Source organism: Streptosporangium sp. NPDC001681 (assembly GCF_040298085.1).
GTDB lineage: Bacteria > Actinomycetota > Actinomycetes > Streptosporangiales > Streptosporangiaceae > Streptosporangium.
The window spans coordinates 1-46,129 of the sequence record NZ_JBEOZN010000080.1 but is presented as its reverse complement, the minus strand read 5'-3'; the positions used below and the strand labels follow the sequence as shown (position 1 = coordinate 46,129).

At 68.1% G+C, this 46,129-nt stretch carries 35 protein-coding genes and 3 pseudogenes; 15 read left to right on the top strand and 23 right to left on the bottom strand.

Annotation, left to right across the window (positions count from 1 at the left end):
- Positions 1 to 25 precede the first annotated feature (25 nt).
- Positions 26 to 175, top strand: a complete 150-nt coding sequence (locus ABT130_RS30540; RefSeq protein ID WP_350961124.1) for a phosphotriesterase family protein — start codon at positions 26 to 28, stop codon at positions 173 to 175.
- Positions 176 to 210: 35 nt separating this feature from the next.
- Here ABT130_RS30540 and ABT130_RS30535 read toward each other — a convergent pair whose 3' ends face one another.
- Positions 211 to 1,221 carry an AraC family transcriptional regulator gene (locus tag ABT130_RS30535; RefSeq protein ID WP_350961123.1) on the bottom strand — a complete coding sequence of 337 codons (1,011 nt, stop codon included), beginning with the start codon at positions 1,219 to 1,221 and terminating at the stop codon, positions 211 to 213.
- 235 nt (positions 1,222 to 1,456) lie between these two features.
- Between ABT130_RS30535 and ABT130_RS30530 the strand changes: the two genes are divergently transcribed.
- From ABT130_RS30530 to ABT130_RS30520, 3 genes are all read left to right on the top strand, one after another.
- Positions 1,457 to 4,168 (top strand): AAA family ATPase, encoded by a 2,712-nt coding sequence (locus tag ABT130_RS30530; protein WP_350961120.1) that lies wholly within the window; start codon positions 1,457 to 1,459, stop codon positions 4,166 to 4,168.
- Between the two features lie 93 nt (positions 4,169 to 4,261).
- Positions 4,262 to 4,936, top strand: coding sequence for an alpha/beta fold hydrolase (locus ABT130_RS30525; RefSeq protein WP_350961118.1), 675 nt, complete (start codon positions 4,262 to 4,264; stop codon positions 4,934 to 4,936).
- Between the two features lie 40 nt (positions 4,937 to 4,976).
- Complete coding sequence (locus ABT130_RS30520; RefSeq protein ID WP_350961116.1) at positions 4,977 to 5,828, top strand: alpha/beta fold hydrolase; 852 nt, start codon at positions 4,977 to 4,979, stop codon at positions 5,826 to 5,828.
- Between the two features lie 114 nt (positions 5,829 to 5,942).
- On the opposite strand, the gene ABT130_RS30515 is transcribed toward ABT130_RS30520, so the two are convergent.
- Entirely contained in the window at positions 5,943 to 6,575 is a 633-nt protein-coding gene (locus ABT130_RS30515; RefSeq protein WP_350961113.1) for an ATP-binding protein, read from the bottom strand.
- Positions 6,532 to 6,948, bottom strand: coding sequence for a hypothetical protein (locus ABT130_RS30510; protein ID WP_350961110.1), 417 nt, complete (start codon positions 6,946 to 6,948; stop codon positions 6,532 to 6,534). Before ABT130_RS30510 ends, ABT130_RS30515 begins: the two co-directional genes overlap by 44 nt.
- A 733-nt stretch (positions 6,949 to 7,681) precedes the next feature.
- Here ABT130_RS30510 and ABT130_RS30505 point away from each other — a divergent pair.
- Positions 7,682 to 8,905: a helix-turn-helix domain-containing protein gene (locus ABT130_RS30505; protein ID WP_350961107.1), complete on the top strand. Its 1,224-nt coding sequence runs from the start codon at positions 7,682 to 7,684 to the stop codon at positions 8,903 to 8,905.
- 45 nt (positions 8,906 to 8,950) lie between these two features.
- Here the strand turns inward: ABT130_RS30505 and ABT130_RS30500 are convergent, their stop codons facing one another.
- On the bottom strand, positions 8,951 to 9,652 hold the full coding sequence (locus ABT130_RS30500) for a hypothetical protein (RefSeq protein WP_350961104.1): 702 nt from the start codon (positions 9,650 to 9,652) through the stop codon (positions 8,951 to 8,953).
- On the bottom strand, positions 9,649 to 9,912 hold the full coding sequence (locus ABT130_RS30495) for a hypothetical protein (protein WP_350961102.1): 264 nt from the start codon (positions 9,910 to 9,912) through the stop codon (positions 9,649 to 9,651). The genes ABT130_RS30500 and ABT130_RS30495 overlap by 4 nt, the downstream gene beginning before the upstream one ends.
- Before the next feature lie 76 nt (positions 9,913 to 9,988).
- Here ABT130_RS30495 and ABT130_RS30490 point away from each other — a divergent pair, with 76 nt between their 5' ends.
- Entirely contained in the window at positions 9,989 to 10,111 is a 123-nt protein-coding gene (locus tag ABT130_RS30490) for a hypothetical protein (protein WP_350961100.1), read from the top strand.
- A gap of 380 nt (positions 10,112 to 10,491) precedes the next feature.
- Here ABT130_RS30490 and ABT130_RS30485 read toward each other — a convergent pair whose 3' ends face one another.
- From ABT130_RS30485 to ABT130_RS30465, 5 genes are all read right to left on the bottom strand, one after another.
- Positions 10,492 to 10,890: a hypothetical protein gene (locus ABT130_RS30485; protein ID WP_350961098.1), complete on the bottom strand. Its 399-nt coding sequence runs from the start codon at positions 10,888 to 10,890 to the stop codon at positions 10,492 to 10,494.
- A 345-nt stretch (positions 10,891 to 11,235) separates the two neighbouring features.
- On the bottom strand, positions 11,236 to 11,805 hold the full coding sequence (locus tag ABT130_RS30480) for a MepB family protein (protein ID WP_350961096.1): 570 nt from the start codon (positions 11,803 to 11,805) through the stop codon (positions 11,236 to 11,238).
- Positions 11,806 to 12,149: 344 nt separating this feature from the next.
- Positions 12,150 to 12,770, bottom strand: a complete 621-nt coding sequence (locus ABT130_RS30475) for a hypothetical protein (RefSeq protein ID WP_350914461.1) — start codon at positions 12,768 to 12,770, stop codon at positions 12,150 to 12,152.
- A gap of 67 nt (positions 12,771 to 12,837) precedes the next feature.
- Complete coding sequence (locus tag ABT130_RS30470) at positions 12,838 to 13,086, bottom strand: ATP-binding protein (RefSeq protein ID WP_350914463.1); 249 nt, start codon at positions 13,084 to 13,086, stop codon at positions 12,838 to 12,840.
- 44 nt (positions 13,087 to 13,130) lie between these two features.
- Positions 13,131 to 13,865: an alpha/beta fold hydrolase gene (locus ABT130_RS30465; protein WP_350961093.1), complete on the bottom strand. Its 735-nt coding sequence runs from the start codon at positions 13,863 to 13,865 to the stop codon at positions 13,131 to 13,133.
- Positions 13,866 to 13,892: 27 nt separating this feature from the next.
- Here ABT130_RS30465 and ABT130_RS30460 point away from each other — a divergent pair, with 27 nt between their 5' ends.
- From ABT130_RS30460 to ABT130_RS30445, 4 genes and pseudogenes are all read left to right on the top strand, one after another.
- Positions 13,893 to 14,942, top strand: a complete 1,050-nt coding sequence (locus tag ABT130_RS30460) for a hypothetical protein (protein ID WP_350961090.1) — start codon at positions 13,893 to 13,895, stop codon at positions 14,940 to 14,942.
- A 22-nt stretch (positions 14,943 to 14,964) separates the two neighbouring features.
- The gene (locus tag ABT130_RS30455; protein ID WP_350961088.1) at positions 14,965 to 15,360 is read left to right on the top strand and encodes an NsdA family TPR-like regulatory protein; all 396 of its coding nucleotides are present in this window, start codon (positions 14,965 to 14,967) and stop codon (positions 15,358 to 15,360) included.
- 58 nt (positions 15,361 to 15,418) lie between these two features.
- Positions 15,419 to 15,784: pseudogene (locus ABT130_RS30450) on the top strand (NsdA family TPR-like regulatory protein); the annotation flags it as partial.
- A gap of 620 nt (positions 15,785 to 16,404) precedes the next feature.
- Positions 16,405 to 16,749: a hypothetical protein gene (locus ABT130_RS30445; protein WP_350961084.1), complete on the top strand. Its 345-nt coding sequence runs from the start codon at positions 16,405 to 16,407 to the stop codon at positions 16,747 to 16,749.
- Between the two features lie 363 nt (positions 16,750 to 17,112).
- On the opposite strand, the gene ABT130_RS30440 is transcribed toward ABT130_RS30445, so the two are convergent.
- Together ABT130_RS30440 and ABT130_RS30435 are read right to left on the bottom strand one after the other, a co-directional pair.
- The gene (locus ABT130_RS30440) at positions 17,113 to 17,586 is read right to left on the bottom strand and encodes a hypothetical protein (protein WP_350961081.1); all 474 of its coding nucleotides are present in this window, start codon (positions 17,584 to 17,586) and stop codon (positions 17,113 to 17,115) included.
- Positions 17,587 to 17,978: 392 nt separating this feature from the next.
- Entirely contained in the window at positions 17,979 to 25,061 is a 7,083-nt protein-coding gene (locus tag ABT130_RS30435) for an RHS repeat-associated core domain-containing protein (RefSeq protein WP_350961078.1), read from the bottom strand.
- Between ABT130_RS30435 and ABT130_RS30430 the strand changes: the two genes are divergently transcribed.
- Together ABT130_RS30430 and ABT130_RS30425 are read left to right on the top strand one after the other, a co-directional pair.
- A complete protein-coding gene (locus tag ABT130_RS30430; RefSeq protein WP_350961075.1) occupies positions 25,054 to 25,344 on the top strand; it encodes a hypothetical protein in 291 nt (96 codons plus the stop codon). The genes ABT130_RS30435 and ABT130_RS30430 overlap by 8 nt on opposite strands.
- Positions 25,345 to 26,081: 737 nt before the next feature.
- The gene (locus ABT130_RS30425) at positions 26,082 to 26,552 is read left to right on the top strand and encodes a flavin reductase family protein (RefSeq protein ID WP_350961072.1); all 471 of its coding nucleotides are present in this window, start codon (positions 26,082 to 26,084) and stop codon (positions 26,550 to 26,552) included.
- A gap of 163 nt (positions 26,553 to 26,715) precedes the next feature.
- Here ABT130_RS30425 and sppA read toward each other — a convergent pair whose 3' ends face one another.
- Positions 26,716 to 28,416, bottom strand: coding sequence for a signal peptide peptidase SppA (sppA, locus tag ABT130_RS30420; protein WP_350961070.1), 1,701 nt, complete (start codon positions 28,414 to 28,416; stop codon positions 26,716 to 26,718).
- Positions 28,417 to 28,696: 280 nt separating this feature from the next.
- On the opposite strand from sppA, the gene ABT130_RS30415 reads away from it, so the two are divergent.
- Both ABT130_RS30415 and ABT130_RS30410 read left to right on the top strand, forming a co-directional pair.
- A complete protein-coding gene (locus ABT130_RS30415) occupies positions 28,697 to 29,017 on the top strand; it encodes an ArsR/SmtB family transcription factor (RefSeq protein WP_350961067.1) in 321 nt (106 codons plus the stop codon).
- The gene (locus tag ABT130_RS30410) at positions 29,014 to 29,364 is read left to right on the top strand and encodes a VOC family protein (RefSeq protein WP_350961065.1); all 351 of its coding nucleotides are present in this window, start codon (positions 29,014 to 29,016) and stop codon (positions 29,362 to 29,364) included. The genes ABT130_RS30415 and ABT130_RS30410 overlap by 4 nt, the downstream gene beginning before the upstream one ends.
- 198 nt (positions 29,365 to 29,562) lie before the next feature.
- Here ABT130_RS30410 and ABT130_RS30405 read toward each other — a convergent pair whose 3' ends face one another.
- From ABT130_RS30405 to ABT130_RS30360, 10 genes and pseudogenes are all read right to left on the bottom strand, one after another.
- Positions 29,563 to 30,519 carry a hypothetical protein gene (locus tag ABT130_RS30405; protein ID WP_350961063.1) on the bottom strand — a complete coding sequence of 319 codons (957 nt, stop codon included), beginning with the start codon at positions 30,517 to 30,519 and terminating at the stop codon, positions 29,563 to 29,565.
- Between the two features lie 264 nt (positions 30,520 to 30,783).
- Positions 30,784 to 32,031: an outer membrane protein assembly factor BamB family protein gene (locus tag ABT130_RS30400; RefSeq protein WP_350961060.1), complete on the bottom strand. Its 1,248-nt coding sequence runs from the start codon at positions 32,029 to 32,031 to the stop codon at positions 30,784 to 30,786.
- Positions 32,032 to 32,425: 394 nt separating this feature from the next.
- Positions 32,426 to 34,531, bottom strand: coding sequence for a S8 family peptidase (locus tag ABT130_RS30395; protein ID WP_350961058.1), 2,106 nt, complete (start codon positions 34,529 to 34,531; stop codon positions 32,426 to 32,428).
- Between the two features lie 148 nt (positions 34,532 to 34,679).
- A complete protein-coding gene (locus ABT130_RS30390; RefSeq protein ID WP_350961055.1) occupies positions 34,680 to 36,275 on the bottom strand; it encodes a glycosyl hydrolase family 18 protein in 1,596 nt (531 codons plus the stop codon).
- 317 nt (positions 36,276 to 36,592) lie between these two features.
- The gene (gene glgB / locus ABT130_RS30385) at positions 36,593 to 38,887 is read right to left on the bottom strand and encodes a 1,4-alpha-glucan branching protein GlgB (protein WP_350961052.1); all 2,295 of its coding nucleotides are present in this window, start codon (positions 38,885 to 38,887) and stop codon (positions 36,593 to 36,595) included.
- A 217-nt stretch (positions 38,888 to 39,104) separates the two neighbouring features.
- Entirely contained in the window at positions 39,105 to 40,310 is a 1,206-nt protein-coding gene (locus ABT130_RS30380; protein WP_350961049.1) for a copper amine oxidase, read from the bottom strand.
- 3 nt (positions 40,311 to 40,313) lie between these two features.
- Positions 40,314 to 40,988 carry a hypothetical protein gene (locus ABT130_RS30375; protein WP_350961046.1) on the bottom strand — a complete coding sequence of 225 codons (675 nt, stop codon included), beginning with the start codon at positions 40,986 to 40,988 and terminating at the stop codon, positions 40,314 to 40,316.
- Between the two features lie 229 nt (positions 40,989 to 41,217).
- Positions 41,218 to 42,096: an alpha/beta hydrolase gene (locus ABT130_RS30370; protein ID WP_350961043.1), complete on the bottom strand. Its 879-nt coding sequence runs from the start codon at positions 42,094 to 42,096 to the stop codon at positions 41,218 to 41,220.
- Positions 42,097 to 42,099: 3 nt separating this feature from the next.
- A complete protein-coding gene (locus tag ABT130_RS30365; RefSeq protein WP_350961040.1) occupies positions 42,100 to 43,914 on the bottom strand; it encodes a LuxR C-terminal-related transcriptional regulator in 1,815 nt (604 codons plus the stop codon).
- Between the two features lie 143 nt (positions 43,915 to 44,057).
- Positions 44,058 to 44,258: pseudogene (locus tag ABT130_RS30360) on the bottom strand (hypothetical protein); the annotation flags it as partial.
- A gap of 598 nt (positions 44,259 to 44,856) precedes the next feature.
- Between ABT130_RS30360 and ABT130_RS30355 the strand changes: the two are divergent.
- A pseudogene (locus ABT130_RS30355) lies at positions 44,857 to 46,129 on the top strand (hypothetical protein); the annotation flags it as partial.

Sequence of the window (46,129 nt, the reverse complement as noted above, 5' to 3'; positions counted from 1 at the left end):
CCACATCGACTGGTTCCCTCCGGGCGTGCGCGAGCAGGTCGCGCCGAACTGGCACTACACCCACCTGCACGAGCAGGTGCTTCCGGCGCTGCTCAGCGCCGGGGTCACCCAGACGCAACTGACCACGATGCTGGTGGACAACCCGCGCCGGTACTTCAGTCCGGCCAGGCACTAGCGTCGCGGCACCGCGGTGTGTCTCGACCGGCGCGTTCAGCCGAGCACACCGCGTTCGCCGGATCCGGTCAGCGGCTCCGCCACCGCGGGCGTGGCCGCCGATCCCAGCGTGGGGTGCAGAGCGTCGTGGCGGACATCGCGGGGCGTTCTGCCGAACTGCTGCCGGAATGCGGTGGCGAACGCCGCGTGGCTTCCGAACCCGCAGGCGTGCGCGATCTGTGCGATGGACGAGGCCGCCCAGCTCACACTGGCGAGCCTGGACCGGGCGAGTTGCAACCGCTCGTGGCGGATGAGATCGCGCGATGTGGTGTTGGCCGCCTGCAGTACCTGCTGGATGTAGCGCGTCGACCAGCCGAGCGCCCGTGCGATGCCGGTGACATCGAGGTCCGCGTCACAGGCGTGCCGGCGAACGTAGCGCCGGATCGAGGCCTCCACCAGGGCGCGCTGCCCGCTGGGTGCCGAATCGACGCCGCCCTCGGCCGCCAGGCACACCAGGTCGAGCAGCCGATCGCACGCGATGTCGAAGGCCGTCTCGGAGAACTGCTCACGCTCTTCCTGCAGCGTCGTCACCAAATGTCTGACTACTTTGCCCAGTCCGCTGGAAGAGTCGATCATCATGGGCTCGCGGGTCGCGGACGGGCTGCGGGTGGCGACGTCCTGCTCGCGCATGATGAACGCGATCGACAGGAAGTCCGCGTCGTGGGCGAAGGCCAACGGCCGGTCGATATCGCACAGCACCATGCAGCCGCGCCGGATCTCGGTCGATGACGGCCCCTGCTCCACCCATGCCGTCCCTGCCAGCGGCACCAGCAGCTCGTAGGTTCCCCGCGGATCCGATCGGATGTGCCGCCACTCTCGGCGCACCACCTCCTGACTGCCGGAGCAGCGGGCGAGAGCGTAGTTGGCGGACCGCTGCCAGTCCAGGTGCCCGGTCCACGGGACGGTGGGGTCGGGCACGCTGATCCGACTGGCGCCATGCAGGCCGGTGAACGCCTCATCCCAGGCACCCACGGAGGGAATCGGGGCGGCCGCGTTCCAGGAGTACATATGTCTCATCGTAATCAGAGCGATCGGCGCGATATCAGTACGCCTCGTGGCCTGGCGGCGGCCGCAGCGCGGCCGTGCCGGTCCAGGCGGGCAAGGTGAGCGGCCCGCGCATGATTCCTGCCGGAACCCATCGAAGGTCCTGCGGTCCAATGCCCGACCAGCTCATCCATGCTCACGCACATCCGGCCGGGACGGCAGGGCACGAGCTGAAATTGGACGGCTCGGGGCGTGCGGTGTGAACATCGTCCTCGTGACACCGCACGCCCTCGTGGGGCGAGACGCCGAACTGCGCGACCTGTTGGCACTGCTGGACGGCTTGAAGGAGGGCGGCGGCGCGCTCGTGTTGAGCGGCGCGGCGGGCGTCGGCAAGTCGGCGCTGCTCGGGGCCGCCACGACCGAGGCCGCGGCTAGGGGCGCGCGCGTGCTGACCGTGACCGGCGTGCCCGCCGAAGGCCAGGTCCCGTACGAGGGTCTGCGCAGGCTGCTCGCGGGGACCGGGCTCGCGCCCGGCGACCTCGACGGCGGGCCGCTGCGCACCGCGATGTCCGTACTGCACCGGCTGTCCGCGCTGGCGGGCGACACGCCCGTGGTGCTCGCCGTCGAGGACGCGCATTGGCTGGACGAGCCGAGCTGGGAGGCGCTCGCGTTCGTCGGCCGCCGGCTGCGTTCGGACGCCGTCGTGCTGCTGGCGGCCCTGCGCGACGACGCCGACGCGCAGGCCAGGCTCGCCGCGTCGGGGCTGCCCGCGCTGACGGTGCCGCCGCTGAGCGACCAGGCGGCGGCGGAACTGCTGGCGAGGATCGCGCCCGACCTGGGCATCGCGCTGCGCACCCGCGTGCTGGCGGAGGCGGCGGGCAACCCGCTCGCGCTGATGGAGTTCGCCGCGCTGGCGTCCCGGCAGGACCAGGAGGTGCTCGCCTCGAGCAGACTGCCTTTGACGGAGCGGTTGGAGCGCGCGTTCGCCCAGGCGCTCGCCGCGCTGCCCGCCGACACCAGGACCCTGGCGCTCGTCGCCGCCGTCAACGAGGACGACGCGATCGAGGAGAACACGCGGGCCGCGTCCCTGCTGGCGGGCGCGCCGATCGACGCGGCCGCGCTGGCCCCCGCGACCCGGGCGGGGCTGGTCGTGGCCGACGCCGCGCACGTCAGGTTCCGGCACCCGCTGATCAGGTCGGCGATCGTCCAGGCGGCCGGGGCCGACCTGCTACGCGACGCGCACGCCGCGCTCGCCGCCGCCCTGCCCGAGGACGACGACCGCAGGATCTGGCACCGGGCGGCCGCCGCGACGTCCTACGACGACGACATCGCGGCCGGGCTCGCCGCCGCCGCGCTGCGCGCCGACGGCAGGGGCGCGTCGGGGCGCGCGCTGGAGGCGCTGGAGCGCGCCGCCTACCTCAGCGCGGACCCGGCCCGCCGGGGCGTGCGGCTGATCGACGCCGCCATGATGGCCTTCGAGCTCGGCGACCGCGCCGCCCTGGAACGCCTCGTCGGCCGCGCGGAGGACGCCGACCTCGCCCCGATCGACCGGTCCAGGCTCACCTACTTCCGCGACATCGCCCTGCATTTCGTGTGGACCGGCGTGGACCGGCTGTCCGACCTTGGCGGGTTTCTCGACGAGATGCGCGCACGTGACGGCTCGGCGTTCGCACTGCGCTGGCTGGCCGGGGTCAGCATGCGCTGGTTCTTCTCCAACCCCACGCCGGAGGGCCGCGCGCCCGTGCTCGCCGCGATCGAACGGCTGGCCGTGCCTGCGAACGACCCGCAGATCGTCGCGTCCCTGGCGATGATCACCCCGGTGGAGCGCGGCAGGCAGGTGCTGGCCAGGCTCGACGAGCTGAGCACGGCGAGCTGGGTCAGCCCGCGCAACCTGCAACTGCTGGGCATGGCGGCGAACGCGGTCGGGGCGTTCCCGCTGGGCGCGCGGCTGTACGCGGAGGCGATCGCGGGGATGCGGGCGCGGGGGCCGTTCGGGTCGCTCGCGCAGTCGCTCGTCGGGCAGGCGACGTCGGCGGCGCGGCTCGCCGACACCCGGCTCGGGGTCGTCGCCGCCGCCGAGGCCAGGGCGCTGGCCATGGAGACCAGGCAGCCGCAGTGGGTACTCACCGTGGACGCCGTGTCCGCCGAGATCCACGCGCTGCGCGGCGCGACGGACGTCGCGCGCGACCTGGCCGCGTCGGCCGAACGGGCGTTCCTGTCGGCGGGCGCGCACCCGATGCTGGCCCTGGTGCAGATCGCGCGGGGGGCCGCCGAGCTGGCCGATGGGACCTTCGGCGCGGCCTGGGACGCGCTGCACCCCGTCTTCACCCCGGGCGAGGTCAGCTACAGCCAGTACATGCGGCTGTGGGCGCTGCCGCACCTGGCGGAGGCGGCGTTGCTCAGCGGGCGGCAGGCGGAGCTGCGCGCGGTCGCCGACGAGCTGGCCCCGATGATCGAGGAGAGCGGGTCGCCGGTCGGGCTCGTCGCGCTCGCGTACATCAGGGCCGTCACCGCGCCCGACGAGGCCGCGGAGGAGTTGTTCGCGCAGGCGCTCCGCGACGACCTGGTCGGCTGGCCGTTCGAACGGGCGCGGCTGCGGCACGCGTGGGGCGCGTGGTTGCGCCGCCAGCGGCGCGCCGCCGAGGCCAGGGCGCCGCTGCGCGCGGCGGCCGAGGCGTTCGACGCGCTCGGCGCGGTGCCCTGGTCGGAGCGCGCGCTGCGGGAGCTGCGCGCGAGTGGTGAGCGGATCCGCCGCAAGCACGACGCCCGCGACCGGCTCACCGCCCAGGAACTGCAGATCGCGCAACTCGTCGCGGACGGCCTGACCAACCGCGACATCGGCCGGCGGTTGTTCGTCTCGCCCCGCACGGTCAGCACGCACCTGTCGCGCATCTTTCCCAAGCTCGGCATCGCCACGCGCGGCGAGCTGAGCCGTCTCATGGCCGGACGGGAGGGCGATTACATCATCTGACGTCATTTGACGTCATTTGACGTATGCGAGGGGAGTCGCCCGGTTCCTACCGTGGGATGCGTTCCACCCTTCTCTCCTCGCAAAGGAAATGTGATGATCCGCAATATCGTGCTCGTCCACGGCGGTTTCGTCGACGGCTCCGGCTGGCAGGCGGTCTACGACCTGCTCGTCGCCGACGGCTTCCGCGTGTCGGTCGTGCAGAACCCGACCCTGTCCCTGGCCGGAGACGTCGCCGCCACCCACCAGGTCATCGACGGGCTGGACGGCCCCTGCGTCCTGGTCGGCCACTCCTACGGCGGCGTCGTCATCAGCGAAGCCGGTACGCACCCCAACGTGGCGGCACTGGCGTACATCGCAGCCTTCGCCCCGGACAAGGGCGAGTCGGTCAACACGCTCATCGCCGACCCGCCGCCCGGCGCACCCGTCCCGCCGATCCTGCCCCCGGTGAACGGGTTCCTCCTCCTCGACCGGGACAAGTTCGCCGCGTCGTTCGCGGGGGACCTGTCCGCCGACCAGGCTGCGTTCATGGCCGACTCGCAGGTCCCGTGGGGCGTGGACGCCCTCGGCGGCACGGTCACCGAACCCGCGTGGCGCGCCAAGCCGTCCTGGTACCTGGTGGCGACCGACGACCGGATGATCCCGCCGCCCGCACAGCACGCCATGGCGCAGCGCGCCGGGGCGACCGTCGCGGAGACGCCGGGCAGCCACTCGGTCTACCTGTCGCAGCCCGCGGCGGTGGCCACCCTCATCCGCCAGGCCGCCGCCTGATCACGGCCGTCATCGGCATCGCACCAGAAAGACCATCATCATGTACGGATTCGGATTCACCCTGCGCCGGGCCAGGACCCTGCTCGCCACCGCCGCCATCGCTTTGTCTCTGGCGATGGTCGGCTCGGCCGGGGCAACCGCGGCGGTCGCACCGGCCGTAAGCAACAGGTCGGTCAACCCCAAGCCGACCGTGGTGCTCGTCCACGGCGGCTTCGCCGACGCGACCATCAGCTGGACCGGCGTCGTCGACCGGCTCCAAAAGCGCGGCTACCCTGTGATCGCCCCCGCCAACCCGCTGCGCAGCCTCCCCACGGACTCCGCGTACATCGCCGGCGTGCTCCGCAGCATCAACGGGCCGATCATCCTCGTCGGCCACTCCTACGGCGGCGCGGTCATCACCAACGCCGCCGCCGGCAACCCCAACGTCAAGGCGCTGGTCTACGTCGCCGCCTTCGTCCCCGACACGGGCGAAGCTCTGGGCGAACTCATCGACAAGTATCCCGGCAGTGAGATCCAGGCCGCCCTCAACCCGGTTCCGTACCCGAACCCCGACGGGACCACCGGCACGGACCTGTATCTGCAGGCCGACAAGCTCCGGCAGGTGTTCGCCGCCGACCTGCCCACGTCCACGACCAAGATCATGGCCGCCACGCAGCGTCCCTTCAGCGCCGCCTGCTTCACCGATCGCACTCAGGACGCAGCCTGGCGCACCATCCCCTCGTGGGGGCTCATCGCTACCCAGGACAAGGCGATTCCCCCCGCGCTGCAGCGCTACGAGTACCAGCGCGCCGGCTCCCGCACCGTACAAGTCGCGGCATCCCATGTCGCGATGATCAGCCATCCGGGCGTCGTCACCGACCTCATCACGAGCGCGGCCAACGCCACCGACTGAACAAACCGCCGGATCACCCGTGGCCCTCTGGGAAGCCGACTTCGCGGAAGTCCCCAGGGGGCCACGGTGCACGGTGCCCCGTCCCCGAGGTGCCGTAGGCGTAGATGAGCAGCATCAGCCTTCCTGGCCAGGGTGTGGACCTCGTCCAGGCAGCCGGTGCGCAGCACCGTCTCCTTGAGCATGTCGATCAGCGGGACGGTGCCCCTGACGTCCGGTTCCCGACGCCGATTCGAGCTCGAACCAGATCAGGGTTCCGCTGGAATCGCGGTGGAATCCCCAGCGGGTGGCGAGGTCGTTGACGAGCATGAGCCCTCGGCCACCGGTGGCGTCCAGGCCGGGCTTCCTCGTACAGGGAATCTCCGATGCGCCGGGGTCCTGGACTGTGATCAGTACGCCGTGGGGGAGGAAGGCCACCGTGACGACGAACTCCCGTGGGCGGTCGACCGGTCCCGCGTCGCACGGTCCGCTGGAATGCTCGACGGCGTTGGTGGCGAGTTCGCTGGTCAGGAGTACGGCGTCGTCACGGAGCGGGTGGTCGTCACCGAGAAGTTCGGCGACGAAGACGCGTGCGGGTCTGACCTGGTCGGGGGTGGCCGCGAACCGTTGGGAGATGACGGGCGTGTGGCCCAGGGGTGCCGACCAGCCGGGGATTCGGCCCAGGTGCGGTGACCATATGGCGCCGTCGGCTGGTGTACGGAAGCGGTCAGCGAGTACGCCGACGAGCGCGGACAACAGGCGTGCTGCCATCTCGGTCACCTCCCTTGCTCTTGATTCCGTTGTGCTCGGTATTTCCAGCGACTTTGACGTCCGTGCTGCTCTCTCCGCCATGGTCGAGGGGCGGGGTTGCAAGGTCTGCCCTGGGGAGGGAACGTCCGGACTGGTCGGGGGCGAGGTGGGGGCGGAAGTCCTCGATGTGCTGTATCTGGGCGGCCAGTTCGGTGGGGGTGTCGGCCTCGATCAGGCCGATGTGCTCTCGGCACCAGGTGGGGGAGAGTGCCCAGTAGCGGCCGGTGGCCTTGCCATACCAGAGGCACCAGCCGGTGAACCGCAGCGCCAGCGTATGCAGCGCTCCGGCCTCCTCGGAGGGCTCGTGCCGAGAGGTGGTGTCGACGGGGGTCATGCCGTCACCGCCTTGCGGCGTGGTTCGCGCCTGCCCGGTCCGGGCCGCACACCCGGCGGCGATTCTCGTTCGTACGGTGGGGCGGCCGTCGTCGAGGCCGAGTGCGAGTGGCGTCCGCGGCTGGGGAGAGAACCCGCGCGGGGACGGCTCGGCGGGCAGGCGGCCACGATGGTGGGCGCGGGTAGCCGACCGTAGAGCCCGAGGCGACGCCGGGCCGTCATGCGGGTACGGACTTGGGCGGGGGTGGGCTGTTCCCACAGGTGTCCGGGCCGGTGCGGCAGGCTGTCCGCGTCGTGGGCGTAGGGGGGATGACCGCACCAGCGGCAGCCCAGGGGCGAGGGTGGTCGCTCAGCATGCCAGCGAACCCTGATGATCTTGACGGCTCTACTAGGGTTGAGCACAGTTCGCACCTCCAGTGTGCGGGCGAGGCTCTGCCAGGCGACGTCACTCGCCGGGCAGAGCCGTTTTCATGAGGTTCTGGGACTTGGTTTTCTGGATGTTCGCGGTCCTCGGCCAAGACGGCTCCCCCTGCGCGGGTGAGGGGCCGCTTGCTTGAAGGCCGATTCGGTCGCGGTCAGAGTGCGCAGAGGGCAGGGGTATCTCCTGTTGCACCCGCGCCTGCCGTCACTCACGAAAGGTGACGCTATGAACGCGGAGAGATACCGACATCAGCGCCGCTGATACTTTGGCGCAGGGGGAGGTCAAGCAGGTCGCGCCGGGTTACCTTGAGGCCATGGCCTACTCAGACCTGGCGGCGGAGAGTGTGGGAACCCGTGTGCGGCGCGCTCGTAAGCGCGTGGGCATCACGCAGAACGAACTGGCCCGGCGCGTCGGTCGCGCCCAGTCCTGGGTGTCGGCGATCGAGAACGACAGCCTTGCCCTGGACTCCATCGCGCTGGTCAACACCCTCGCCAAGGCCCTGCGCATGCACCCCAACGAGCTCACCGCGCGTCCCTACCGAGGCGACAGCCCGAGCCAGGACCGTGGACACTCGGCGATCCCCGAGATCCGCCGCCAGTTGGAGCGCTACGACCTCGACCCCGAATGGACCGGAGCGGTACGGCCACTGCCCGAACTTCACGCGGCGACCGAACGTGCGCGCTGGTTACGGCGAGAGGCGCGCTATGCCGAGCTGGCGGAGGAACTACCGGCTCTGCTCTCCGAGCTACAGGCAGCCACCCATCTGTACGCGGAGCCTGATCGAAGTGCGGCGTTCAGACTGCTCGGACTGACCTACCTGGCGGCTGACTCGGTGGTCTACAACCTCGGCTACGCGGACCTCTCCCTGACCGCCACCAATCGGGTCCGCTGGGCCGGGGAACAGGCGGGCGACTCCTACCACGAGGCCGTGTTCACCTACCTGCGGATACGCGGCCTGTGGGCCAGCACGTCGTGGAACGACGCGCTCACCGTGCTTGACAAGGCATGCGCGAACATCGAGGACGACTACACGGCGGGCCAAGCCGAGGCACTGGCCGTCTGGGGCGGGCTCCAACTACGAGCCGCGATCACCGCAGCGCGGAAGAACGACGCCGACGAGGCATGGTCACGCCACCGGCTCGCGGCCGAGGCGGTCACCAGGCTTGGTTCACGCCAGCGCACCAACCACTACGACCTGTCCACCAACCAGGCCAACGTCGATATCCACGGCGTCGCTGTGGCTGTCGAGTTGGGGGACGGGCCGAAGGCCGTGCAGCGCGGAGAGGCGATACGGCTCCCCAAAGATGTGCAGGCCGGCCGCGCGGGTCACCACCATCTCGACCACGCCCGAGGACTGCTGTGGTGCGGCAGGCGCGACGATGCCCTGGCCGCACTCGAACGCGCTGAGAAGATCGCCCCGATGCTCATCCGCAACCACCCGATGGCCCAGCAGGCCGTACGGACCCTCCTGGACCTGGAGCGCTACAGCTACCGCGAACGCATCCGTCGCCTCGGCACACGCATGCACATCCTTTGAAACGTTCGATTTGGGTGGCAGGTCGTTAGGTCTTGGGCGTCACAGCTACTGGGAACGTATCCGCTTTGTGCGCGCTCCGCGCCGGCCGGTGCGGAGCGAGAACGTTCGAAGCATGCCGACGGCCAACACCGGGATTCCGGCGACCCAGCAGATTAGTCCCGCTTTGAAGCCCTCGTTGACGTGCTGGCCATTGCCCTGGACCTCGGGTGCGAGAGCTGAGGCGATCGCCGGAAGCAGGAGCAGCGCGACACCTGCGAGGGCAAGTGCCGCACCGGCCAGGAGCGACTGTGTCCGCCGGTACGGACGCGCCACGAGCAGGGGCAGGATCACGGCACACAGCAGGGCGGGCAGCACCACCTTGCCCGTCCAGTGCAGCAGCATCGTCGTTCCGTACCACCGCTCATCGGGAATCGGCTCCTCGAAGTACACCGCGGGGGCCGGCGGGCCAAGGAGATCCTTGATCGTACCCAGCAGGCCGCCACCGATCAGCGCGCCGATGAACACGGCCCATCGCCATCCGGTCCCCGAGCCACCGGCCAGTGCGATGGCGACGCCGGCAGCGGCGAGCATGCCGAGTAGCACGCCCTTGCTCGCTCCGTTGGCGAACGGCACCCACTGGTTCCACGGGTAGTTCTGTACGGTGACGGCCGTCCACGCGCCGACGGCGCCCCAGATCAGGACGCCGACGGCGATCCCGATGGACAGCACATCCCTGACACGCTCCCTGTCGATCACGTGATCGTTCATCCTGTCTGCGCCCTGTCTCGCCGTAGCAGGATGCGCGGAAGGAACGCGCTGAGCATCAGGGCCAGTTCCAGCACGAGCAGAAACAGCGCGATATAGAGACCGGAACGCACGCCCGCGTTGTAGCCCGGCAGGTGCAGGCTGAACAACTCGTCCCGGGAGATGTATCCGATCTGTTCTTCGGGTTTGGGGGCGGTGAGGACCGGGCCGAAGTCAGGGGCGATTTCGAGTCCGTTGTAGGACGGCCCGTTGCTCGGGCGCACCCTCCACCATTGCCATGCCGTGAGGACAACGCCGAGGGCGACAAGGGCGAGCGCGGCAGGTCGGCTCCGTCGCGACATGTCGGCGCTACGCAGGCTCCACAGCAGCGCGGCGGCCACTACCAACAGCACCGCGACCGACCAGGCGGTGGAGGCCTGCCAGACGTTCGCCGTCGACTGCTCGGTGCGGGTCTCGCCGTGATCCCAGACCGTCCAGGTGATACCGAACCTCCCGGAAGCTCACCGCGAGCAGCAGTACCGCGACCCCGAGCACGCCCCATTCACGAGGACCCCATCGAGAAGCACCAAGATCGGCTGACATAAGGGGTAAGTCAACACCAAATACGGGCGTTGAGGGGCGAATGGAGGTAGCCGGACCCAGGTTGAGTAGTGGTTGCGTGGCTTCATCGGAGGCGCTCGGCGTACCCAGATCGACTTCTGCTTGTTCAGGGGCATGCCGTACGGTGTGCCGCTGCTTTCTCGGAGGCTGGATTACAGCCGTACGGTGGCCCGCCGCAGCACGGGATTCAACCTGAGGATCGACATCATGAGCACGAGAAACGCGATGAACACGCGAAGCCGTCAGCAGACTTCCTGCACCGTTCGGGCTCTGAAGTCCGCTTCCTTCATCTTCTCTCCCAAATCCGTCAGGACGGTGTCGCTGCCGGCCATGTCAGAGGAGATGGCTCGACGACTCGCCTGGACCCCGGTCACCCTTCCGTCGAAGGACAACTCCAGGCCCAGGGAGTCGGGCAGCGGGGAGACGAGCGGAACCTTCACCTGCTCGAACTCCTCCGATGCCCCTACAGTGATCCGGCCGCCTTCGCGAATGCTCTTTACCGGACTGGACGCCTCCCACAGCACCCGGTGGGTCGCGTAGTCCAGGACCTGGACCGACGTGACCTGCTCACCCGGGCAGAGCGGCGCGAAGTACTGGAGCCTGCCGTCGGCGCTGAGACCCATCGCCACGGAACGGGGCAATGGATCACCGAGTGGGAGATACGGCCCCTCCCCGCATCCGGCCAGCGCGAACACCAGTGCCGCGGCGCTTACACATCCGATGACGGAACGGTATGGGAGGCGCCCAACGAGTGTCCGTGTCATTTCGATCCCTCTCTGAGCCGATAATCGTCTTTCCCGGGCAGTCGTAGGTGTTTCCCTTTTTGCTCTGCTGCTGTTCATGGAGCTTTGTGCTTATCAATAGCGGGTGCTGTGGACAAGGTGGCGCTACTTGTAGTACGGAAACGCCTGTCACGGTACTGGACGAGTCATTCCGAATGATTGGAGGTCGTAGGCGATCGTGTCACTCCGGCTGGGTTGTCCGTCCTATGGGTGGTAGAGCTCTTGGGCGCGGGCGGAGTCGATGGGGCGGTCCTGGGACAGGTGCAGGAAGTGGTCCAGCTGCCACGCCTGAGCAGTGCCGGCTTGGCGGTTGGTGGTGGTCACCCAGGGTGGGTAGACGCGGAAGGCTCGTTTCCCACCGGAACCGTTTATTGATACGACACCGCGTTGGCAGAGCGCGTCCACGGGAAAGACGAACTGGCCGAAGTGGTGATGGTCGCGGGTGCTGACGACGAAGAGGTCGACGGGGTCGGTTGCGTCGAAAGGCTGGATGGGCCCGCCCGGGGACCTCTTCCATACGGTGACGAACTGGCCGACCTTGGTGGGGGTCGTCTTGGCTGCGCGGAATCGGATGGCGAGTCCGTCAAGGGTGAAGGCGTGGGCGGCGTACGCGGCACCCTCGGTTTCTGGGACCGGCTGCGAGCAGGTGAACCCGCAGGGGTCGTAGACAAGCGCTTTCGCCGCGAGGAGATCTCTGTGGGCCGGAGTGGTGTCCGACCACGGTTTGAATCCGGTGGGGTGGAGATGGGGGGAGTACTCGCGGTTCGTCGCCATTCGTGCACCCTGTCACGACTGCTGGGACGGTCGCCGACTCAACTGGGGGTGTGGCTCTCATCGAGACATTCGAATGCTGATGGTGTGTCCGGGAACGCAGACAGGGCGTCCAAGATCGTTACTGTGTCGTAGGATCTGCCAACCAGCCGTCTGTGTGGCCGGGGCGGGGCCAGTGGGGTCGAATGGAGCTGTTCTAGCCAGGAGGACCGAGGACGAACTTTCCCAGCTGGAGCGACATCCGCGTGGACATCGTCGCGGACTCCGGCGGGGAGAAGGCCGTGGACGAAGCGCGGCGCCGACACTCACACCGGGTAACCCGCTTCCCCTCGCTCAGGTGAACGGCTCTACCCGGTGGAGTCCGGCCAGCAGTGCGCCGAGCGGCCGGAGGCGGAGACGATGGCCGCGCCGTCGAGTTCGACGGTCGTCAGCTCGACGCCGCCCAGTGGCCACTCCACGGCGAACTCGAAGTTCTCGGCCGGGGGCAACGGCCACAGCCACAGCCCGAAGTTGTTGAATCCGAACTCGCCGCCGCGCATGCCGCTGCCCATCGGAAGCCAGGACAGCAGCGGCCCGGCCGGCGGATCGCCGGAGGCGCTCTTTGTGCTCTGTGCCCATTCGAGGGTGGTGACCTTCGTGCCGTCGGCGAACCGCACGCCCAGCCGCAACAGCGAGTCCGGTCGGTTGCCGCGCCCGAACGCCTGGGCGATCGGGGCCCCGGCCAGCTGCACGTACCACCAGTCCTCGGCGGGCAGGTCACCCTGCCTGGACGCGATCTCCACATCCAGCATGCAGCCGGTGCTGAAGACCCGGATCGTCGGCAGGAGCACCACGACGTTCGCACTCCGGGCCACCACCCGCTCGACCGCGAGCACCGCTCCGATCTCCTGCGAGGGCGGCGCGGACCACGGCGGGAGCTCAGGGCGGGCGATGGGTTCCTGTTCCGTCGGTACGGGATCGAAGAACATCACTTCACGCTACTTAAAAACCGCCAATGCTGACAGACGTCTTGTCGGCCCGGTCTCTTGTCGCGGCTCATTCGGTTAGGCCGGTTGAGCTGAGTTCGAACCAGATGACGGTTCCGGTGGAGTAGCGGTGAAATCCCCGGCGGGTGGCGAGGTTGTTGACGAGCAGGAGCCCTCGGCCGCCGGTGGCGTCCGATCCGGGCTTTCTCGTGCAGGGAATCTCCGAGGCGCCGGGGTTCTGGACGGTGATCAGTACGTCGTGGGGGAGGAAGGCCACCGTGACGACGAACTCTCGTGGCCGCTCGACCAATTCCGTCATTTACTCTGGCGTCGAGCGCCCATGGGTGCGGCTCGGTGGACGGGTCATGCGCCGAGCCAGCCGCGCACCCGGTCCGCGAACCAGTCGGGCCGTTGCAGCGGGATGCCGTGCCCGCAGTCCGCCACGATCTCCAGCTCGCTGCCCGGCAGGGCTTCGTGCAGCACGCGGGCCGACTCCCGCATCAGGCCCCGTTCACGCCCGCCGGCGAGGATCAGCGCCTCGCGGGGGAAACGCGACCACGCGGGCGGCGGCGTGAAGCGCAGGTTCTCGCCGACCGCGGCGAGCAGGGTCTGCTTCGAGACGCTCGCGGACGTGCGGACGTAGTCGTCGAGCAGCGGGCCAGGGACGAACAGCTGCTTGGCCTGCAACCTGGCGAACCACCGCTGCCGGGCGAGCCCGGCGGTGGCGCCGAGCAGGCCGAGGGTGAACCCGGCGGCCGCGATGGGCTTGGCCTGCGCGCTGACCACGACCACGCGTTCCACGAGCTCGGGCCGGTGTGCGGCGAGCAGGACCGTCAGCTGCGCGCCCAGGGAGAACCCGGCGACGGAGACGCGACCGCCCACGTCGTGCAGGAGCCTCGTCAAGGCTTCGGCGGTGCGGGCATGGGAGTGATACGTCTCGTCCGCGCTGCGGTCATGGCCGGGCAGGTCCGGGACGATCACCCGGTGGTCGCGCGCGAGACGCTCCCGCACCGGCTCCCACATCCAACCGGCGACACCACCACCGTGCAGCAGGAGCACGGGCGGGGCACCGGCGGGACCATACGTCTCGACATGCATATGGAACTGCTCCCGTCGCGTCGGCCGATGACCATGATGCCAGAGGGGTGCCGTCCGGCCGACGGCGCGACCCGGCCGGTGCTGGTGGCGGCCCCAGCGCCGGTACGGACACCGGGCCCGGGATCCACCTGGGGGCTGGAGGACCTCGACCACGCCGCCGCAGACAAGGACCGGGCGGCCGCGCCGACGGCGATCCGCGGCAACGTCCTGGCCGTGGCCACCGGCCCGGCAGCGTTGCTCGCGGTGTTCTACACCGCACGCAACGCCGACACCGCCCGATGCACCTTCCAGCTCGGCGAGCGCGGCCACGACACCGACCGCTTCAGCAAGGCGGTCGAGCACCTCGGCCTGACCTACCTGGCAGCCGACTCGGTGGTCTACAACCTCGGCTACGCGGACCTCTCCCTGACCACCACCAATCGGGTCCGCTGGGCCGGGGAGCAGGCGGGCGGCCCCTACCACGAGGCCGTGTACACCTACCTGCAGGTACGCGGCCTGTGGGCCAGCACGTCGTGGAACGACGCGCTCACCGTGCTCGACTCGGCCCGCGCGAGCATCGAGGATGAGTACGTCGAAGGCCAACCGGAGGCGCTGGCCGTCTGGGGTGGGCTGCAGCTGTGCGCCGCGATCACCGCGGCCCGCAAGAACGACGCCGCCGAGGCGTGGTCGCGACACCGGCTCGCGGGTGAGGCGGTCACCCGGCTCGGACCTCGCCAGCGCACCAACTACTACGAGCTGTGCACCAGCCAGACCAACGTCGACATCCACGGGGTCGCCGTCGCGGTCGAACTCGGTGACGGCCCCCAGGCCGTGAGCCGGGGAAAGACGGTCCGGCTCCCGAAGGGCCTGCAGGCCAACCGCGTCGGATGCCACCATCTCGACTATGCCCGAGGCCTGCTCTGGTGCGGCCACCGCGAGGCCGCCACGGCCGAACTGGAACACGCGGAGAGGGCGGCTCCCCTCCTCATCCGCGACCACCCCATGGCCCGCCAAGCCGTACGAACCCTGCTGGACCTTGAGCGCTACAACTACCGAGAACGCATCCGCCGCCTCGGCGTCCGCATGCACATCCTTTGAAACGTCCGCCCTCCGGTGTTCCGTGAACCTGGGAATCGAAGAATTGGAGGCGACCGTCACGGTCGCCAGAGAGGCCGCCTACAGCGAGGACGTGGGACACCGACTCCTGAAAGCCATGGGAGAGCTCTGCCAGCTCGCGGGATGGGTGACCTCCGACGCGGGACTGTATGGTCGCGCCCGGACTTACTACATCAAAGGCATCCAAGCCGCGCATGTCGCCGGGGATGAGCCGACGGCGGCCAATCTGCTGTCCTCGTTGAGCTATCAGATGGCCAACGTGGGTGATCCCAGGGAGGCGGCCATGATGGCCCGTACGGCGGTCAAGGGCGCTGAGCGATCAAGCACCCCGCACCCGCGCTCTGCTGCTGGAACGAGTGGCCTGGGCACACGCCAAGGCGGGAGATTTAGTGATCACTGAACGGGCGCTCGGCAAGGTTGATCAGGTGTTCGGGTTGCACTGAGAGGGCGATGAGGACCCGAAGTGGGTCTACTGGCTGGAGCGAGGTGAGGTCGACGTGATGGCCGGCCGGTGCTTCACCGAGCTCGGCCGCCCGCTCAGGGCCGAACCGTTGCTCACCCAGGGCATCGACACCTACGACGCCACGCACGCGCGGGAGATCTCCCTCTACCTGAGCTGGCTCGCCGACGCCTATGCCCAGGCCCGCGAGATCGAACGGGCCACCGAGGCCGCCTCGAAGTCACTGAACCTGGCGGTCAAGGTCAACTCAGCCCGCGTCACCGACCGCATAGAAACCATCCGAACCCACCTCCGCCCCTTCGCGGACACCGCAGCGGTCCGAAAATTCGAAGACCTCTACCAATCAACGATAGACACAATTTGAAACCGAGACTATGACTCTGACGCAGAGTCGAAAACGTGGAGTAAATCTCCTCTACGCTTTCTTGGGCAAGAACGGGAACCTTGACTTTGAACAAGAAGGTCCTCGTTGATGTTAATGTTGATATGCATTCACAATCAGGAGCGCCTCTTGCTTTCCTGATTTTCTGATCGCATCTCTGATCTCTTCTGGATGTGTTTCCATGTTCAAGGGTTTGAATGCATTAATATTTAGGTGCGCGCCTTCCCGTATAATCGATCCCATCACCACTCATTCGGAGTCTTTCTGCTCATTGGTCATCCATCGACGTTTATGCAGGGGGTTACTTATTTTGTCGAGCGCGTGTAGCGCATTGGCACTTCCGAAATGTATTTCTTCTTTCCATTCCATGGCCCCAGCATGTTGGTCGAAGACGCCGGCGCGCACTACGTGCTCATCGTCAAGCACAACCAGAGCGCGCTCTTGCCGGCCGCGATGGGGCCCGCCTGAGCGCTGGCACCGACGCCGATCACGAACATGCGGGCACCGGCCACACCGAGACCGACCGGGGACACGGTCGCAGTGAGCGCCGTACCGTCCGCACCGCACCGGCCGACGGCCTCGACTTCCCTCGCGCCGCCCAGGTGATACGCATTGTCCGTCATGTCGGCGATCTGGCCGGCTCCGGTGTCAGTAAGGAAGTGGTGCACGTCATCACCAGCCTGCCCGCCGACTTGGCGGGACCCGCGCATCTGGGCTGCTACATCCGCTCGCACTGGAGCGTGGAGACCCGGTCGCATTACGTGCGAGACGTTACCTTCGGCGAAGACGCCAGCCGGATCCGCACCGGGGCGTTACCGCAGGTGATGACGGCCTGCAGAAACCTCACCACCGGCGCGTTCCGCCAGAAAGGGCACGCCAACATGGCCCATGCCCGGAGATATTACCGCAATGACGCCCACCGCTTGCTCACCCTGTTCCAGCTATGAACGCAAATCCCTCACAAGCGAGCACATCTTCAACATGCCGGGGCCTTGGGGGCGGGGTGGCCGCGACTGATAGAGATCAACGCGGTTTGGGCCCCGTGACAGCGTTCGTTACCAGTATCCCTGCATGGCATAGCCAGTCGTGGAGAGCGGTGATCTCATCGGCTACATGAAGCCCCAAGCTAGTCCCGTTTTCCGCACGTGCCACATCGTTGCAGGTCAGTAGCTATATCTGATCCAGTGCAGCGGGTAATCACCCCAGGTCAATCGGGGGCGCGTACGGAATACAGGACTAGTCAGCGGCGAACTCGAACGGGAGGTCCTTGGTTAAACAAGGAAGAGCGGCGTTGGTGACCTGGCTGGGTCTCAGCAGGGCCAGGTAGAGGCACTTACTATGTAGGTGCCCTTTGGCTCCGGGCTGAACCAGACATCGAGAGTGATCTCTGTGCCCTCGACCTCTTTGACGATGCATCCCAGCTCTTTAGTGGAGTGCTCAGCGGGGGTGATCTTCCAGCCGTTGCGCTGGGCAAGGTCCCGATAGAAGGATTCGATGGCCTTGGACGAGCTGTGCTGCTCTGGCGGGCGGTAGGAACGGCTGATGGTGGGATAGTGGTCGTCGGTGTCGCCGCATTCATGGTCGCGCTCTCCGACCGGGACAGCGCCAGTTGGGGCGGCATCCAGGACGTCGAGCGGCGTCAAGGCCGCTTCGACACGGTCGTACAGCTCGTCGCAGATCCTGCGATGCTCCCAGATCTCGGAGATCAAAGGAGCGGCGGCAATACCGGCTACTACGAGAAAAGCCACGGCCACCATCAGTAGCCAGCGAAGCACCCTTTTCATGATCAAAACCATAGCGGCCTCAACGACCTTACGAAACGAACTTCGAGTTCTTTTTAGTTTGGACAGCTGGTGAAGAAGGACAAGCTGAGGTGAGATAAGTCTCCGGTGAGACAGCAATCGACACGCTGACCGGCGCTGAGTGTCGGTTAGCGCCAGCTGGGGCTAATAGGGTGTAGACGGCACGGTTCACGCGCTGTTCAAGCGTTGCCAGCAGATCTGTCGAGCGGTCGGTGGTCCGCCACCGCATTCACACCCGCGTGTGCGCGGTGGGCGAACGCGCCGTCGCAAACTATAAGCCATTTTTATCTTGTAGACCATCGGAGTCAATTGCTGCTTGGTATGAAAAACCTCATTTATTTTCTCCATATCTGTCGTGAAGTGTTCTCCGTGAACTACCTGCTCGGATAGGGGGCCACATATTTACAATTCACTTTTTGTGCTTCTTTTGAGGCGGGAAAACTGAAGCTTCTGCCGCACATTTGAACCATTCCAGCCACAAATGCTTTTTGCATGAAGGCCTCGTTCGCTTTTTGCATGCATCCACCCAAAAGGTCTTGTGCGCCAGGGCCATAATAGCGGGAGCTGCATTTGTTGTATTCGGCATTCCGGGTGCCGAGAGTCCCTTTGTTTTGCTCGTAGTACTTGACGGCTAGATCGTTTATTGCTCGGTCGAACTGGCTGTCCAGGGCGCGCTTATTCCACTCCTTGACGGCATCGTCATATTCTTTGGTCCCCTTTTTGTATTTATGGGGAGGGGTGAGGTCGGAAAATGCAAAACTTTCATGCATTTCTGCAACTTTTTTTGCTACGTCGCAGCCGAGACTCCAGCATGTCATGGCCATGCCAACGAAGTGTCTCAGAACATTTCTTGCCCAACCTTTGGACGTCTTGCCGTCAAAGTCTTTTATGCGTTCATTGACAAACTCGTCGGCCATTTCTGAAATGTTTTTTACTTCCGAGCAAACTTTAAGAGTGAATTCGGCCCGACAGGCTTCGAGCTCATTTTTGAATTTTACTGCACTGTCAGGGGCTGGGCTTAGTGACATGCCTGTACGGAAAGCCCCTCCATTTGCTTTTTTAGAGTTGGATGACTTTATTTTTTTCCACAGGGATTTGAGAGTCTTCTCGTCATCCACAAAATCGGTGAAAACCTCGTAGAGGTCCCGCTCCTCTTTGGTTGTCTTCCAAAAGTCGCTCGGTGCCGGATTTCCGTTAGTCGTGTATCCAATTCGTCGCGCCTCGTCATCTGAGAGCCCGGGATTCCATGGCTTCACGTCGGAGAGTCCGTCGCTTCTGTATATACCTGAGCCGTCGCCACCCCACGCGTTGTACGGCTGTCCCGGCTTTGGCCAGTTAATTTTCGTAATATCAAAACTTTTGGAGGAGAGTTTGTCGATGTGGGCGCTCATGTACGCGTTCATGTCGAAGGACTGCCAGCTGGAGCTACCAGTTGTGCCGGTGATGGAGCTCGCGTTGTTGAGCTGGATGGAGCTGTGTCCGGTGGGATCGCTGTGGGTGAGGGGGCTCGCGTTGGCGTAGGTGTAGCGGTTGGCCTGGATGGAGGGGTTGGGGTTGAGGGTGGCGGTGTCGCGGGAGGTGAAGGCGCCGGTGCCGGGCTGGTACCAGCGGGCGTTCATGTTGACCTTGCCGGTGTCCGGGTCGGTGTACTCGCCCTGGTAACCGAGGGCGCGCTGGGTGCCCGAGCGGTGGGTGACCTTGCCGAAGGGGTCGTAGGCGGTCGAGTCGACCAGGGCGGTGCCGGAGAAGGTCCCGACCAGGTCGCCGTGCAGGTCGGTCATGGTTCCGAGGACGGGGCCGGCACCTTCCTGGAGGCTGAGCAGGCCGCCGAAGGGGTCGCGGCCGTACTTGGCCTGCAGGGCGCCCGCGCCGTCGGTGGTGGCGACGAGGTCGTTGCTCAGACCGGAGTAGGTGAAGCGTTGCTGGTCGGCGGCCTTGGTACGCGACGTCATCCGGCCCAGGGCGTCGTAGCCGTAGGTGGCGTCTCCGTCGTTGACGAGCCGGTCGAAGGCGTCGAAGACGAGGTTGCGGGTGACGCCGGCCTTGGTCTCGGTGGCGGTGGTGCCGCGCGGGGTGTAGGTGTAGTCGGTTCCGGCGCCGGAGGTCAGCCGGTTGCGCTGGTCGTAGACGAAGGTGTCGGTTCCGGCCTTGGTGCGGTTACCGGAGGCATCCCACTCGTAGTCGGTGACGGCACCGCCGGGGGCGGTCCAGGAGGTCAGGCGTCCGGCGCGGTCGTAGCCATAGGTGTTGGTGCCCGCTCCCGCGGTGCCGGTGGTGGTCTTGGTGGTGAGGAGATCGTCCTTGTCCCACCCGTAGACGATCTTCGACAGCTCGGTGCCGGAGCTGTTCTTCACCGAGTGCGAGGTGAGCCGGTCGACGGCGTCGTAGTCGTAGGTTTCGGTGTTGACCGGGCTGGCGGAGGTCTTGGTTTTGAGCCGGTCGGCGTTGTCGTAGCCGTAGGTCCAGGTGCGGCCGGTGACCGGGTCGCTCGCGGTCTTGAGCCGGTCCGCGTCGTCCCAGGTGTAGTTCGCCGTCCCGGCCGGGTCGACGCGCTGGGTGGGGTTGCCCACGGCGTCGTAGGCGTAGGCGGCGACCTGGTTGGTGGCCTTGGAGACCTTGGTCAGCAGGCTGCGGTCGTTGTATTCGAGGGTGTAGTCGCCGATCGCGGTGACCCGGCCCGCTGCGTCGTAGGTGAAGCTCCGCGTCGGGGTGGTCACCGAGGCGCCGCTGCCACTCTGCTCCACCACCTGGCCCAGGGGATCGAAGGTACGGTCGATGCGCACCCCGCCGGGCTGCAGGGTGGAGATGGAGTTGCCCGAGGCGTCGTAGACGCTGGTCCAGGTCCGGTCGGCGGCATTGGGGTAGGCCGTGGTGGCCGGTTCGATGACCGACTCGACCAGGCCGAGACTGTTGTAGCTGGTCCAGGTCGCGTTGCCTCGGCCGTCGGTGGTGCGGGTGCGTGCCCCGGTGGCGTCGTAGCCGAACGTCGAGGTGATCGACGTGCCTGCGGAGACCGGTTCGATCAGTGAGGTCATCCGGCCCAGTGCGTCGAACTGCCGCTGGGTGACGTGCCCTTCGCCGGAGGTGGTGCTGGTCGGGTTGCCGGCCGGGTCGTAGCCGAAGCCGAGGGTGCGGACGACGCTTCCGGTGCTGGTGAGGTCCTTGGCTGCGATCTTGCGTCCGGCGAGGTCGTATTCGACCTCGGTGGCGTTGCCCAGCGCGTCGGTCACCTTGGTCTCCCTGCCCAGCAGGTCGTAGGAGACGGCGGAGGCGTGGGTGAGCGGGTCGGTTACGGTTTTGACCTGCCCGGCGGCATTGACCGTGTAGCTGGTGGTCTTGTTACCCGGTGCGACGCTCTTGGTGAGGTTGCCCGCGGTGTCGTAGGTCAGCGCGGTGGTGTGCGCGGCGGTGGTGGGCCTGCGCTCGATCTGGGTTTGGGTGATCTTCCGGCCCAGATCGTCGTAGGTGGCCTCGGTACGTGCCCCGGTGGGGTCGATGGCCGCGAGTTGCTCGCCCAGCAGGTCATATTCCGCCACTCGGGTGCCGCCGGGTCCCGAGGGGCCAGGTTCGGTGACCTTGACTGGGCGGCCCAGCGCGTCGTAGACGGTGGAGGTGACGTAATTGCGCGGGTCGGTGACCTTGATCTGGCGGCCCGCCGCGTCGTAGTCGAAGCTGACCTTGGGGATGACGGAGCTGCCACCCGGCGGGGTGTAGGACGGGGCGACCGCTGAGGTGAGACGTCCGGCCTTGTCGAAGGTCGAGGTGAGCGTTCTGCCCTCGGCGTCGACCGTGTGGGTCGCCAGCCCGACGCTGTTGTAGCCGTACTTCAGCGTGGGCCGTCCATCGGCGGCGGACCCGTTCTTTTCGATCTTCACCTGGGGGGCCTTCGACTCCACGAGCCGACCGGCGAGGTCGTAGCGCATCGTGGTGGTGAAGTCGGCGGGCGTGGCGCCGGAGGCGTTGCCGCGTGGGTCCGTGGTCGCGGTCAGCAGGCCGCGGTCGTCGTAGGTGCTGGTGGTGACCAGGTCGTCGGCGCCGTTCTCCACGGTCTGGCGGGTCATCTGGTTCAGCGAGTTGTAGGTGTAAACCGTGGACTCGGTGCGGGTGGTGCCCGCGCCGGTGGAGGTCTTCTGAGTGACGTTTCCGACCGCGTCGTACTCGAAAGCGGTCTTGCGCTTGAGGTCGGCCGGGTCGAACGTGGTGGAGGTGAGGCGGCCGGCGGCATCGTAGACGTAGTCGGTGGTCGCCTTCCCACCGCCGGTGACCTGCTTGGTGAGATTGCCGGCCGCGTCGTAGGTGTTGGCCTCCAGCACCACGTCGGCCGGGGTGGTGGAGCCGTTCAACCTGACGTCGTCACCGATCACCTCCGACAGGCGGTTGTCGGTGAAGTAGGTGTAGGCCGTCTTGCGGCCCATCGCGTCGACCTGACCGGCCAGTCGGCCAGCGGGGTCGTAGGAGCGCGACTCCAGCACCACATCCTGTGGAGCCTGCGGGTTGACCGGGCTCCCGGTCCAGTTCTTGATCGTGGTGGATGTCGGCTCGCCGCGCTTGGTGTAGGCGTAAGTGAGAACGGTGCCCAGTGGATCGGTCGTTGAGACCTGGGCGCCGGTGGCATCCCAGGCCGAGCGCACCACGCCGCCCTCCGGATCGGTGACCGTCTCCACCCGGCCCTTGGCGTCGTAGGTGTAGGTGGTCGTACGGGCGGGATCGCCGCCGGTCAGGTCGGCCACGGTGGTGGTGAGCCTGTTGCCGTCGGCGTCGTAGGTCAGCGTGGTCTTGGCGGTGTGGGTGACGTCGGTGACCTCGTTCTTCACCCCGGGCTCGGTCCGGGTGAGCAGGCGCCCGAGGTTGTCGTAGGTGAACGTCGTGGTGACCCCGGCAGGGTGAGCCTCCGACACCTGGGTGCTGGAGATCACCCGGCCCAGCGCGTCATAGGCGAACTGGGCCTTCAGCCCCGACGGGCTGGTCTGCTCGGCCAGGTCCCCGGCGGCGGTGTAGCGGTAGGTCGTCTCGTTGTTCTTGGGGTCCTTGGCCGACTTGCGCAGGCCCGCCGGGGTGGTGCCACCGCCGACGGCGGGTTCGGTGCCGTCGGTGTAGGTGAAGGTGGTCGAGCGGCCGCTGGGGAAGTCCGAGGTGGCCGGGGGCGTCACCTTCGCCACGTCACCAAGAGTGGTGTACTCGGTCGTGGTGGCGTAGGTGTTGTCGGTGGTGCTGGCCGAGCGTGCGTCCCGCGACACGGTGAGCTGGTCGTTGCGCGGGTCGAACTCATCAGCGGTGTTGCGGTAGAACGTCTGACGGGTCGTCTGACAGCTTGTCGCCTCACGGCAGGTCTTGACGGCGGTGACGTTGCCGCGGGCGTCGTTGACCTGCTCGGTGAAGTTGTTGTTCGGGTCGGTGACCTTGGCGAGGAATCCGCCGGTGTCGTACTCGTACTTGGTGATCTTGCCCAGTTGGTCGGTCCGGCTGACCGGGCGGTAGCCGCGCCGGGCGTCGTGCGTATAGCCGATGGTGTTGTTGTTCGGGTCGGTCACCGTGACCGTCGTCAGGCCGCCGGTGTCGGCGTGGACCGGCTCGCCGAGTTTCCAGGTGCCGCCGTGCTGGTCGACGTGGGTGGCGACCCGGTCGTTGGCCGGGTTGTAGGTGTTGGACATCCACACCCGCCCGGACGGCAGGGTGATCTTGTTCAGTTTGAAGGGCGCTTCGGCTCGGGCGGCGTAGTGGGCGCTGACCTGGGTGGCCGTCAGTGCCCGGTCGTAGACGGCAACCTCGTCGATGAGACCCTTGAAGCCGAACTCCGCGGGGTTGGAACGGCCCGCCGGGGAGCCGGGCAGCCGCGAGTCGGTGCTGCCGCTGCCGATGACGGTGGAGGCCATCCAGTCGATGTACTCCACTCCCACATTGGCCGAGCCCGCGGCGGCGCCGTCGATGTACAGCTTGGTGACGCCGCCGGTGGAGGTGATCACTGCGTGGTGCCACTGGCCGTCGTTGACCGCCTGGGGTGAGGTGACCGGGGTGTAGGGATCCCCTTCGAACGACGCCCTCAGCTGCCCGCGCAGCTTGCCGTCGACCCCGACGTAGAGGCCCGGGACCCCGTTGAAGGAGGAGGAAGGGGTCCATGTGTTGAATCCGCCCGACCAGAAGATGAAGCCCGAGTCGCTGGTCTTGAACCACGACTCGACCGACACGCTCTTGCCCATCTTCGGAAACAGGCCCCAGTGCTGGATGCCGGAGGAGGTGCCGCTGCCCTGGAAGTTGGCCGATGCGTTCGTGGTGCCGGTCAACGCGCCGGGCTTGCCGCTTTGCACTCCGGTCTTGAAGTAGGCGCAGCCACTCTGGCCCGTCTCGTCGGGAAAGCAGGTGTAGGGGCCGCCCTCAGGGTCGTTGCCGGAGCGGACCTCGCCCATCCGCCAGTAGCCCAGCGGCCGGTCATCGAGCACGCTCGCCCGGTAGCGGGAACCGGTCGCGTAGTCGTAGACGGTGCAGTTGGGAGCCGCCGTCGGCGAGCAGGCCTGGCTGAGGCGCTGCCCGTCATAGGCGTAGGACCAGGTGAGGGGTTGTCCGTTGACCGGGTCGGTGGCCACGGCCGTGACGTGCTCGCCGGTCCAGGTGAAGGTCAGCGACCGGCCGCCGGCCGCGGTGACCTTCGTCAGTTTGCCGCCCGCGTCGTAGAGCAGGTCCTGGGCACGGCCACGCTTGTCGGTCAGCTTGGTCAGGCGCCCTTGGGCATCGAAGGTGTAGGAGAACGATGACTTGTCCATCAGCCGCCAGCCGCCGCCCTCGGCCGCGGCCAGCGTGACATGGACGCCGGGCGGGGGCTGGAAGAAGACCGGGCTGCCCGCGGCGCCGGATTTTTCGGCGAAACGGAGCTTGCGGCCATCAGGGTAGGTGACCAGCAGGGTCTGCGGGGTGCCTCCCTCGGGCTGGATCTTCATGTCGAAGCGGGTCGACCAGCCGGGCCCGAACATTCCGTCCACCCGGGAGTCCAGGCTGTTGTATGAGCGCGTCACTGACAGGGGCGGCCCTGAGGTGGAGACCGAGGCGTCGGTGAAGGTGGTGGTGTAGTTGCCGGCGAGCTGGTGGAACTCCTGACCGTTGACGCCCCGGTCGGCCAGATGGGAACCGGCCAGGGGTTGGCGGACGCCGGTGACGAAGGTCAGGTTCGACAGGGTGCCGGTCTCCTGGGTGCCGGTGTCGCGGACCGTCACCTCCCAGACGTAGCGTTTGCCCCACGCCAACTTGCCCGCCGGCACCGTCCACGCCGGGCTGATCCAGGAGCGCCACCCCGACAGCGTGCACGTGCCCGTGGTGCCGTTGTCCAGCAGTTGGCAGATCTTGTACTGGTACTCCACCGAGCCGCTGCCGATCCCGGTGTTGTAGCCGTAGGCGTTCAGCTCCGGGGTGAGGGTGTCCACCTGAGATTGATCATCGGGGGAGTAGGCCACCACCCACATGCTCATCAAGGACAGCGTGTTGCGAGCCTCCGGTACGAGAACTCCCGACCCGGCTCTGTTCGACGACGACTGGACGATCTTCTTCTCGGCCGGTTTGAAGTCCCTGACATCAACCGATGAACCGCCCTCCAGTGACCGCAATGTCCCCGAAGGCTTCTTCTCGCCTTTGCCGCCGTCATCGGGTGGGGAATCTCCGGTCACGGTCGTCGCCGTGGCCGCGGAATCAACCAGCGATGGAAATCCCGCCGCAGAGCCGGTCAACTGCTCGGGCGTATCGGGAAAGCCCTGAAAAAGTGCGGGCGGCTGCACTTTGGCGGCCACCGGAACCGCCTGGAACAGCAACAGGCCCGGGGTCACGGCCGCGGTGGCGGAAACCGCTATCCAGGTTCGTACGCCCGCCGAAAACGTCCACGACAAACTCCGGCGCATACGCCGTCATCCTCCGAACACGTCAGCGCGAGAACGAGCGTCCCCGCGTTACCCCAGCCCGTCATGGAAACCGGACGAGGCCGGAGCTGACGGTTCAGAGTGCATTAGGTGCAAGCAAACGATCAGAAATTACATATGGATCACTTAAGTCCGCAAGATCTACATAAGGAACAAATAAAGGACGTGATGGTCAGGTTTGGGAAGATGAGATATCGAACATGTGAGTGAGCTGTGACGCATAGTCGTGAAGCGACGAGACAAAAACGACGACGCAGAGAGAAGATGTGATCACCTTTGGTCGTCTCGTGCGGTTCGCCGGAGAGAGGTTTTCCTAAAAGACCAGCTCATGCCTGGTAAGAGGCGGCGGCATTCATGAGGAACAGCGGCTAAGACCTGGTTTCGGACATCCGCTGATGATGAGGGCATCGCTCCGTCGGTGACCGGGTGCGATGGGGAGATCCTGGCCGGAAGCGGTCATGATCGAACCCGTCCGGTGCCGTCGCTGTCCTGCCTGGCGAAACCCTGATCGGTCCCGCGCGACCACGGCCTTGCCGGGCGGATGCTCCGCCTCCGCCCGGCTCCGGGATGATGGGCGCCATGAACGAGTTCGTCGAGTCCATGGCCCAGGTGGTGACCGGGGTGACGGTCGTCACGGTGAAGGACGAGCGGGACGATGTGGGGGTCACGGTCGGCACGTTCACCTCGATCTCGCTGGACCCGCCGCTGGTGATGGTGAGCCTGGACAACGCCGGATATCTCAACGAGCTGCTGCTCCGGCACGACCGCTGGGCCGCCAGCGTGCTGTCGGCCGGGCAGAAGACGGTCGCCAGCCGGTTCGCCACCGCGGGCCGTCCCGGTGCCAGGCTGCTGCTCGCGGGCATGCCGCATCACCGGGGTGAGCTGAGCGGGGCCCTCATCGTGGACGGCGGCGTCACCGCGCTGGAGGCCGAGACGGTCAAGGTCGTCCCGGCCGGGGACCACACGCTCTTCATCGCCAAGGTTCTCGGGATCGACTACGTCAACGCGTCCGTTCCACCGCTGGCCCGCTACCGGAGCCGCTACCGCTGAGCTACCGGACCGCCGCTCGCCCTCTCCGTGTGGGAGAAGGGCAGCCCGAACAGGAGAGGGCTCGGTGACGAAAGCCGCCCGATCCGCTCGCCCTTTCCATACGGAAAAAGCCGCCGCGCCGGACATCTCATCCGAACGCGGCGGCTCTCTCAGTGAAGGGCTGTCAGCGGATCGTCCACGAGCCCGGCAGGATGAGCGGCCCGTACGAGGGCAGGCCCAGCTCGCCCGCGAGATGGGCGAGGGGGCCCCATGCCTCCACGCGGACCTGGGCCAGCGCGGCGGCCTTGTCCTCGCTGGACTCCGCGGGGCGCAGCCGCTCCAGCGGGTTGAGCCTGGGGTAGGCGCGCACCGGGGCGTCGGCGGGCAGGCCGGCCTTCCTGCGGGCCACGGCCAGGGCGTCCTCCAGACCGCCGAGCTCGTCGACGAGCCCGTTCTCCAGGGCGTCGGCCCCGGTCCAGACCCGGCCCTTGGCCAGCTCGTGGGCGCGCTCGCGGGTCAGGCCACGGCCCTCGGCGACCTTGTTCACGAAGTCGTCGTAGACCCGGTCGAGCCAGGCGTTGATCCGCGCCCACTGCGCCTCGGAGAAGGCGTTCGTGGGGGAGAACATCCCGGAGTTGGCACCCTCGCCGACGGTCTCCGAGGTGACGCCGATCTTCTCCAGCAGGCCGCCGATGACCGCCTTGCCGCCGAACACGCCGATGGAGCCGGTGAGCGTGCCCGGCTGGGCCACGATGACGTCGGCGGCCATCGAGACCATGTATCCGCCGGAGGCGGCCAGGTCGCCCATCGAGATCACGATGGGCTTGCCGGCCTTGCGGGTGAGCACCACCTCGCGCCAGATGGCGTCGGAGGCCACGTACGAGCCGCCAGGGCTGTCGACCCGGAAGACGACCGCCTTGACGTTGTCATCACGGCGGGCGGCGCGTAGTGCGGCGCAGACGGTGTCGGAGCCCATCGCGCCGCCACCGCCCATCGGGCTGCGGCCGCTGCGGCCGAGCCGGATCGCGCCGTTGCCGCGGACCAGCGCGACGGCCTGCTCGCCCGGGTGCGGGAGCTTCTTCGCGGTCAGCGCCTTGGCGTAGCGGCCGACGTACAGCAGCAGCGCGTTGTCGCCGACCTCCTGCTTGACCTCGTCGTAGACCTCGTCGCGGTAGGCCATCCGGTCGACGAGCCCGGCGTCGACGGCCTCGGCGCCGATGAACGGGCCCTGGTCGATCAGCTCGCGTACCCTGGCGGGCTCCAGCCCGCGCCCCTCGGCGACGCCCGCCACGACCTGCTCGGTGACCGACTCGGTGATGCGGCCCATCGACTCGCGGTGGGCGTCGGTCATGTGGTCCTGGGTGAAGGTGTTGGCGGCCGTCTTGTACTCGTGCCGCTGGCCGAGCTGGTACTCGACGCCGAGCTTGCCGAGCGCGCCCCGCAGGAAGCGCTGCTCCATCGCGATGCCGGTGAGCCCGACGTCGCCGGACGGCTGGAGGTAGACCCGCTCGAACGCGCTGGCCAGATAGTAGGGAACGGTGCCCCCGCCGAACTCGCCGAAGCTCTCGGCGAACGCGACGGTCAGCTTGCCTGAGGCCCGGAAGAGGGCGACGGCCTGGCGGAGCTCCTGGACGGCCGCGAGCCCCGGTGACTGGACGCCGATCTTGACGATCAGGGCCTTGACCCGGTCGTCCTTCCTGGCACGCTTGAGCCCGGCCAGTACGTCGGCCAGGCTCGTCTTGCGCATTGCGAGGATGGCGCCCAGCGGATCCGCCGGGGCGCCGTCGGTCAGGCCCTCGGTGAGGTCGAGTTCAAGGACCAGCGGAGCGGTACGCCGCTGCTTGAACCGGTCGACGGTATCGATGATCACCTTGGTCGCGTCCATGCCCTTCACCCTAAGCGACACATACCGGGCTTATGCGGATCGGCGTAGGTTCGCCGACTTTCCGGGGAGGCGGGGCGGGGGTCACCGGTGTCCTGCTTTCACCGGCCCCGCCGGGTGTTCGCCTGCCTGCCGGGGACGCGGTGGGTGGTCCCTCATCGGCGGTGCCGGGGTTGTGTGGTGTGGTGAGGTTCACCTGCCCGCCGGGTACGCGGTCCCTGCCTCACGTCGGGGGTGATCGATCATTTGCTATTTCGGATTAATCCGAAATAGCATCGCCGTCGTGATTGAGCCGGATGATCTCGACGAACTCCTGCGCGCCGTGGCCGGCAGACACCGTCGGCGCATCCTCTTCGAGGTCTGGGAGCGTGAGCGTGGTGCGGGAGAACTGGCCGACCGGCTCGGCCTGGCCCCGGCCAGCGTTTCGGAGCACCTGAAGGTGCTGCGCAAGACCGGCTTGGTCACGATGAGAGTCAACCGGACGTATCGGCTCTACCGGGCCTGCCCTGCACGGCTTCACCAGCTTGCCGATCTGCTCGTGCGGGCTTTTCCGGCCGTCGTCCGAGCCCAGGACAGCGAAGAGACCCAGGAGGACACGACATGAACGAGCAGACTGTGCGCCCGGCGAACGCGGTGGCGCATTTCGACATCGGCGGCCCGGACGACGCGGGCCTGCACCGCTTCTACGGTGATCTGCTGGACTGGCAGATCAACCGCAAGGGGCCGGGATATGCGCTGGTGCAGACACCCGGCGGGCTGGGCGGGGCGATCGTTGAAACCGAACAGGCCGGTGTCACCCTGGGCGTGGTGGTCCCGGACCTTGAGCAGGCGGTCCGCCGCGCGGCCGAACTGGGCGGCACGGTCACCATGCCGCCGACCGACAACGGCTGGGTGGTCAAGGCGCAGGTCAAGGACCCGGCCGGCAACGTCCTCACCCTCATCCAGGCGTGAGCGCCGCCACCGCAGCGCGCGGCACCGCAAGGCGCGCGTCGGGGAAGCCGGCCCGCAGGACCTCCACGACCGTGCTCAGCTCAAGTCGAGCGAGCTGAGCACCCGGCCGGGAAACCGCCGGATTCCACCGCGACGCCCTGTCGGCTTGCGGCGCGCTCGCGGTTACGCGCCGCAAGGTGTACGTCGGGCTGCGTTCGATCAGGATTCGGGTGGGCCGTCGGTGGGTCTCGGGGCGACGGCCTTCAGCGGCTGTGGTGTGACCACGAGCCTGACCACTCCTTCGCTTTGCGGCTGTGCCGCCCACACGAGCCAGTCCGAGCCGACGGCGTCCGCGGCGATGGGCTCGTACGACAGGTGGAAGCGGCCCTTCTTCCCGTCGATCCAGTTGACCGTCGAAGCGTCGGGATCGGACTTCACCATCTGGTAGACGACCTGCAGGTCACGCTTGCGTACCTGCCCGAGCACCTCGGCCACCGTACGATCGTCCAACTCCACGCCCTCGAGCATCTCGCCCTTGGCGGTGGCAGAGGCTGCCGCCTGGTAGCGCTCACCGGGCTCCGCCGGCCTGCCCAGCTGAGTTCGTACCTCTTCCTCGAACCCGACAGGAACCCGAAACGCCAGGTGGCAACCTGCCTCGCCGATCTCGCAGCCGACGGGTTCGCGGCCACCCTCGAACGTTCCCGTCGACTTGGCGCCGTCTAGGCTCTCCGTCAGGAGCAGGTCTCCAACGAAGGTCGGCGAGACAGGCACGAGCTGCAACTCGACCTTCAGCCCGACAGCACTGAACGCCTCGGTGTATCTCTCATGCTCAGCGAGTGGATCCTTGATCCGGGCCACCCACTGTCCGCCCTCCTGCTTGATATCGATGGCCGAGCTGGCATAGGACGTGGCGCTGCCCGTGCCATCCGTCACCAGGCTCGGGCCGACCACGGCGGCCGTCACGAGACCCGCCGTCACCACCGCACCGATGACCAGCCGCCGCGCCGCCCCCACGGGCGCGGCACTGGATGACGGAAGCGACCCCAGCCATGCTCGACGAGATCGCCGCGTCTTGTACGGCTCCCCCGGCTGCCAGCCGATGGCCATGGCCAGCTCGTCGGGATCCCGCAAGGGGATCTGCGCTCTCATCTTCTCCAGCAGTTCACTGTCGTTCATCAGCGATTCCCCCCAGCGCGTTTCGAACCTTGGTGCGGGCCCGGTTCAATGTCTGCTGCCTACACCGACTACTAGCCCGACGTGGCACCAAAGGTTCACGTTGAAGTCACGCTGTCCCCGTGCTCCCCAAGCACGACGATTCATTGCTCAGCCAGTCCCCGAGAAGGCGATGAGGTGCTCGGTCACCGCCATCACCGGCTCCTGCATGGATGTGCTGCGGCAGGCCGACGTCGCCGGTTGGCGGACAGAAACGGCTGGTCGGCCTTATCCCGTCGTCGCTCTCACGGCATGTACCGTGCCGCCGGTGGTGGAGATGTACACGACGCCGTCGGCCACCACCGGCCTGTGGATACTGCCGTCGGTTTCATAGGTCCAGCGTTCGGTGCCGGTCGCCGCGTCCAGGGCGTGCACCCTGTTCTCCTCGTCATCGTCGAGATACACCACACCGTCGGCCACCACCGGATCGGAGGAGAAGTCGCCGTTGGAAACCTCGTAGGTCCAGCGTTCGGTGCCGGTCACCGCGTCCAGGGCGTACATCCTTTTCTCGGCTTTGCGGGCATATACGGCATATACCACGCCGTCGGCCACTATCACGCCGGAGCAGGGGATGCCGCGAATTTCAGAGGTCCAGCGTTGCTCGCCGGTCGCCGCGTCCAGGGCATACACATTGTCATCGCCGAAGTACACGACCCCTCCGGCCACCACCGGACTGAAGGTGACGTCGACGAGGCTGCGGTTTCTGGAGGCCCAGCGGTGCTTGCCGGTGGCCGCGTCCAGGGCGTACACCCTGCCGATATCGTCACTGAAGTACACGGCATCGCCGGTTACCACCGGGCCGGAGTCGACCTCCTCGCCCTTATTGGTTTCGTAGGTCCAGCGGTGCTTGCCGGTGGCCGCGTCCAGGGCATGCACCCTGCCGACATCGTCGCCGAAGTACACGGCATCGCCAGCCACCACCCGCCTGGAGGTGATGTCGACGAGGTCGTGGTTTTTGTAGGCCCAGCGTTGCTTGCCGGTGGCCGCGTCCAGGGCGTACACCCTGCCGGCATCGTCATTGAAGTACACGGCGTCGCCGGTTACCACCGGGCTGAGGTCGACTTTGGCGCGGTTACGGGTGTCATAGGTCCAGCGCTGCTCGCCGGTCGTCGTGTCCAGGGCGTACATCCTGCCGTCATTGGTGGTGTATACGACATCTCCGGCCACCACCGGTTCGGAGTATTCGTTTGAGGGAACTCTGGGAAGTTTGTGGGTCCAGCGTTGCTTGCCGGTCGCCGCGTCCAGGGCGTACATCCTGTCCTCGTCGGCCTCGCCGCCGAGGACGTACACCACACCGTCGGCCACCGCCGGCGCGGAGGTCCTGTAGCCGACGTTGTAGGTCCAGGAGGGGATTATGGTCACGGTCGCCGTCACTGCCCGCCATACGAACCCTGAGACGACAACCAATACGCCGATCGTCAGTCCTGTGACCGCCCGCTGCCATCTGCTCCACTGACGCCGGCTCACGCTCTTCATCTCCCAGACTTCACCACTATCTCTCCTCAGGGGGGCTCACATGCCCGGGGCCGACTTTTGGTGTCGCGCCCGGCGCGAAGGCCCCGAATGACGCTAGAGGCGGGCACTGGAGACCGGCTTGGAGATCACTGGGACGGTCATGTTCGCCACCTGCCCGGTGCGCATGGCCCGTGCGCAGGTGATCGCGCCGAAGCGGGCAGACGGCGACCGGGCGGCCCGCGCCGCGGCCGTGGGGGCCGGGCGGGAGCCGGTACGGCCTACGAGAGTCCGGCGAACAGTTCGCGTTCATCTCCCGGACCCGCGCGGCCGAAGCAGCCCGCCTGGCGAGAAGAGTCGCCGGCCCCTCGTCCCTCCTCTGCCCTGAGGAGTTTGGCCACGTCTGAGGAGCGACGCACTAGGCGGCCCGGCGGGCGTTCACCTGCTTCTTGAGCAGCGAGGTGGACGCGGCGGGAGTGGTGCCCTTCAGGTGCTGCTTCTCCACCGAGGTGAGGACCGTCTTCAGCGTCGCCGTCTCCTTGATCTTCGCGGTGAAGTTCACCCCGCCGTTCGCCCAGTTCAGCCAGGCGGCCAGCAGCTCGCTCTCCAGCTTGGCCTTCGACGTCTTCTTCGCGGGTTTGAGCACCTTGTACGCGGTGCCCAGAGTGGAGGCGCGGGTGACCTCGGAGAAGACCTTGCTGGCCTTGCTCACCAGGCCGAGGTAGCAGCCGAGCGTCGCGTCCGGGATCGTCCCCTTGCCCCGGCTGATCTCCGTCGCCCACTGCGCGGTGGTCAGCGTCTTCGTGGACTTGCCGCGCGTGCACACCGTGGGGGCCGCCGTCGAGGGAGTTGTCGGGGGGACGGTCACCGTCACCGTCACCGTCACCGTCGGCAGCGGGATCGGCGTCGGCACCGGATCGGCCGGGGTGGGCGATGGGGAGGGACCCGAGCTCGGCTCAGGGCTGGTTTCCGGGTCGGGCTCCTCGGACGGGTCCTCCGGGGAATCGGGGGAGTCGGGGGGAGGGGTCTGGGTGATGGGGTCGCCGGGGGCGCCCCCGGCGATCGCGGCGTTCAGGTCGAGGCGGGGGGTGGTCACGCTGCCGTAGGTGATCTGCCGGCCCGCGGTCTTCAGCGCGGCCTCCAGCGCGTCCGGGGTGCCCGGTGCCTTCTGGGCCATCAGCGCCAGGGCACCGGTGACGAACGGGGTGGACATCGAGGTGCCGCTGTAGACCTGGTGGCCGCCGCCCGGCACCGCGGAGTCGATCTCCAGGCCGGGGGCGAAGAGGTCGAGCACGGAGCCGTAGTTGGACCAGTAGGGGATGTTGTCGTCGTCACCCGTCGCGCCCACGGTCACCGCGCCGGAGAGGCAGCCGGGAGCTCCGGCGCCGGACACGCCCTCGTTCCCGGCGGCGGCCACCACGGCCACGCCCTTGGCGCGAAGGTCGTCGATCCTGCTCTTCAACGACGCCACCTCGGGCTCGGTGTCGCACGCACTCTCGTAGAGGCCGCCGCCGAGGCTGAGGTTCACCGCGGCGACGTTCCTACCGCCCTCCTTGAGCTTCGCGATGTGCTCCAGGGCGAGCAGGATGGTGGACTCGAACGCGCTCAGGCAGGCCCCGCCCGCCTCGTCGCAGTCATTGAACCTGCTGAAGACCTGGATCGCCACGATGTCCGCGTCGGGGGCGACGGCGTGGGCGATGCCCGCCACGTGGGTGCCGTGGTCGCAGAGGTTGACCTGCTCGTGGACGCAGGCGGGGGTCTCGGCGTCGGCGGATCCGGGGTCGCTCGTCTGCCCGTTCGGGCACAGGGACTGCGCGCCCTCGTCCGTCGCGGAGAAGCAGGCCTGCTCCACGACCTTGCCCCCGAAGTCGGGGTGGTCGGCGTCGATCCCGGTGTCGATGATCGCGATCGTCTGGCCCTCCCCCTTGATCCCGGCGGCGTGCGCCTTGTCCGCGCCGATCACCTGCAGGCTGGAGGCCAGCGAGCCCAGCGAACCCAGTGAGGCGGGGGAGTAGGTGCGGTCGCGGCGGATGGACAGGACGCGCGGGTCCTCGGCCAGCTTGGCGAGTGACTCGCCGCTGCCCTCGACCACGATGAACGAGGTGTCGGAGGGTTCGAGGACGACCTGGGCATCGGGTAGCCGCTCCGCCTCCCCGGCCACCGGCGCCGCCTCCTCGGGGGCCGCCAGTTCGACGATCACCCGGGTCCCGTCGCTCTCCGAGGCGAGCCCCGCCTCCAGCTTCGGCTGAGGTTCGCCGTCACCGGGCTGGGACTCGCCGTCACCGGGCTGGGACTCGCCGTCGCCGGGCTGGGACTCGCCGTCGCCGGGCTGGGACTCGCCGTCGCCGGGTGGGGTCTCGCCGTCGGCGGGCGGGGCCGGTACGTCGGCGGGCGCGGTCTCATCCGGGCCGGGGGACGGACTCGCGGAGGCGCTCGGGGGAGCCGGGGGGCTCTCGGCGAGGGCGGGTACCGCAGGTGCGATGGTGAGAACCAACGCCATGGCCACCAGGGCTCGAACTCGCACACGTCCTCCGGGGGGATCAAAGGGCGTTTCGGAGTCTAAGCAGCGATATGCGCCGAGTGAATACTTTGCCCCGGATTTTGAGGATCTTCTCAGAAACTGCTCGACCCCCCGCGGCGTGACGCACACGGAGGGTCGAGTGATTGGGATATTACTTGAGACCGTTGGACATGGCGGTGATGAGCTCACCGTTCGCGGTGTCGCCGCTGGTCTCCCAGAAGAACGCACCACCCAGGCCCTGGTTCTTGGCGTAGGTCATCTTGCCGGTGATGGTGGCGGGGGTGTCGTAGCCCCACCACTGGCCGTTGCAGAAGCCGTAGGCGGTGCCGGCGACGGTGCCGGTGGCCGGGCACTTGGTCTTGAGGACCTTGTAGTCCTCGTTGCCCTGCTCGTAGGTGCCGGGGGCGGGACCGGTGGCGGTGCCGCCGGGGGCCGCCTGGGTCACGCCGGTCCAGCCGCGACCGTAGAAGCCGATGCCGAGCATGAGCTTGTTGGCGGGCACGCCCTTGCCCTTCAGCTTCTGGATGGCGGCGTCGGAGTAGAAGCCGGGCTTCGTGGGGTTGGGGAGGGCGGTGAGGGGCGAGTGCGGAGCCGTCGGACCCTGGGCGTCCCAGGCGCCGAAGAAGTCGTAGGTCATCGGCATGAGCCAGTTGAGATTCGAGACCGCGCCGGCGTAGTCGGCGACGTCCATCTTGCCGCCGGTGGAGCCGTCGGCGGTGATGGCCGCCGTGACCAGGTTGCCGGTGCCGAACTTGGCCCGCAGCGCGGAGATCACGTTCTTGAACGCGTTCGGGCCGCTGTTGTCACAGGTGAGACCGCAGGAGTTGGGGTACTCCCAGTCGATGTCGATGCCGTCGAACACGTCCGCCCAGCGCGGGTCCTCGACCAGGTTGTAGCAGGAGTCGGCGAACGCGGTCGGGTTGGCCGCGGCCTGGGTGAAGCCGCCGGACCAGGTCCAGCCGCCGAAGGACCAGATGACCTTGATGTTCGGGTACGCCTTCTTCAGCTTGCGGAGCTGGTTGAAGTTGCCACGCAGCGGCTGGTCCCAGGTGTCGGCCACGCCGTCGACGCTCTGGTCCGCGGTGTATGCCTTGTCGTAGTCGGCGTAGGAGTCACCGATGGTGCACCTGCCGCCGGTGGTGTTGCCGAAGGCGTACAGGATGTGCGTCAGCTTGCTCGCGGAACCGCTGGTGACCAGGTTCTTCACATGGTAGTTGCGGCCGTAGACGCCCCACTGGGTGAAGTAGCCGATGAGCTTCTTGGCGGAGGGGTCGACGGTCGGGGTCACGGTCGGCGTGGGGGTGGGGGTCGGGGTCACCGTCGGAGTCGGGGTGGGCGTCGGGTCGGGGCCGCCGGTGCCGTCGCAGGTGGCGCCGTTGATCTTGCAGTTCAGCACGCCGGACACCCCGCCGGGCGCGCCGTTGAAGCCGAAGCTCACCGAGGCACCCGCCGCCAGCGCGCCGTTCCACGACTTGTTGACGAAGGTGTAGTGGTCCCCGCTCTTGGTCATGTCCGCGTCCCAGGCCGAGCTGATCGACTTGCCGGCGGGGAGGTCGAACTCGACCTTCCAACTGGTCAGCGCGCTCGTGCCGGCCTTGACGACGACCTTGCCCTCGAAGCCGGAACCCCAGTCGGAGGCGGTCGAGTACGTCGCGGTTGCGGGTGTGGCGGCCGTCGCGGTGCCGATCCCCAGGGGAACCAGCAGCGCCGCCGCTGCGATGAAGGAGCCGATGGTAATTCGTCGCAAGGGTCGCTCCAGGTCAGAGAGTGCCAAGCCCCCGTACTCATAGGAAAGTTTCCTATTAGTTTCCTGAGCGTAGGTTCTCCTTCGCCGGCGGTCAATGCCTCGGTCATGGATATAAGGCCGATTTAAGGTTTTGGGGGAAGCGGGTGGAGGCAGGGGGGCGAAAACGCGGAGAGGGCCGGTCACGCGGTCGCGTGACCGGCCCTCTGCGGTCCGGTTCCCGGGGAGGCCGTTCCGAAGGGGCGGCGCCCGAACGTCGCCGTCGCCTCACCGGTCAAGAGACGGGTCAGGGAGCCGATCGCCGGGGCACCGAGCCTCGATCAGGCCGGTTCGGCCTCCTCGCGCTCCTCCGGCTCGTCGGCGGGCGACTCGGTCGCGGCCCGCCTCCCCGGTTGCTCCCGTACGATTTCCACCGCGCGCTCGTCCGCTGCGGGCTCCACGGTGGACTCCACGGTTGACTCAGACGCGCCGGGGTGGCGCAGCCAGAGGGCGCCCAGCGGCGGGACGCGCAGTGTGGTGGAGTACGGCAGGCCGTGGCGCTGCTCCTCGACGGCCTCGACGGAGCCGAGGTTGCCCACGCCGCTGCCCGCGTAGTCGTAGGCGTCGGTGTTGAGCACCTCCTCCCACGAGCCGGGGAAGGGCAGGCCAAGGCGGTAGTTCTCGTGCGGGGCGCCGGAGAAGTTGGCCACGCAGGCCACCGCCGAGCCGTCCTCGGCGTAGCGGAGGAAGGAGAACACGTTGCCCAGCGCGTCGTCGGCGTCGATCCAGCGGAACCCTTCGGGGGAGGCGTCCACGCTCCACAGGGCGGGAGAGTTCTTGTAGACCCGGTTGAGGTCGCGGACCAGCCGCTGCACCCCCCTGTGCCCGTCGAAGTCGAGCACCCACCAGTCGAGCCCGCGCTCCTCCGACCACTCCGAGCCCTGGCCGAACTCGCCGCCCATGAACAGCAACTGCTTGCCGGGGTGGGCCCACATGAAGGCGAACAGCGCGCGCAGGTTCGCGAACCGCTGCCACTCGTCGCCGGGCATCTTGCCGAGCAGCGACCCCTTGCCGTGCACCACCTCGTCGTGCGACAGCGGCAGCACGAAGTTCTCCGAGTACGCGTACATCAGCGAGAACGTCATCTGGTGGTGGTGGTACTGGCGGAAGATCGGCTCGTGCCTGAGGTAGGCGAGCGTGTCGTGCATCCAGCCCATGTTCCACTTGAACCCGAAGCCGAGCCCGCCCAGGTGCACCGGGCGTGAGACGCCCGGCCACGCGGTCGACTCCTCGGCGACGGTGACGATGCCCGGCGCCTCGCGGTAGGCGACCGCGTTCATCTCCTTGAGGAACTCGACCGCGTCGAGGTTCTCCCTGCCGCCGTACTCGTTCGGCGTCCACTCGCCCTCGCGCCGCGAGTAGTCGAGGTAGAGCATCGAGGCCACCGCGTCGACGCGCAGCCCGTCGACGTGGAACTCGCGCAGCCAGTACACCGCGTTGGCGACCAGGAAGTTGCGCACCTCCCTGCGGCCGAAGTCGAAGATGTAGGTGCCCCACTCGGGGTGTTCGCCCCGCGCGGGGTCGGCGTGCTCGTACAGCGGGGTGCCGTCGAACCTGGCCAGCGCCCAGTCGTCCATCGGGAAGTGTGCGGGCACCCAGTCGACCAGCACCCCGATGCCCGCCTCGTGCAGGCTGTCGACCAGGTGACGGAAGTCGTCGGGGGAGCCGAAACGGGCGGTCGGCGCGTAGTAGGACGTCACCTGGTAGCCCCAGGAACCGCCGAACGGATGCTCGGCCACCGGCATGAACTCCACGTGCGTGAACCCCATGTCCACCACGTAGTCGACCAGCTCGACGGCCAGCTCCCGGTACGACAGGCCGGGGCGCCAGGAGCCGAGGTGTACCTCGTAGACGCTCATCGGCTCCCGCACCGCGACGCTGTCGGCGCGGCGCCGCATCCACTCCTCGTCCCGCCAGGTGTACTCCGACTTCTCGATCACCGACGCGGTCGCGGGCGGCATCTCGGTACGCCGGGCCATCGGGTCGGCCTTGGCCCGCCAGATCCCGTCCGAGCCGAGGATGCCGAACTTGTAACGGTCGCCGGGGCCGAGACCGGGGATGAACAGCTCCCACACGCCCGACCTGCCGAGCGAGCGCATGGGGTACGCGGTGCCGTCCCAGTGGTTGAAGTCGCCGATGACCCGGACACCATGGGCGTTGGGCGCCCACACGGCGAAGGCCGTGCCCTCGGTGTCCTCGTGTCGCATGACCCGCGCGCCGAGGGTCTCCCAGAGCCGCTCGTGGCGCCCCTCGCCGATGAGGTGCAGATCCATCTCGCCCAGAGTGGGCCAGTGCCGGTAGGGGTCGTCCGTCTCGTAGGGCTCGGCATCGGGGTAGGCGATCCGGAGCCGGTAGTCGGGGATCTTGTCGAGGCCGGGGATCGTCACCGCGAAAACGCCGTGGGCCACGTGCCTCATGTCGTGGGCCCTGTCGTCGACGAGGGCCTGGACCTTCTGCGCCAGCGGGCGCAGCGTCCGTATCGTCACACCCTCGGGACCCTGGTGCGCCCCGAGGATCGAGTGCGGGTCATGGTGCGCTCCGCCCGCGAGCCGGTCCAGATCCAAGTGCGCGTTCATGACTCACTCCCGTAGATCGATAGCCCCTACCTTGCCCTACCCGGGTCTCTCAACCCATGCCCTTGTCCACTATCACCATGCGTGCTGGGAAAAGGTGCAGATCTGAGTGAGAGAAAAGTGACGATTGTCGGTTATATGGGGCATACCGGAACGCCCTCCACCGGCGGTGCCGGGCACCCGGGCCGGGCGAGGCATCCGGCCCGGATGCCCGGCGGCGTCAGTACGGGTTCTTGGCGGTGACGTCGCGGGGGGTGATGCGGAAGCCCTGCCAGTGGCTCGGCATGGGGTCGGCGTCCTCGTCGCGAGGGACGTGGTGGTAGCCGACGTTGACCCACAGGACCGGGTCGGTCAGCCGCTCGCCGTTGGTGTAGCGGTCGACGGACCTGGCGCACTGGGGAGTCGGGTTGACGCTCGCCAGGCGCTCGCAGGAGCGGTAGTCGGTGACGTAGAGATCGGCCCGGGTGAAGGCCTCGTCGGCGGGGCCCCGGTACTGGGCGCTGTCGGAGTTGTTGATCTCCCAGGAGACGCGGTGCCCGTCGGCGTTGCGCACCTTGCGGTCCACCACCCGCCACCAGCGCATCGGCCTGCTGACGGCCTTGGCCTCCGTGCTGAACGTCGTCCGCTCGAGCCGCCGGTTCGCGGTGCCCGAGCCGCTGAAGTCGTACTGCTCCACGACGTCGTCGGCCCGGCCCGCCACGTCGAAGTCCAGGCGCCAGAAGATGTTGTGCGTGTGGCTCGCCTCGAACCTGTCGTCGCCCACCCCGATGGGCCAGCCGTGCTCCGGCGTGGTGGTGAATCCGGCGAGTGACCCGGTGGCCCCCACCCGCGGGGTGATCGCGCCGTCGTCGGAGAAGGCCCATTCGGCCAGGTAGGTGTACCAGCCGACCTGGAAGGCGGCGAACACCACCAGGTCACGCCCCTGGGCCGTCAGGTTCGGCTGGTCGGGGACCGATTTCAGGTACGCGTGGCCGCGGGCCCTGGTCGTCACGCAGACGAACTGCTCGCGACGCTCGCCGAGCGGGCAGTCGGCCGCCCGGAGCGGGATGGCGGTGTAGCCCAGCGACCCGATGTCGTGGTAGCGCGGCCGGCCCCTGTCGTAGGGCACGTGGATCTGGGCCAGCGAGGTGCTGCGCAGCACGGCGATCGCCCGCTGGTTCCTCGGCGTGTAGACGACCCTGGTCAGGGTCAGCCCCTCGACGTTGCGCATCTCCCAGCAGAGCTGCCAGCGCGCCCCGTTGGGCAGGGTCTTGTCGATCCGGTACGGCGCGTTACACGGTGCCGTCGCGGGCTGCGCGGCGGTCGTCTCCGCCGGAGCGCCGGACGACGCGCCGGGCGAGGGGAGCGGCGGTATCGGTGCGGCCGCCTGTGGGGCGGTGAGAGTTCCGGCGAGCAGGGCGCAGGAGAGGGCGAAACGGAGGAACACTGATTACCACTCCAGGGTGTGGATCTTCTTCGCGGACAGGTCGACGACGAGTCGGCTGGTGTCCAGCCAGGTGCCGTCGGGCAGCCGGACGAACAGCCGCAGGCACCGGTGGACCTCGCACCGCCTGGCCGGTCCCTTCTCGCCGGACGGGGTGAAGATCAGCCCGCGCAGCCCCAGGTCCGCCGCCGACCCCAGCCGCCCGCCCCCCGCCCTGGCGTACGCCTCGCGCGCGACCTTGCCGTATCCCGGGTGGGCCAGCAGGAGTCCGGCGGCCGTCGTCTCCTCCTCCTTCGACGGCGGCGGCTGCACCCCCCGGGCCACCGTCTCCCGCACGACGGTGCCCCGGCCGAGGTCGACGGTCCGCACGATGAGCCGGTCACTGCCGTAGTCGTAGAGATACGCGTCCGCACGGCGGCGGTCCGAGGTGTCCTTGTCGTCGTCGCGCTCCACGTAGAGCAGCTTGATCCGCCCCGCGGCCAGGTGCGATCTGGAGCCCGCCGACGCGATCGTGGTGGCCTGGGCGACCTCCTGACCGGTCAGTGGGTCCTCCCGCGCGGGCATCTGCGGGGCGGACCTCGCCGCCTGCGACCCCTGCTCGCCGGAGACGAACAGCAGCGCACCGGCGACGACGGCCACCCCCGCCCCCGCGATCGCCGTCACGATCAACCTTCGCCCCATGAGTGCCCTCTTTACTCACCGTTGACTTTTCATTGCGAAGGGTAGCGATCGGGGAGGGAGGTGGCGGGTCTAAAGGCGTATTGCGTTTTTGGTGGGTGTTACTGAGGTTTGTGGAACTTGATGGCCTTCTTGGGGGCCCAGCTGCCGTCCGTGCCGCATCCGGGGGCGGCCCGGTGCTTCGATGCCCTTGCTCTGCGTCGAACAGTTCGTCGTCGATCAGGAACGTGCGTCACTCTGCTGTGTGCGCGAGGATGGCGGTGGCCAGTTCCTCGTGCGCCTCGGGCGGCAGTGTGTGCCCCATGCCCGCCACGATCGTCAGCCGCGCCCCCGGGATCCGCTCGGCGATGATCGCGCCGTGACCCGGTTTGACCGGCTCGTGGCTGCCCTCGATGACCAGGGTGGGTGCCTTCACCTGGTGTAGCACGCCCACCGGCTCGAAATCGGGGTTGGCCGCCGCGGCCAGCCGGTGATTGGCCACCGCTGACAGGTCGCGGGCCCGCTCATGGATCCGCTCCTGCAGCCGGCGCGCCGCGTCCTCGTCGAAAGACAGCCCGGTGCCGTGCAGCACGCGCTGCTCGGCGATCATGCCGTCGATCAGCGCGCGCCGGTCCTGCGGCGGCGGGGCGGCCATCAGCGCGCGGTAGAAGGCCACGAACTCCGGCGCCGGCTCGGGCAGGCTCCCCTCGGGCTGTGGCTGCCCCGTCAGGGCCCGCAGGAGCACCTGGCCCTCGCCGCCGCCGAGCGGCGAGGAGGCGATGACGGTCAGCGAGCGCACCCGCTCCGGCCGTTCCACGGCGATGAACTGGCCGAGCAGCCCGCCCGCCGAGTGGCCGACCAGGTGCGCGCCGTCCAATCCGTGGGCGTCCATCACACGGTAGACGTCGTTCTTGATGTCGTCCCACGTGTACGGCTCGGTCGCGAAGTCGACGGTGCCCGACATGCCGGTGTCACGGTGGTCGTACCGGATCACCCGGCGGCCTCCGGCGGTCAGGCGGCCGACGAACTCGTCCGGCCACAGGATGCCCTGCGACATAGAACCCATGATCAACAGGATCGGCGCGTCCGTCTCGGCGCCGAACTCCTCACTCCAGATGGTCACGTTTTGCATGCCTCAGAGCATGTCGTCTCCGGCTACGGGCGCCTTCTGTAGAACTACTAGCCGCGCCAGATCCGTACGGGAGCCGATGCCCAGCTTCGGATAGATCTTGTACAGGTGGTACTCGACCGTGCGCGGGCTCAGGAAGAGCCGGGCGGCGATCTGCTTGCTCGACAACCCGTCGGCGACCAGGCCCGCGATGCGCAGCTCCTGCGGGGTCAGCGCGTCGAGCACGGCCGCCGGCGGGGCCTGCCCGCTCTCTCCCGCCGCCCGCAACTCCTCCAGCGCGCGCCGCGCCCACGGCCGGGCACCCGCCTGCTCGAACGTCTCCCACGCCGTCCGCAGATGCGCCCGCGCCTCGCCCGGCCGCTGCGCGCGGCGCAGACGCTCACCCAGCAGCAGGGCCGTCCTGGCCGCCTCGAACGGGTTGGTGTGCAGCCGCAGCGCCTCGCCGAAGGCGTCCTCGGAGGAGTCGGCCAGGCCCCGGCAGCGAGCCAGCAGCGCGCGCGATTCGGGCGTCGCGGCGTGCGCCGACCACTGCTCGTACGCCTCCAGCGCCGCCCGCGCGCCCGCCTCGTCGCCCGCGCGCACGGCGGCCTCGACGCGGTCCGGCGCCATCCGCCACACCACGGTCGGATGCCCGGCACCCGGTCGCGCCGCGGCGATGGCCGTGAAACGGTCGTGCGCCGCCGCGTAGCGGTCCAGGCACAGGTCGAGCATCGCCAGCGCGTACGCCGCAACGCCCGCGCGCAATCCCACCCGGTGCGGGATGGCGATGGCCAGCGCCTCGCGGGCCTGCCGCTCGCAGGGCTCCTCCTCACCCCGCAGCGCCGCCAGCACCGCCAGGTTGGCCAGGTGCGCGGCCACCGTGTTCTCGTACCCGGCCTCCCGGGCCAGCGCCAGGCCCTCCTCGGAGACGGCCTGGCTGCGCGCCAGCCGACCGCCGATACGCTCTGCGGTCGCCACGAACTCCAGCACGACGGGCAGCTGCCCGGTCATCCCCGACACCCTGGCCACTCGCCCGGCCCGCTCGGCCATCTCGGTCGCCAGATCCGACTCGCCCAGAGCGCTGGCCGCGGCCGTCGCCCACAGGTACCCCGCCGCGTCCTCCAGCTCGCCGGCTCGCACCAGTGCCCGCCGCAGCAGGCCCGGCCCGGCGGCGTCGCCGTCCAGAGTCAGGCCGATCCCGGCCACCGTGTCCCGCAAGAACCCTTCGGGGTGCGCCGCCGCCCGTCGGCCGAGCTCGACGATGGCCGCCGTGTCACCGACGTACGAGGCCGCCTCCACGGCATCGGCCAGCATGCCCAAGCTGTCACCCGCCGCCAGGATCCGGATGGCCTCGGCGGCGTTGCCCGAGTTCAGCTCGAACCGGCCCCGGAGCTGGGCGATCTCCATGGCGAGGGTGGCGTCCCCGTCGGCCCGTTCGCGCGCCTCGGCCAGCAGCGACTCCGCCTGTCCCGGGCGGCCGCCGAGCCAGGCCGCGACGGCGGCGTCCTTCAGGCGGACGGCACGGGCGCGCGGCTCGGGGGTCAGCTCGGCGGCCCTGGCCAGGGCCGTGGCGGCGGCGCCGTACCCGCCACGGTCACGCGCCCGCTCCGCGGCGGCCACCAGCGCAGCGGCGACCTGCTCGTCCTGACCCAGGGCGGCTCCGGCCAGGTGCCAGGCGCGGCGGTCATCCGCGGTCAGCTCCGCCAGAACGGCGTGCACGCGGCGGACGTCGGCGGCACCGGCCGCCTCGTGCACCGCGGATCGGATGAGCGGATGACCGAAACGCACGCTCGTGCCCGACACCTCGGCCAGCCCGCTCTCCTCCAGCTCGGCCAACGCCACCCGCCCGGCCCCGACCTCCGTCCCCGGCCCGGATGAGGCCGATCGGGCCGCGTTCGCGCCAGGCCGTACCGATCGCCGAGACTGCCCGCGGCAAGCCCCAGGGCCGCGCGCACGGCATCGCGCTGCGGCTCGGGCAGTGCGTCGAGCGAACCGGCCACCGGCCACAGCACCTGGTGCAGCGCCGCGAACGCGAGGTCGGACTCGGACTCAACGCCGGTGGCCCGCAACACCCGCATCGCACCACCGCGCGCGGCCGCCGCGTCGAGCAAGGCGGTCTTGCCCGCGCCTGCCTCGCCCCGCAACACCACCGCGCCGCCGAAACCGTCGCGAGCCCGCGCGATCACCTCGTCGAGTGCGCTGATTTCCGCAGATCTGCCGTAAAGCACAAACACCCACTGTAGGAGGCCCCCACCCTGCCTCGTCCCGCGCCGAGCCGCTTCTCACAAACACTCGATTCCGAGAGAAGATCACCAAAACGCCGCACGGGACGGCCGACAGCCTCGAATCCCTCCCATGACTCGTTCTCACTCAAGTCCTCGGCCGAGATTGTTTTGAGAAATGTTTGTGAGAGGGTTCGAGGCATGGTCAACGCCCCCAAGCGCCTCGCCGGCAGGCTCCGGTCGACGGTGGGGTCGACGAAGGGGGCCGCCGATCACGACATATGTGTACTAAGGGCTACAAATCGCCCAAACGGTCATCAATTACGCGATGTACTTACTTGACAGGCTATTGATCTTTGCTATATACCACAGTCTCGGGGTGAATGGCGCGAGTCATATATAACCTTCATGTGAATATTTGCTTACAGAATTTAAGTACGCCTGATATGCCCTTTTGGGGCCTTGACGAATATTCGGCCTCTGGCGAGGATTCTTGCCAATTGCGCACTTCATTCCAGAATGACCAACTACCTGGGGTGTGCGCGAACTGGAGGAATTTTTCATGAGGAGCCCCCTCAATGGGAGGAGAGTCGGTCGCGCCGCGGTCGTGCTCGCCCTGCCCCTTGCCCTCAGCCTCAGCGCGATGCCTGTGCTGGCCGATCCGGCGCCGCAGGCCAGTGAGGTCGCCCCCGACCGGCAGTCCAGCACAGAGCAGAACGGCGTGGCGCTGCTGCGCGTCATCGTTCCCGACCAGGAGTCCATCGACCGGCTCAACAACATGGGCGTCGACCTCGCGGAGTACCGCAGGCCCGTCGACGAGGGTCTGGAGGTGCACGCCGTACTGAGCCCGGAGGAGGCTCAGGAACTGCGCGTCCTCGGCTTCGACGTGCGCGATGCCATCTCCGACCAGACCGACGTGGCCGAGAACAGGGCCGCACGGCAGGAGGCGCTCACCAAGGCGGCGCAGGCGGAGGCGGCGGACGTCGACACGCTGACCCCGCTCCGCGCCGAGTGGTTCACCAGCCTCGACAACGAGCACTTCCTCTCGGTGGAGGTCAAGTCGAGCGCCACCGACGCGCAGACCGTGCTCACCGCCACCTGGGACAGTGGCAAGGGGACGGCCCCCGACTCGGGCGGCAGCGCGACGATGTCGCGTTTCACCGATGCCGGCCAGTACATGTACCACCGGTTCAGCTCGCCGCTGGCCCTCACCGCGGTTCCCACCAAGGTCACCATCACCAGCAGCCGGGGCGGCTCGGTCACGGTCCCGGTGACCAAGTGGCTGGGTGAGAAGCGCAAGTCGCCGAGCAAGCACTACGTCGCGGACTTCGTCGACCGCTACATGGACCCCACCGAGCTCACCAACCGGATCACCGCCCTGGCCGCGGAGTTCCCGAAGATCAGCCAGATCGTCGACCTGCCCAACAAGACGAACGGCTACCGCCGGCAGGCGCAGGCCCAGTTCGGCACGGTCGCGGCGAGCACGCTCTACGTGACCTCCAAGGCGTACGGGCACGAGGGCGGCAACGACCTCAGCGTCGCACTGGTCAAGCCGGACGCCGCCTCGGCCGCGCTGAGCGTCTCGGTGAGCGGCAAGGACGTCGTGGTCAACCTCGGCACCGACGCGTCCGGTGCGGCCAACAGCACCGCCGCCCAGGTGGTCACCGCGCTCAACGGCAACGCCGCGGCGTCGGCGCTGCTGACCGCCGCCACCTACCGGGGCAACGCCGGTGCCGGTCTCGTCGCCGCGGCCGCGGCGGCGAAGCTGACCGACAACCTCAACGCACCTCAAGAGCCCGAAGCCGTACAGGGACAGCCTGCTCAGCGAGTATCTG

Coding starts and splice junctions, on each gene's coding strand:
- ABT130_RS30535 (WP_350961123.1), bottom strand. CDS start 1,221: ATGTACTCCTGGAACGCGGCCGCCCCGATTCCCTCCGTGGGTGCCTGG.
- ABT130_RS30525 (WP_350961118.1), top strand. CDS start 4,262: ATGATCCGCAATATCGTGCTCGTCCACGGCGGTTTCGTCGACGGCTCC.
- ABT130_RS30520 (WP_350961116.1), top strand. CDS start 4,977: ATGTACGGATTCGGATTCACCCTGCGCCGGGCCAGGACCCTGCTCGCC.
- ABT130_RS30515 (WP_350961113.1), bottom strand. CDS start 6,575: ATGGCAGCACGCCTGTTGTCCGCGCTCGTCGGCGTACTCGCTGACCGC.
- ABT130_RS30510 (WP_350961110.1), bottom strand. CDS start 6,948: ATGACCCCCGTCGACACCACCTCTCGGCACGAGCCCTCCGAGGAGGCC.
- ABT130_RS30505 (WP_350961107.1), top strand. CDS start 7,682: ATGGCCTACTCAGACCTGGCGGCGGAGAGTGTGGGAACCCGTGTGCGG.
- ABT130_RS30500 (WP_350961104.1), bottom strand. CDS start 9,652: ATGAACGATCACGTGATCGACAGGGAGCGTGTCAGGGATGTGCTGTCC.
- ABT130_RS30490 (WP_350961100.1), top strand. CDS start 9,989: ATGTCGGCGCTACGCAGGCTCCACAGCAGCGCGGCGGCCACTACCAAC.
- ABT130_RS30480 (WP_350961096.1), bottom strand. CDS start 11,805: ATGGCGACGAACCGCGAGTACTCCCCCCATCTCCACCCCACCGGATTC.
- ABT130_RS30475 (WP_350914461.1), bottom strand. CDS start 12,770: ATGTTCTTCGATCCCGTACCGACGGAACAGGAACCCATCGCCCGCCCT.
- ABT130_RS30470 (WP_350914463.1), bottom strand. CDS start 13,086: ATGACGGAATTGGTCGAGCGGCCACGAGAGTTCGTCGTCACGGTGGCC.
- ABT130_RS30465 (WP_350961093.1), bottom strand. CDS start 13,865: ATGCATGTCGAGACGTATGGTCCCGCCGGTGCCCCGCCCGTGCTCCTG.
- ABT130_RS30460 (WP_350961090.1), top strand. CDS start 13,893: ATGACCATGATGCCAGAGGGGTGCCGTCCGGCCGACGGCGCGACCCGG.
- ABT130_RS30440 (WP_350961081.1), bottom strand. CDS start 17,586: ATGAAAAGGGTGCTTCGCTGGCTACTGATGGTGGCCGTGGCTTTTCTC.
- ABT130_RS30430 (WP_350961075.1), top strand. CDS start 25,054: ATGCTCATCAAGGACAGCGTGTTGCGAGCCTCCGGTACGAGAACTCCC.
- ABT130_RS30435 (WP_350961078.1), bottom strand. CDS start 25,061: ATGAGCATGTGGGTGGTGGCCTACTCCCCCGATGATCAATCTCAGGTG.
- ABT130_RS30425 (WP_350961072.1), top strand. CDS start 26,082: ATGAACGAGTTCGTCGAGTCCATGGCCCAGGTGGTGACCGGGGTGACG.
- sppA (WP_350961070.1), bottom strand. CDS start 28,416: ATGGACGCGACCAAGGTGATCATCGATACCGTCGACCGGTTCAAGCAG.
- ABT130_RS30410 (WP_350961065.1), top strand. CDS start 29,014: ATGAACGAGCAGACTGTGCGCCCGGCGAACGCGGTGGCGCATTTCGAC.
- ABT130_RS30405 (WP_350961063.1), bottom strand. CDS start 30,519: ATGAACGACAGTGAACTGCTGGAGAAGATGAGAGCGCAGATCCCCTTG.
- ABT130_RS30400 (WP_350961060.1), bottom strand. CDS start 32,031: ATGAAGAGCGTGAGCCGGCGTCAGTGGAGCAGATGGCAGCGGGCGGTC.
- glgB (WP_350961052.1), bottom strand. CDS start 38,887: ATGAACGCGCACTTGGATCTGGACCGGCTCGCGGGCGGAGCGCACCAT.
- ABT130_RS30375 (WP_350961046.1), bottom strand. CDS start 40,988: ATGGGGCGAAGGTTGATCGTGACGGCGATCGCGGGGGCGGGGGTGGCC.
- ABT130_RS30370 (WP_350961043.1), bottom strand. CDS start 42,096: ATGCAAAACGTGACCATCTGGAGTGAGGAGTTCGGCGCCGAGACGGAC.